This is a genomic window from Ancylomarina euxina (assembly GCF_003863355.1).
GTDB classification, from domain to species: domain Bacteria; phylum Bacteroidota; class Bacteroidia; order Bacteroidales; family Marinifilaceae; genus Ancylomarina; species Ancylomarina euxinus.
The window spans coordinates 1-57,671 of record NZ_QQWG01000011.1 but is presented as its reverse complement, the minus strand read 5'-3'; the positions used below and the strand labels follow the sequence as shown (position 1 = coordinate 57,671).

Sequence of the window (57,671 nt, the reverse complement as noted above, 5' to 3'; positions counted from 1 at the left end):
AAGCTCGTGCATTCTGCCGTTGGAGAACTGAATTTCACAACTCAGCTTTAAGGAAAAATGGGAAATATCCTGTTCCGGAATACCGCCTACCAACAGAGACCGAGTGGGAGTACGCTGCCCGAGGAGGTATTTCTTTAAACCTATACCCATGGGGTGGAGATTATACTCGTAATGAAAAAGGATGCTTTTTGGCCAACTTTAAACCATTAAGAGGTAATTATGTTGACGATGGTGGATTTGTAACTTTACGTGTTGGAACTTATGAGCCCAATGGATATGGTCTTTACGATATGGCTGGTAATGTTGCTGAGTGGACTTCCGCAGTATATGCAGAGTCGGCATATAGCTTTACTCACGATATGAATCCCAACTATCAATATAATGCACTACCCAATGATCCTCCAGCTCTAAAGAGAAAAGTTGTAAGAGGTGGATCATGGAAAGATGTTGGATATTTCCTTCAGTGTGGTGTTTCTAGTTATGAATATCAAGATACTGCTAAATCATTTATTGGTTTTAGATGTGTTCGTACACGTCACGTAAAATAATTGTAAATAATAATATCCTAAATAAGTTATTATGAATATTACCGAAATAGTTGAATCGCCTAGGTGGAAAAGATTTATGGGCTATGTGTACGGTTGGGGTGCGTCTGTAGTTTTACTAGGGGCTCTTTTCAAAATTCAACACTGGAATCATGCTGGAACATTGCTTACTGTAGGTATGCTTACGGAGGTAATCATCTTTTTCTTTTCGGCTTTTGAGCCACCACATGAAGAGCCAGATTGGAGTTTAGTTTATCCTGAGCTGATTGGTTTAGATCCTAGAGAAAGAGCAGGAGGCCTTCAGGTTGAAGGTTTAGACGAATTGCAATCATTCTTAGAGAATGTGAGCATTGATTCAAATAAGCTATCCAATTTGAGTCAAGGTTTAGGTAAGCTTTCTGATGCCGCAGAGCGTATTTCGGATATGTCGGAAGCAGCTGTAGCCACCGAGGGATATATAGAAACTCTTAGAAATGCCAGTGAATCAGTAAGCGTTCTTTCTGACTCTTATAATTCTTCTTCTCAAAATATATCAGAATCGGCGACACAATTGAGTCAGTCATATAGCCAATTGGCTTCGACAATCTCAAGTAATGGTCAAGAATTCTCTGATAGGGTTCAAGAATCAGGAGATCAGTTATTGAATACTTACGAAGATTTTAAATCTAGTTTAAACGGAAATTTTTCACATATCACCGAAAGTGGTAAGAGTTATGCAGAATCGATGTCCAGTCTTAATGAAAAATTGGCATCTCTAAATTCTGTGTTTGAATTGCAATTAAAACATTCGAATGAACAGATTGAAGAAGGAAGAAGAGTTCAGGATAATTTTAATGAAATAGTTGAAAACCTTAATGTGACTCTTGATAATACAAAGATATATCGTCAGGAAACTGAAGCTTTGAATGACCGTTTATCTGCATTGAATTCAGTGTATGGCAATATGCTGAGTGCTTTAGATATTAGTAAGAATAAAAATTAATATTGACTAAGTTTTCTATTTAAGCTAATATGGGAGCATCGAATTGTAAAGAGACACCACGGCAGAAAATGATTGGAATGATGTATTTATTCCTGACAGCAATGTTGGCTATAAATGTATCTAATGAGGTATTGGATGCTTTTACTATAATTGATAATGGTTTAGCCAAAACGGTTCGAACTTTCGAACAGAAAAACCAAATGATTTATGGTGAATTCAAAAGAGCCTTAGATGCCAATACAATAAAGGTAAAACCTTCCTATGACAAGGCAATGGTGATACAAGATTTATCAAACGATTTGTGTAAGGAATTACAAGATTACAAGGTTAAGTTAGTTAAGATTGCTGATGGCCCAGAAGGTCGTATAGATAGTATTCAAAAGAAAGATAATATTGATGTTGCGGCTCAACTTATGATCGTTGGTGGCAAAGGGAAAGTTTTAAAAAAGCAAGTTAGAGATTTTCGAGAGCATATTTTGGAATTGATTCCAGAGAAAGATAGTTTGTTTAAACACTCTATTGCTGCGACCTTAAATACGGATGATCCTCCAAAGAAAAAAGCTGGTGATCCAGCTTATTCGTGGGAATCTCTGCAATTTGCACATATTCCGTTGGCAGGTGCTATTACACTTTTGTCTAAACTTCAAACAGATATTCGATCGGTAGAATCTGATGCTGTTAAATATTTATTTAATCAGATTGAAGCTGAGTCATTCCCTTTTAATAAGTTGAAAGCTCAAGTGATTGCCAAATCAAACTTTGTATTGAAAGGTGATGCGTATGAAGCTGAGGTCTTCTTGGCAGCTAGTGATACTACTCAAAACCCTAAAATTACTCTTACAGGTGGTGGTGAAATTAAGAATTTTGATCCTGCATCTAGAAGAGGAATTTATACTCGTAAGGAAAATGAATTAGGGCAGAAATCTTGGGGTGGAGTTGTTCATTATACCACACCATCAGGAGAAACAAGAGACTATCCATTTGAAGCGGAATATATCGTTAGTGAGCCTCAGGTAGTTGTTTCCCCAACTAAAATGAACGTATTTTATTCTGGTGTTGATAATCCTGTTAGTGTATCTGCACCTGGTTTTACGATGGATAATTTAAGAGCTACTATTGATAACGGTGTGTTGATTAAAGAAGGTAAAGGTTACATTGCAAAACCTAAAGTTGTTGGGAAAGCTGCTAATGTTTTGGTAGAGGGAAGACTAGAAGGTAAATGGCGTCCTCTTAAATCTGTGGAGTTTAGAGTAAAACCTATTCCTGATCCAGTTGCCATGGTTGCTGGTAAAAACGGAGGATCAATCAATGGGAACCTTTTGGCTATGCAAACTGGTGTAGATGCAGTTATGGATGGTTTTGATTTTGATCTGAAATTTAAAATAAAAAGTTTTACGGTTTCAACTCAGGTAAAAGGATTTACAAGGGATGAAAAATCAGATTCAGACTATTTTACGCCAACTCAAATTAAGTTGCTAAAGGGCTTAAGAAAGAAACAAAAAGTTTATATTGAGGACATTAAGGCTGTTGGACCAGATGGTTCAATCCGAAATCTTCCTACAATATCGTTTAGAGTTCAATAATTCTCAACGGGATATTAAAATATTATCGGTTTATTTAATCGAGTTAATCTAGAATTAGATCGCTTGCTCTATTTAAAAGGAGTAGCAATCTGCCTTGGACATATAAATTATTTACGGATGAAAAGGATTGTATTTTTATTAGTCGGTTTAATCATAATGGGAAGCTTTTCTCAATCGAAAGCACAGACAACTCCTACTAGTATTTATTCTAAGGATCATACTAAGAATGAGAGACCAATTCCATATGCTCACATACGTGAGGCAGATGTTATTTTTTCGAAATTGGTTTGGCGTGTCATCAATTTACGCGAAAAGATGAATCAACCTATGTATTATCCGACACGACCCATGGATGATAGATACAGTTTGATCGATCTTCTGATGTTTGGAATTGAGAACGAGGGTTTGACAGCTTATGATACAGAGGATGATGAGTTTACGACACCATTGAGCATCGAGGATATTCAAGCAAAATTTGGAGCTGGTGTTGATACGATTAGACAACCCAATAGAGAAACAGGTCTGATGGAGACTAAAATTGTTCCAAGATCGGTGAATACTAATGAGGTGACCAAATACTTAGTAAAGGAACAGTGGTTGTTTGATAAGCAGAGTTCTACTTTACAGGTTAGAATTATTGGTTTAATGCCTATTCGTGAGTATGTGAAAGAAGGTGATTCAGAACTTGATGGTTTACGTAAAAAGAAAATGTTTTGGATTTTCTTCCCTGAGGCTAGACAATTGTTAGCGACTCATGAAGTGTTTAATCCATTTAATGATGCTCGAAGATTCTCGTATGATGATTTGTTCATGAAGAGACGTTTTTCAAGTTATATCAACCAGGTTTCAAATGTACATGATAATAGACCAATTGAATCATATACTGTAGGTCTTCAAACCATGTTAGAATCAGAAAAGATTAAAAATGATCTTTTAAATATGGAACACGATTTTTGGGAATATTAAGATATTATAAAACAAAAAAAGGAGCCTTAAGGCTCCTTTTTTATTAAATAAACTTATTCCTTTGGGAGACTTTAAGGTCACCAATAAATGTTTTAATGTCTTGTTCGTTTTCTTTTTTGCAGATGAGTAGGGTGTCTTCACTATCAACAATGATATAATCATTTATTCCCTGAACAACGACAAGCTTTTCCTTCGGAACATTAATTAAGCAGTTTTCAGAATCATAAAGCATGACATTATCGCCTTGAACCACATTTCCTGCTTCATCTTTGTTTGATCTAATATAAAGTGATCCCCAGGTTCCAAGATCAGACCAACCAAAATCAGCACAGAATACATAAACTTTATCAGACTTTTCAAGTATGCCATAGTCGATTGAGATGTTTGGACATTCTGGGTATATCTTGTCGATGAATTCCTTTTCAGAAGCTTCATCTGAAATATTTTCCCCCGATGAAAATAGACTTTCTATATCAGGTAAGTAGTCTTTAAAAGCTGCATCGATTGCTGAAAGTGACCAAATAAAAATTCCGGAGTTCCAGAAAAAATCTCCTGAGCCTACAAAGAGTTTAGCAAGTTCTAAATTTGGTTTTTCTGTAAAGGTCTTAACTTTTGAAATACCCAAATCTAGGATCTTATTCTCTACCTGTATATAGCCATATCCAGTCTCTGGGCGATTAGGTTTTAAACCAAGAGTTAGGAGTTTATCGGTATTGTTTACATAGTTTAAACCCTCGTTAATCACATTTAAAAATTCCGTTTCGTTTGTGATTAGATGATCTGCAGGTGAGATTATTATACGAGCATTTTTATCTCGTTGTTTTATTTTGTAATTGGCAAAGGCTATGCAAGGAGCAGTGTTTCGCATGATAGGTTCAAGTAGCACTTGTTCAGGATTAAGCATAGGAAGCTGTTCCAAAACCAAGTCTTTGTAATCCTCGTTGGTTACGATATAGTAGTTTTCTTGTGGGCAAACAGAACTGAATCGCTCAAAAGCCATTTGAATAAGTGTCCTTCCAGTACCTAATATGTCAAGAAATTGTTTCGGACTTTCTCTCTTACTCAGTGGCCAAAATCGGGAGCCGATACCACCCGCCATAATGACGCAGTAAATATTTGAATTCATCGTTGTGTGTTTTAGATATCTATGTAATGATATTTAATCTTAATTGCTTTTTCTAAATTTACACATTCAATTATTGATTTCAAACAGTGATTTGAATGTAGTTTGCTTTTTATTATTCTAATGATAATTAAGGGATAATTGTTACTTTTATCATAAAATGTAATCCTTATGAATATTATTGAAAATATAGGACAATATATCCTTTTTCTGAATAGGGTTTTTTCTAAACCAGAAAGAGGGCGTGTGTTCTTTGCACAGATTATCAAAGAGATATATAAACTGGGTGTTAACTCTGTTGGTATTGTCGTTATTATCTCTGTATTTATGGGTGCTGTAATTAGTCTTCAAACAGCCTATAATTTGGTGAATCCTTTATTACCAGACTACCTAGTCGGGTATACCACTCGTGAATCGATGATACTGGAATTTTCGTCTACAATAGTCGGTTTAATATTAGCAGGAAAGGTGGGTTCTAATATTGCTTCCGAAATTGGATCTATGCGCGTTACTGAGCAGATTGATGCACTTGAAATTATGGGGGTTAATTCAGCAAGTTATTTAATCTTCCCTAAGATAATAGCTGCCGTTTTTATCAACCCATTCTTATACATTCTCAGTGTTTTTGTTGGTATTGGAGGTGGTTTATTGGCTAGTTCATTTGCAAATGTCGTTAGTGTTTCTGATTTCTTGTATGGTGTACAAAATGATTTTATTCCTTACTACATAACTTATTCTTTAATTAAAACGCTTGTCTTTGCTTTTATAATAACCTCTATACCATCTTATTATGGGTATTTTGTTTCTGGGGGTGCTTTAGAAGTTGGTAAAGCCAGTACTAAAGCTGTTGTGAATAGTAGTATTCTTATTCTACTTGCTAATCTGATTCTTACTCAAATTTTATTGAAATGATTGAATTGAAAGAAGTCAATAAATCCTTTAGCGATTTGAAAGTCTTAGATGATATATCTATTCAATTTGAGGCGGGTAAAACAAATCTGATTATTGGACAGAGTGGGTCGGGTAAAACGGTTTTGCTTAAATCAATCATTGGTTTGCACGAGGTGGATAATGGCCATGTTTATTATGATGATCGAGATTTTACTCAGATGAATTTTAATGAAAGAAAGCTTATTCGTAAGGAAATGGGAATGGTCTTTCAAGGAGGAGCACTTTTTGATTCTTTATCTGTTGAGGAGAATGTTCGTTTTCCACTTGATATGTTTTCTGAGATGAATGAAGATGAGAAGATTGGTCGAGTGAAATTTTGTTTGGATAGAGTGGATATTAAAAAAGCTCATAAATTGTATCCTGCTGAGATAAGTGGAGGGATGCAAAAGCGAGTAGCCATTGCAAGAGCCATTGCTCTTAATCCAAGTTATTTGTTTTGTGATGAGCCTAATTCAGGTCTCGATCCGGTTACAGCTATTTTGATTGATAAGCTTATTCAAGAAATCACCAAGGAATTTAACATGACCACGATTATCAATACGCATGACATGAATTCCGTCATGGAGATAGGCGAGAAGATTCTTTTTATAAATAAAGGTGTGAAAGCTTGGGAAGGTTCAAGCGAAGAGATCTTTGATACCGAGAACCAATCATTAAATAATTTTGTGTTTGCATCTAATCTTTTTAAAAAGATAAAGAAGGAGCTTTAACTTCACTTTATACCTGACAGAGTTGCTTATATTTAAATATTTTAAACAAGTTTCTATGAACTGATTTTTTATCTTTGTCCAAGATAAATTCTGTACCGACTTATTATGAATAAACAACTAATATTTCTGTTTTTTGCAACATTACTTTTATTCTCTTGTTCTAAGAAAGAGGAAAAAACGTATTTGTCAAAGGATGATTTTACCCGAATCCTATTTGATATTCATTTAACTGATGGTGTGTTAACATCAAAGAATATTGTTAATAGAGGGAGTGAGTATCGCCCTAGTTTTTATTATAATTCGATTTACAAGAAATATAATATTACTCCAGAGCAGTTTGATTCTTGTGTGAGTTTTTATACACAGAATTCGGCCTTGTATGAAAAGATTTACGAGAAGGTAATTGATTCTTTAAATCGTATGGAAACACAGTTTCGTATCGCTTTGAAAGATTCTTTAGTTGTTCGAGATACGGTGAATCTATGGAAAGGTAGAAGAAGTGTATTTCTAGCCAGAGGTCGTCATGAGAATTTAAGTTTTTCAATTCCTATCACAGAGAAGGGGATTTATACAGTGCGTGCTGATGTAAAGCGTTTTAAGGATGATCAAAGTAGGAACCCATTCTTAAAGGCTTATTTTTGGAAAGAGGATTCTTTGAAAAAAAGTGAACGAATTAATTTTGATTCTATTCCTATAGAGCACTCAGATGATTTTGTTCGATACGAAACACAGCTGGAGTTTTCTGATTCTACTTTTAAAGAGTTAAGAGGAGATCTTATTGTCTGGAGTAATGTGGATAGTAATTTCACCCAGCATATTCAACTGAAAGATATCATGATCTTTAACCCTCAAATTAAGCGTGATTCTTTAGGTCTGGATTCTATTGTAAGAATGAAAAGATTTGGCAGAGAAGAATTTGATGAGTACGAGGAAATCAATAGACCCCAAAAATTTAGGGAGCTTGATAAGCCTAGTAAGATTCGAAAAATTGATGAGCTGAAGAAGTAATGAGAAAAATTTCTGCTAGTTATATCATCAGTAACGTGGGAGTTCCATTGAAGAATGGAATCTTAGTCCTAAATGATGATAATTCTGTTGCTGAATTGATTGATAGGAAAGGTTCTGTTAAAGAAATACAAGACTTAGAATACTATAGTGGGGTTCTTGTCCCTGGGTTTGTTGATGTTTTCACCTTTTTGTCGTGGCCTGATATGAATACTGGTTCGATTAAGTCTAACGATTTATCTAAATTGCCATTGGGTGAATTGGGTGATATACAGATGATCCAGAAGGCGATCAATCATTTGGAAGCTTTTGGAACCAAAGGTGCAGCAGATTTTTTTCCTAGCCAAAAGAGTCACGATCTTAAAATAAATTCAAAGCTGATTATTAGAGATATTCACGATATCTCAGGTATATACACAAGTAAACTATTTTCAGAATTTTCAAGTACGGTTTTAGGTCGATTGTTCCCTAACAATATTTCTTCAGATAAAGCGTTTTGTATAGGGACAGGAAGTTTGTCAAGCCATCTTAAACTATCGGTTTTTGAAGAGCTTAAGTATCTAAAAACAATCAAAACTGATTTAAGCTTAGAACAGCAAATAAAATGGGCCTGTTTGAATGGTGCAGATGCTCTAGGTTTCGATCAATTAGGGAGTTTTGAAGTAGGCAAGAAACCTGGTGTTAATTTGATTACACATCTCGATTACGATAATTTCTGTTTGAAATCTGATAGTAAACTTAAAGTGATAGTTTAGACGAGTTTATTTATTCAAAATCTTTAGGTAATAAGAATTTCTCGAGAGATAAAGCCTATTAAATGAATTCTGATAAATTAAAGTCAATATAAAAAATAGTTTCTAAGGCTGATAGCTAACTAATCTATTTGTATATTGTTTCTTGTTTTCAAATAGATTATTGAGGTCTTTGAGCCTTTAGTATTTCCAATAAAAATAGAATTGCTTTGAATAAAGGAAAGTTAAATATTGCAATTTTGAGTTTGGGTATTGTACTTTTTTCAATTGCTTGCTCCAACCAAAAAAACACCTTTGTGAGTCGTAAATATCATGCTCTCACGACTCACTATAATGTATTCTTTAACGGAAAAGAAAGCTTTAAGGCTGGAAAGAAGAAGATTGAAGATGGCATTGAATATAATTATACCACGATCTTACCCGTATTCGATTATCAAGACATTAGTGCACGTGCAATAGCTGCTGGCGATATTGATAATGCTATTGACAAAGCTACCAAGGCAATAAAATTGCATTCTATAACAAGAAAACCGAAACGTAAAAAAGTAGAACAATCTGATAAGTATAAGGAATTTCGTAAGAAAAGAGAATTTAATAGTTGGATTGAGGATTGTTATTTGCTTCTTGGTAGGGCTCTGTTTTATAAAGCTGATTATAGAACCGCTGAAAAGGCCTTGGAACAAGGCTTGAAAGATTTTCCAGAATCTAAAATAAAGTATGAATTTCAGATTGAATTAGCCAGATGTCAAATTGATCAGGAAAATTATTCAGGAGCCATTGGTTTACTTGAAGAAGTGAGTGCTTTACCTAATTTGTCTAAAAAGAATAGATTGGAAATTGCAGCACTTTTTGCTGATATTAATATTCGAGAGAAAGATTATCAAGCTGCGATCTCGAATCTGCAAACGGCAATTCGGTTACAGAATACGAAACATGTAAAAGCTAAGTACTATTATATTTTAGGGCAGCTATATCTTAAGTTAGATCAAGCTAGTAATGCTTCTGATGCGTTCTTAAGCCTAATCAAATTGCATTCTACTTATGAGATGGCTTTTAATGCTAAAATCTCACAGGCCCTTACCTATACAGGTTCGGGTAATGGTTCTGAAATTCGTAGGCAGCTAAATAAGATGCTTAAGGATCAGAAAAATTCGGATTACAGAGATCAGATTTATTTTGCTTTAGCTGAGATGGATATGATTGATGGAGATAAAAATTCAGCCATAGAGAATTATTGGAATTCGACTAAAGAAAGTGTCGCCAATGATAATCAAAAGGCCGTGTCATTCATTAAGTTAGCAGATAATTATTTTGCTGATCTTAATTATAAAAAAGCTCAGATTTGTTATGATAGTTCTATGGTTTATCTTGATCAGAATTATCCAAATTATCAAAACATATCACTTAGGGTCGGTAACCTGACCAATTTGGTAAATAATCTGAATATTATTGAACGAGAGGATAGTTTGCAGAGAGTTGCTGGAATGAGTGAGAAGGAAAGAGATTTCTTGATACGTGGCCTGATAGACATAGAGCTGGAGAAAGAAGAGGCTAAAAGACTAGCTGAATCTGAGAATAGAGCCGATAAAACGTTCTTTACTCAGAATAATATGGTTGGAAATTTTAATTCCAATAATTCATCTCAAACACAAGGGAATTGGTATTTTTATAATCCAACAACTGTGGGTCTAGGTAAATCAGAATTTCTGCGTAAGTGGGGAAGGAGAAAACTTTCTGATAACTGGAGACGTAAGAATAAATCAATTGCGACAGCTGATAATTTAGATGAGGCTCCTTTGAACGATAGTGGTGACACAAAAGTTATTGTTGATAAAGGTGATCGTAAGAATAAATCGTACTATCTCGTTGGTTTGCCTTTAACCGATGAATTAATTGATAAATCGAATCAAGACATAATGGAAGCCTTACACGAGGCATCATTTGTATATTCTGAACGATTGTTTGATAAAGCTAAAGCAATTGAGATAATGGAGGTTTTATTAAAACGCTTTCCTCAAAATCCCTATTTGTTATCAGCTTATTACCAATGCTACTCTTTATATAAACAGGAAAGTAATTCTTCTAAATCGGAATACTATAAGAATAAAATTCTCACAGAATTTGCAGATACCGATTATGCTAGGGCTTTAAATGATCCGGATTATTGGGCAAAAATTGAAATGCAAAATAGAGAGGCAGATTCATTGTATTTAACTGCTTATGATGCTTTTCAGAATTTTTATTACGAGCAAGTTATTCGTATTTGTGAACAGGGCCTAAAGAAATATCCAGAATCTAAATTAAAATCAAATTTCTTGTTTTTAAGAGCTTTGTCTATAGGGCGAACTCAAAGTGTGGAAGAATTTAAGACTGTGCTTCAAGAGCTTCTTGACTCGAAACCAAGCTCGGAAATTGAAGAAGTCTCTCGTGGTATTTTAAGTACTCTAAATGCAGGATCTGTACCAATTCGTTATTCTCAGGAAGATATGAATAAGGCAAGGCAGAATCGTTTGCTGATTAATTGGAGAATTGAAGATCAGTTAGCTCTTGAAATGGTAAATGGAGGTGGCAATGATTCGGATATTGAAAAAGACTATTTCAAGTTTGTGCCAAATGAAGAGCATTACTTTGTTCTCTTGTTTAAGAGAAGAGCTGTAGACCCTAACAAAACCATGTTTAATATTGATCGTTATAACAGATCTGAGAATAAAAGAAACCTAAGAACAGATCGTCTTTCGTTGAATAAAAATGAGGTTATTATTTTAGTTAAGGGCCTTAAAAATAAAGAAGAAGCTTTAAATTATTTTAATCAGGTTATTGCGTCGGATATAGCTTATAAAGGTCTGGAAAATATACCTTATAAAAACTTCTTGATATCAGTATCAAATTTTGAGACAATGAAAAAGGAAGAACTCGTGGATGAATATATGAGTTTTTACAAGAAGCATTATTATCAGAAAAAAGCGGCATTGATTGAGCAAGAGGGCGAATTGGTTGATGAAGAAATAAGTGATCAGGATTTTGAAATTGATTCAAAAGATAATCATCGTTTTATTCTCTTAGTACCTTCACGTAAAATAAATATGATAAATTTAAAGAATGATGTCTTCAATCATGATAAGGATTTTCGTGCTATAAAAGAACAATACGACGAAACTCGCCATATGGTGATTGTCAGTAATCTGGGATCTCAGGATTTAGCAATGGATTATTTTAATCAAATTACAAAAGATAAAACAGTGTTCGATCAGCTATCTCAAATTGATTATGAGAGCTTTGTGATTGGTGAGAAGAACTTCATGAAGTTTTTTGTTAATAGAAGCTTGAATAAATATCTATCTTTTTTTAGTGAAAATTACATCAAGAAAGCTGCAGAAAAACAAGTTAGTGATATTAAAGTGACTGAGTTTGATAATGGTCCTTATCAGTATAATGAAAATTCAGCTCACGATTTTGTTTTAATCTTTAAAAAAGAAGGTGTAAATTCTAAAGCCGTTGAAAATAGTATCAAAAAATATAATACGAAAACTTTAAAAACAGAACTTCTATCTCTTGACGAAGAACGTGATATGATTGTCGTTTCTAATATGAGAAATAAGAAACAAGCGATGATGTATTTCAGAGCAATCATTTCCAATCGAAATTTATTCGATCAGGTTGAAAAATCGGGCTATCGTAATTTTATTATCTCGAAGGATAATTTTGAGATGTTTAAAAATTTGACTGATACGGATCAGTATTTGGAATTTTTTAGCAAACGCTATTTAAATTAAGCTTTCTTAATGTTTTTGTTGAAATATATTCAGGTGTATGAACGTTACTTATGACGTAGGACAAGTTGGGTAATTACAAGTATTAGAATCTTGTTTCTGCGACGAATATTAAGGTAATAGCGCATTACTAATTGTAGAACATTAAAAAGATTTGTACGTGAAAGCAATTAAGATACTTTGGGTTGACGATGAGATAGATTTATTAAAACCGCATATTATTTTCCTGGAGGGAAAGGATTATATTGTTGAAACCTGCAATAATGCCCCAGAGGCAATTGATATGGTTCGCAATACGCATTACGATTTGGTTTTATTGGATGAGAACATGCCCGGTATGTCGGGCTTGGAAGCTTTGTCAGAAATAAAGGCCATCGATCTGACTCTTCCTATCGTCATGATCACAAAGAGTGAGGAAGAAGATATTATGGATGAAGCTATTGGAGGGCATATAAGCGACTACCTGATCAAGCCTGTAAATCCGAAGCAGATTCTTCTGAGTATCAAAAAAAACATAGATAAAAGACGATTAGTATCGGAAAAAACCACCTCTGCCTATCAATCTAGATTCTCACAGTTAGGAATGGAGATAAATGATTGTAGGAACTTCGAAGATTGGAAACAAGTCTACAAAAAGTTGGTCTTTTGGGAACTGGAACTTGCCGGAATTGAAGATTCAGGTATGGATGAGGTTCTCAAGATGCAGAAATCAGAAGCCAATAATTTATTTGCTCGCTATATAAAGAAGAACTATTTGGATTGGATGAATTCCGACACCAAAGAAAAGCCTCTATTTTCACACGATGTTTTTAAAAAGAAGGTTTTTCCATTATTAGATAAAGGGGAGAAGGTTGTTTTTGTTTTGATCGATAATTTACGTGTCGATCAATGGCAAATCTTGTATCCTATTATTAGCGAGTATTTTGTGATGAAGGATGATGATATGTATTGTTCTATCTTACCTACTGCAACGCAATATGCTAGGAATGCTATGTTTGCAGGTTTGATGCCTTTGGATATTCAGAAGCGATATCCTGAACTGTGGATTAATGATGACGAAGAAAGTAGTAAAAATATACATGAAGAGGAACTCATCGGATTGCATTTAAAACGTAAGTTTAAAGACGTCAAATACAACTACGAAAAGGTCAGTTCTAAGAAAACGGGAGCCAAAATTCTGGATAATTTATCAACCCTATTGGATTCTCAGTTGAACGTCTTTGTTTACAATTTTGTGGATATGCTTTCTCATGCACGAACTGAAAGTGAGATGATTCGAGAATTGGCTAATGATGAAGCAGCCTATCGCTCGTTGACATCTTCCTGGTTTGAACATTCCCAGTTACTAGAATTGATTAAGAAATTATCTGATCAAGATATAAAGCTTATTATTTCAACAGATCATGGTGCTATTAGAGTCCAGAATTCTATAAAGGTGGTTGGTGATAGACAGACTAATACCAATTTAAGATATAAGCAGGGTAGAAACCTGAACTACAATCCTAAGCAGGTTTTTGAAGTTACTAAGCCCTCAGAGGCTCATTTGCCACAGATGAATATGAGTTCTTCATACATTTTTGCCACAGGAGAGGATTTCTTAGCTTATCCTAACAACTATAATTATTACAGTTCTTATTATAAAAATACTTTTCAGCATGGAGGCATTTCAATAGAAGAAATGTTAATTCCTTTAATAACTTTGAGCCCGAGAAAAAAGTAAAGGCTTTTCTCTGAGATTGTAACATGATTAGTATAATTGAAAATGACTGAATTAAGTATTAAAAATTTAGAAGAGATCAATTCGGTAGCGAAGCAGTTTATCGAATTGGTGGGGGAACGCCGTGTATTTGCTATGTATGGGGCTATGGGAGTTGGAAAAACGACCTTTGTAAAAGCCGTTTGTGAAGTGCTAGGTGTAGAGGATACAATTAATAGTCCAACCTTTGCTATTGTAAACGAGTATCATACGCCGAAAGATAAGATTGTTTATCATTTCGATTTTTACAGAATAGATGATGTTCAAGAGGCTTATGATTTTGGATACGAAGACTATTTTTATAGCAAAGCCTTGTGTTTTATAGAATGGCCAGAGCGAATAGAATCTATTTTACCTGCTGATGTAATTAATTTGAATTTCACTGAAAAAGAAGACGGAACTCGAATAATTCAGGTTGAAATGAATTAGAAATTTCTTCATTTTAGATAAGTCTTCCAATTTGTAATTATCAAAATCTGTTAAGCTTTAAAAAAAACTGTAACTTGTATTTCTAAAGAAGACACTAACGGTATAAATGACGATTATGGCAAACCTAAGTGATACCCCTAAAAATTTCCCTGTTGGCTATGAGTTTTATCATCCCAAGGAAAGGCTATTAGAAATTGAGAAGAGTAAGAAAAGATTGGTAATAGGTCTTCCTCGTGAGGATTATAGAGGTGAAAATAGAATTTGTTTAACACCACTCACTGTTGAGATGTTGGTGAATAATGGCCATGAAATTTTTATTGAAGAAGGTGCCGGACTAGCCTCAAATTATTCGGATAAAGATTATAGCGAGAATGGTGCTATGATCGTTAAAACAAAAGAGGAGATCTATCAAAGTGATGTTATTCTACAAATTTCCCCTCTATCATCTGACGAGATAGATATGCTTAAGGGGAATCAGATTATTATGTCGGCCCTCCAGGTACATTGTCAAACTGCTGAAAATATTAGTAAGTTAATACAGAAAAAAGTCACTGCAATTGCTTTTGAGTATCTCAAAGATAGAGATAATCATTTTCCTGTTGTTCGTTCTATGAGTGAAATTGCTGGGGTATCAGCCATTATGATTGCTGGTGAATATTTGAGTAAAGGTAAAGGTGGCAAAGGGGTTCTTTTAGGAGGTGTAACGGGAGTTTCTCCAACCGAAGTTATTATACTTGGAGCAGGTACAGCAGCAGAATATGCAGGAAGAGCAGCTATGGGGCTTGGAGCAAGCATTAAGGTCTTTGATAACTCGATGTATCGCTTACGTCGTTTGGATGACCATTTAGGACATCGCGTACATACATCAACCTTCCACCCTTATGTTTTAGCTAAAGCTTTAAAGTCTGCCGATGTTGTTATTGGGGCTCTTCGTTACGAAGGCAATCACCCAGGAACACTTGTTACCGAGGATATGGTAAAGGAAATGAAAGAAGGCTCTGTCATTATTGATCTAAGCATAGATCAAGGGGGGTGTTTTGAGACATCGGAGATGACAACACATGAAAATCCCGTTTTTCGAAAGCATGGCGTTATTCATTATTGTGTGCCTAACTTAGCTTCTCATGTAAGCAGAACGGCATCTTTGGCCATGAGTAATATTTGCGCGCCCTTATTATTACACATTGCTAATAATGGAGGCTTACATCAATTCCTAAAAACGGATATGGGCTTACGACATGGGACTTATATCTATAGAGGTATATTAACCAATCAGCGTTTAGGTGATTGTGTTGGTATCTTGGCTAAGGATATTAACCTGTTTTTTGCATCTATGTAATTTTGAATGCAAAATTTGGATTTCGATTTTCATATGTAAAGTTATTTTTAACGACAAGCCGGTTTGTCTGAAACATATCATTTTAGTTTTTATTAATAATTGAGAGCTTGCTTTTTTTAGAGTAAGCTTTTTTTGTGTGTTGATACATAGATCTTTCTGTTAAGGTATATTTAAATCATTAGTGAATTCTTATTGAATGTTAAGTTTTGTTTCTCAGTAGTTTTTATCTTATTTTGCCATTATAAATAAGCCTATACTATGTCTAAAATTCTACTCGTCCTATTTTTCATATTGAATTCCTTTATATCGGGTATAAATGCTCAAAACCAGATAGAAAAATCAGACTTAAACATACAAGAGCAAATTATCTCTAATCTAATTGAATCTTCAGTTAGTTACAGAGGTACGGATAAGAAGTTAAGTGTAGAAATTTGTGAGAAGGCAATTAAGTTAGCAGAAAAAGAACAAATTGATTCTTTATTGGCTCTTGCACTAAAAACACAGGGGATTAACTACTATCTTTTGAGTGAGGATGATTCCAGCAAACTTTATTATGAAAAAGCTGTGTCTAAGTTTAATGAAATCGGGAACCTGGTTCAAGCGGGTAAAGTTTTGGGTAATATTGGCCTTATTTATAAGAGAAGAGGTGAGTATACCAAGGCTTTGGAGTATTATTTAAAAGAGATTGAAATTTTTTCAGAAATCAATCACACAGAAGGCCTTTCATCCATTTATATAAATATGGGTAATTTGGCTAATACAATGGGAAATCCATCCAGAGCAGAAGAATATTTTAATTCAGCTCTTAAGCTTGCAGAGAAAGAGAATAATATAGGCGATCAAATTAGCGCTCTTAATAATTTAGGAGCGATATATGAAAGTCAGGATAAATTTCGCGAAGCATTAGACGTATACGAGAAGTCTTTGAAGTTTGTTTTAAATAGTGGTAATAGCTCTATGGAGAGCCGACTGTATTTAAATGTTGGTCTTATATATCGTAGAACCGGTGCCTATGATCAAGCGGAATCATATTTAAAGAGGAGTTTTGATATTCGTAAACTAAGAGGAAACTATGAGGAACTTCTAGGCGTTTATAATGAGATGTTTGAACTTGCGATGTCTAAAAAGGAATTTGGAAAAGCTAAGCAGTTTGTTGGAACCATGCAGGATTTAGCAGAGATGAATGAAGATTCTGAATGGATGAGTGATATTTATCGTGCATATTCCAATTTATATAAAGAGACTGGTGATTATAAATTAGCGTTGGAATCTTTTGAGAATCATAGACAATTAAGTGATTCCATTCAAGCTGCTTTTAATACTGAAAAGTATAATGAATTGATGGTTAGGTATGATATGGATAAGACCAAGCAAGAAATGGTTGTAATGGCTCAAGATACTCGAATTCAAAGCTTGGAGCTTGATAAGAAGAATGCCTGGTTGGTTGCAATGCTTGTCATTATGCTATTGGGTGTTATTGCCATAGTGGTCTCATTCAGAATTAATAAACTAAAAGCTGAGCAAAAGTTGATGAATTTAGATCAGAAAGTATTGCTCTCGCAAATGAATCCTCATTTCTTATTTAATGCTCTAACAGCTGTACAGAGTTTGGTCCTCGATAATGAGTGTGATAAGGCTAACCTATATTTATCTGATTTGGGAACTCTTGTTCGCAATATACTCGAAGACTCTCGAAAAGAAAAAATAAGCCTTAGTCAGGAATTGATTACACTTGAAAAGTATATTGATCTACAGAAATTACGTTTTGATTTTCCAATAGAATTTCGATTTGATATTGAAGAAAATATTGATCTGGATGAGTTGAGTATTCCTCCTATGTTAACTCAACCTTTTATCGAAAATGCTTTTGTTCATGCAAATCTGCAGCAAGTTGATAAACCTGTGATTCTTATAAAAATTGAACTTTTAGATCCCAATTTTGTGACCTTTAGTATTCAAGATAATGGTGTTGGAATTGAGGAAGGAAAGAAGCAGTCTTTAATGAAAGAGAAGAAGTCGTTGGCTATGCAAATTGCCAGAGATCGTATTCAAATCTATAATTACAAGTCGAAATTTCAGATGAAGCTGGAAGTTATCGATTTGAAATATGTAGACCAAAACAAACAAGGAACTCTTGCTCGTTTTACTATTCCAACTCAGGCTTTATAACTTATACCTATGCGTAAATTAATTTTACTTCATCTCTGTATCCTGTTTATTAGTTTAAACCTGAAAGGCAATTTTTATTTGGGTGATAGTCTCATTGAAAGCTCTAAAGACTATGATCTGCTTTTGGATTCGATTAAGAAGATGAAAAGCTTGAGAGACTCTTCTTATACGATAAGCACGAAGTATGGAAAGAAAATTATTGAACTGGCTAAAGAATCTTTAGATCCAAATGTGATAGGGCTGGCAGAAAAGGAACAAGGGAATAGTTATATGTATCAAGGTTTATTTGATTCTGCTCTCTATCATTACAATAAAGCGATACCTGAGTTTAAAAAGGCAAAGCAAAATCTTGATGTCGGAAAGGTATTCAATAATATGGCCATTGTTTATAGGAGAACTAATAAGGCAGAACTTGCTCTTGAAACCTATCTCGAAGCTAAAGAAATATATGAATCAATTAATTTTGAAAAAGGAATAGCAAGTATTCAATTCAATATAGGCTGCATCTATCATGATTTCGCGGATTATAAAAAAGCTGAAGAGTATTATCTTGTTGCTTTGTCGTTATTGGAGAAGTTGGATTATGGATCAAGATTAGCTAGAGTAAACATGAACCTTGGTGTACTTTATCTTGAACAAGAGCAATTTGAAAAAGCTTTGGTATTTTTACATAAAGCAGATACCTTAAATGAGGAATATGGAACTCCTAAGCAAAAAGCGACAATACTCTTAAACCTTGGGCAGGTCGCATTTCATAAAAATAATTATACAAAAGCCCTGACCTATTATAAGGAATGTGAGGATGTAAGATTGAAGATGGATGATGTGTGGGGATTGCCTAAATCGTATAAGTGGTTGGCACAGTGCTTGATTGAAATGGAAAGATTTGATGAGGCGATCGTAAATCTCCAAAAAGGAGAAAAAATCTGTCTAGAATACAATCTTGATGATGACTTATTGGATCTTTATAGGATAAAGACAGAATTGTATGAGAAAATTAATGACCCAATCAAAGCTTTATTTTACTATAAGAAAACAACATTTTTGCATGATTCCCTGAACTCAGGGAGTCGAACCAAAAGATTAGCAGAGCTTGAGTTTACTCATAATTTAAAACTTAAAGAAAAGGAACTGGCTATTAAAAATATAGATTTAAGCAGAAAGAATATTTTGCTCTTGTCTTTAATTTGTTTTATAATTCTTGCTACAGCTTTTATACTTTTTTATTTGAGATCAAGATCCTATCGCAATAAGCTTCAGACTCTTTCTTTGGAGCAAAAAATACGATTAAGTCAAATGAATCCTCATTTTCTTTTCAATTCACTAACAGTGATTCAAGATTCTATTTTGAGTAATGAAAACGATAAGGCATTTAATTATTTGTCGAAACTTTCAGGATTGGTTCGTGGTGTTTTAGAGAATTCAACCCATGAGTATATTACCGTACGAAAGGAATTGGATATTCTAGCTGCTTATGTAGAATTGCAGAATTTAAGATTTGGAAATGGTATTAGCTATCGATTTGATATTGATTCTGAGATTGATTTGGATGAAATCAGAATTCCTCCTATGTTGGCGCAACCTATTGTAGAGAATGCCTTGATTCATGGTGAATTGAGAAGCAATCCTGATGCTGAAATTAAAATTTGCTTACTCAAGAATAAAGAGAGTAATAGCATTGACTTTACTGTTGAAGATAATGGAATCGGTATATTGAAGGCTCAGAATCAAAATAATGTTCATAAATCAATGGCAACAGAAATATTGAAGGACAGAGTCAGGATTTATAACTATTATTCAAAAAATGACTTAAGTATCGTTGTGACTGACCTTAAAACATTGAACAAAGATTTACATGGCACAAGAGTTTGTTTCAGTATTCCTCTTTCCAGTAATTAGACTTAATATTTGCATGAATTAAAGATAAAGAAAAAGCCGTTCGGAGAGAACGGCTTTTGTATGGTGATAAGCTTTGAGGATTACCCTAAAACTTCTTTCATCTTGTTTCCGATATCAGCAGGAGATTTCACAACGTGAATACCTGCAGCAGCAAGAGCTTCCATCTTTTCAGCAGCCGTTCCTTTTCCTCCGGCGATAATCGCACCAGCATGTCCCATACGTTTGCCTTCAGGAGCTGTTTGACCAGCGATAAAAGCCACGACAGGTTTTTTTACATACTTGGCAATATAAGCTGCAGCAGTTTCTTCATCCGATCCACCAATTTCACCGATCAGAACGATAGCCTCAGTTTCAGGATCCTCATTTAATAGTTTTACTGCATCGATATGCTTGGTTCCAATAATAGGATCACCACCAATACCGATAGCCGTTGATTGACCAAAACCCGCATTTCCCAGCTGATGAACAGCCTCATATGTTAGAGTCCCTGAACGTGAAATAATACCTATTTTACCCGGTTTATGAATAAAACCCGGCATAATTCCAATCTTCGCTACTCCTGGGGTTATTACACCAGGGCAGTTAGGTCCAATTAAAGTCGTCTTAGGACGCTTTTTAAGGAACTCATGTACATTGATCATATCAAGAGTAGGAATCCCTTCGGTGATACACACTACAAGCTCTATACCCGCATCGGCAGCTTCCATAATCGCATCAGCGGCAAAAGCTGGAGGAACAAAAATAACCGAAGCATTAGCGCTTGCAATTTTTACTGCATCTTTCACGGTATCGAAAACGGGTACGCTATCCATAAACATCTGACCACCTTTACCTGGCGTAACACCAGCAACTACATTGGTGCCATATTCTATCATTTGTTGGGTATGAAATCCCCCTTCTGTGCCAGTGATTCCCTGAACCACTAGTCTTGTATCTTTATTGACTAATACACTCATTGTGTCGATTGTTTTAATGGTGATGGTTCATTTAGCATGAACCCATACTAATTACCTACTTACTAATTGTTTGCCCTAATGTAGTAACCACTTTTTCAGCAGCATCTTTAAGTTCTGTGGCAGCAATAATATTCATGCCTGATTCCTCAAGAAGCTTTTTACCTTCTTCGGCGTTGGTTCCTTGTAAACGAACAACAATAGGTACTTGGGTATTGATATTTTTGATGGCTTGAATAACGCCATTGGCAACACGATCGCAACGAACGATACCGCCAAAAATATTAATTAAAACAGCCTTTACATTTTTATCTGAAAGGATGATGCGGAAACCTTGCTCAACTGTTTCAGCTGAAGCTGATCCTCCAACATCAAGGAAGTTTGCTGGTTCACCACCCGTCAACTTAATAATATCCATAGTTCCCATAGCCAAACCAGCACCATTCACCATACAGCCAATGTTACCATCCAGTTTGATATAGTTAAGGCCTGATTTATCAGCCTCGATTTCCAATGGCTCTTCTTCGTCAAAATCGCGAAGAGGCGTCAAAGTTTTCTGACGGTACATCGCATTATTATCGAAATCTGCCTTAGCATCCAATGCGATAACATCACCTTCCTGGGTTACAACCAATGGGTTGATTTCGAAAAGAGAAGCATCGGTTCCTATATAGGCTTTGTAAAGAGCAAGGAAAAATTTCACACCGTTTTTAAAAGCTGAGCCTGTTAATCCCAAAGAAAAAGCCATTTCTCTGGCTTGGAAAGCTTGAAGCCCAACTGAAGCATCAACACCAACTTTAAGAATTTTATCAGGAGTTTCTTCAGCAACTTTCTCAATCTCCATTCCCCCTTCGGTAGAAACCATAAAGGTTACCTTTGATGAGGCACGATCAAGAACGATACCCGCATAATACTCATGCGCGATATTCGAAGCTTCTTCAATCCAGACCTTTTTTACCAATCGTCCTTCAGGACCCGTTTGATGTGTGATTAGGGTCATCCCTAATATATCACTAGCATATTGGCGAACATCTTGAGCAGTGGGTGCAAATTTGACACCTCCACCTTTTCCGCGGCCTCCAGCGTGAATTTGTGCTTTAACAACGACAGGTAATCCTATTTCTTTTGCTGCTTCTTCAGCCTCTTGTACTGTAAAGGCAATTTTTCCCTGGGGAACAGCTACACCATAGGATCTTAAAATCTCCTTGGCTTGGTATTCGTGAATTTTCATGGGCTAATAATTATTGTGGCTTAGTTAGATTAACTCGTTAAAAGTCGATTTATGATGACTCAAAACAAGCCTTGTTTTTTTAACGAACTTAAATATATAAATAACTGAATGAATATAAAAAGATGAGAAGCCTTTTTTCGGACTTCTTTGTCTTAAATTCTTATAGATAATATCAATGAGGTCATTTAAAGCAACTTGAGGATCTCCTTTGTTTGAGAGTTGTTCCATTTTAACATCTTGTGAAAAAGATAGGCTGATTTTAATCTGTTATAGTAAGCCTGAGTTTGGAATTCCCATACGTTAGAATATTTAAAAGCTCCCTTTCTGCTTATGCGGAAAAGGGAGCTTTTTATAAAGGAAGCAACTCCAGATTTCTTATTTTAAAATATATTGCCCTATCGCCTGCCGGCACTTTCCCTGATAGGGAAAGGAATTCGTATTTTGATCTATGAGTTTGATAATGGTTATAATTTGATTCAAAATTAATAAATCATTTTCTCCCTTTTTAGGGGAATCCGATGGATCACGAACACACTAATATTTTTTTCTGTGAGTAAATGTCCGAAGGACAGAAGGGTGCCATTTGTTCAGCTCCATAATTCTAGCTTTTTACTTCAAAACCCTAGCAAAAAGCCAAGCTCATCTACATTTTTTACCCACGCTTCTGGCAAAAAGCCAGAACATCCTCCAAAATAGCCAACCCGTTCTATCTTAAGCGAAGGTGATTGCAGTAGAAAGCTAGGAAATCCTAGCAAAAAGCCAGACGAATCTCTCAAAAAGCTAGGCGCATGACCAATTGATAAGGAAGCTTGAAGCTTTTTTGAAGAAGGATGCTGTGCAATGAAGGCTTATGTGCTTGCATTTGTAAATCCTGATACTAAAAATCCCGAACGACGGGGTTCGGGATTATTACCGTTTAATTATTATTCGTTTTTATTCAACGACCTCTTGAGCTGTTGTTGACTTTTTCTTTGCACGTGGGAAACGGTTCTTTAATTCGCTAGTTGCTTCTTTAGCTCCAGGTTGCCCCATACTAGCTGCATTTTTAAGCACTTTGTAAATAGATAAAGCTGAAGAATACGCTTGGCTGCCTGCCAAAGTCATGGTGTCGTCTATTTCGTTTGCTATACGCATTAGTGGTGTGTTTATGTTACGAAGAACACGCACGGTTTCAAAATTGACTCTTGCCTCAGGTACATCAATAAAATTGGGCATAAAACCAGGATATTGCTCGCCATATTCTAAGGCTTTTTCTACAAAGGCTACGGTCTTATCACCCATTTTAGGTAGGTCTCTTTTTTCTTCAGGAATTAGGGTGTGAAGCTTAGGCGAAAGTATAGCATTAATGCCTGCTATGTGATCGTTTAACTGTGTTTTTTCGTCGTCACTAAGTTGAAATGAAATTACATTTTCCATAAGGGTTTGTTTGTTTTTAATTGTACATTGGGTTAAAACTTATGTAAGTTAAATCAAATACTTAGGCGAAATTATAATTGAGATGTTAAATATTCATAAAAATATTTGTTGATAATATTTGATGGATGGTTATCTGCTCTTATGAAATTTATATTGTACACCGATAGGATAATTATCCTACGTGTAGTTAGATAGATACTTTTTATAATATGCAAGGTAAAAATATTATGATGTTTATTATTTGTTAATAAATTTATAGTGTGATGTAAGTATAATGTTGATATAAATAATAGTTTTGTTGTCTTGAATTACTGATGAAATAATTAATTATGGAAGAGTTTGACATCAATAAAGTAACAGCAGAGTTGTTATCTGATCAAATGAAAGGAATAGTAAATGTTGGAAGAGATTTTTTAAAAGGATCTGCTGATAATATTCAATTCTCGTTAAGAACTATCTATACTGACTATATAAAGAGAGTTTATGATAGGTATGGGAAATCAAAATCTTTTTTTATCCGTGATAATCCAGTTGAGTTATATAATTTTTATGTTCCAATGGGAATAAAATGTGAAGAAATAATTATTAACTCATCGAATCTTAAGGGGATATTGAATGTTAATACACATAGTATTATTTCTGGTACTGGTGGAGCTGGAAAATCAATAATGTTAAAGCACCTTTTTATTGATTCACTTAAACAAAAGAAGCAGATTCCTGTTTTTATTGAGTTGCGTGATCTAAATAATACGAGATTTTCACTTATAGATTTATTAGTTGATACAACTAATAGTTTTGGATTAAAAATTGATAAGAAATTCTTTTTTAAAGGTTTGGATAAAGGACACTTTATTTTATTTCTTGATGGTTTAGATGAAGTTAATAAAAATAGAAAATTAGCTCTTTTAAAAGAGATTAAATATTTTACAAATAAATACCCCACAATAGATATCTTATTGACGACACGGCCAGATATTATGCTATCCGAATTAGATATCTTTTCAACATTTAATATTATTCCATTAACACTTGAACAGAGTCTAAAGCTTATAAAAAAGTTGCCTGCTGATGAAGAGTTAAAATCTAAATTTTCAAAAGATCTTGAAGGGAGGTTATTTACTAAACATGAATCTTTTTTATCTAATCCATTATTATTATCCATAATGATGCTTACTTATGGATATAGTGCTGACATACCTAGTAAATCAAGTGTTTTTTATAATCAGGCATTTGAAGCATTATTTCAAAGACATGATTCTTTCAAAGGTGCATATAAGAGAAAAAGAGAAACAAAATTAGATAGTTTAGAATTTTCTAGAGTGTTTTCTACTTTTTGTATTTTAACGTATGAGGATCGAAAATTTAAGTTCACAAAAAATGAAGTTTTAGAGTATTTGGTTCAAGCAAAGGATATTACATGTATTGATTTTGAAATAGAGAACATGTATACAGACTTACTTCAAGCAGTTAGTCTTTTGATAGAAGATGGTTTGTCATTATACTTTACTCATCGATCTTTTCAGGAATACTTTGCTGCAAAATTCATAGTAGAGTCAAATAAAGAGGTGAAAATAGAGCTATTTAATAAGTATATGAAGTATGCTAATAATGACGATGTTTTTGAATTGTCTCGTGAGATGGATAAGGAGTTTGTAGACTTTGAGGTTATTCAACCATTTATTGAAAAATTTCTTAATGAGATTCATTTAAAAAAGAATATTGGAATTACCGTATACCTTAAATATTTAAAAATTATATGGAAAAAATTCGAATTTAAAAATGGGAATTTGTTTGGAACACCTCTAAGTGCAGAATATAGGGAGATGATCTTTTTTATTCTGCAGAATGTATGTCCTGATCTGAGAGAAAAAGAATTAAGCTTGATTGATCAAAGTGAATGGGTAAGAGAACAAAAGTCATTAAGCTTAAAGGAAAACTTGACAACATCATATGAAACAAAGTCGTTAAAAACAACTGATGTAATTGTTAAAGAGTTGTATATGAATGGTATTTTGTTTTCTAAGCAACCGTTAAAGGTTCTTATTAAGATAAATAAAGTAATAAAAGAACGTAAGAAATGTTTTGAAAAAAGACTCAAAGATTTATTGTTGAAAAGGTAGAGGTCTTTAGAAGCTAGCAAATTTTAATAAAAAGAGAGTACCCACCAGGATGCTCTCTTTTGTTTTATCTAGTTCGAAAAAGGGATTAAAGCTTAAAAGCTTCCTTCACTTTCTCAACATAGTCTAGTTTTTCCCAAGTGAAAAGCTCTACTTCAAGTTCCAAATCTTCGAAATAAGGAGAAGCGAATGTTTTCACAACAGTGCGAGGTGTACGTCCCATATGACCATAGGCAGCAGTTTCCTCATAAATAGGGTTACGTAGTTTTAAACGTTGCTCGATAGCAGCAGGACGTAGGTCGAAAATCTCAGTAATCTTATCAGCAATTTCACCTTTGCTCATATCAACATTACACTTGCCATAAGTGCCTACATAGATACCAACAGGCTCAGCTACACCAATTGCATACGAAAGTTGTACTAACATTTCGTCAGCAACACCAGCTGCAACAAGATTCTTCGCAATATGACGAGCTGCATAAGCTGCAGAACGGTCTACCTTCGAAGGATCTTTACCTGAGAATGCACCACCACCGTGAGCACCTTTTCCACCGTAAGTATCAACAATAATCTTACGACCTGTAAGACCTGTATCACCATGAGGACCACCAATTACGAATTTACCCGTTGGGTTCACATGAAGAATAAAATCAGCATCGAAGAAAGCCTGAACACGTGCTGGCAACATTTTAATCACACGAGGGATTAAGATGGTACGAACATCGTTTTTAATCTTAGCCAACATGGTCTCATCATCAGGACCAAAATCGTCGTGCTGAGTTGAAACCACAATGGTGTGTACTCTTTCGATGGTATCATCGTCAGCATACTGAATAGTCACCTGTGATTTTGAATCGGGACGTAAGTAGGTCATATCTTTCCCCTCACGACGAATCTCAGCCAATTCCATCAACAAACGGTGCGATAATTCAAGAGATAAAGGCATATAGTCGTCAGTCTCTTTACAAGCGTAACCAAACATCATACCTTGGTCACCCGCTCCCTGGCTCATTGGATCTTCACGATCTACACCACGGTTGATATCGTCTGATTGCTCGTGAATAGCCGTTAGCACACCACAAGATGTACCATCGAACTTGTACTCGCTTTTGGTGTAACCAATTCGGTTTATCACATTACGAGCAACTTCCTGAGCATCGATATAAGTTTTTGTTTTTACTTCCCCTGCTAAGATAACTTGTCCTGTTGTTACCATAGTTTCGCAAGCGACTTTCGAGTTTGGATCGAAAGCTAAAAATTTGTCCAATAAAGCATCTGAAATTTGATCAGCAACTTTATCTGGATGTCCTTCTGAAACAGATTCAGATGTAAATAAATATCCCATAACATTTTAATGTTTAGAGTACATGGAGTGTCTTAAGTTTTAAATACTTAAAGTGTTTGAAAAGTAAGCCGCTTAAATTGTTTTTAAACGTTAAATACTTTTTACTTTAGGCACTTAAGGCATTTCTTAAAGTACTTTTCATAAATAAAATATACGGGAAAGCATTGGTTGTACTATGTACAGAAAATGTAATAGGGTAAGTATTACCATTTAGCATTTTTTTCTGTGGTCGCAATCAGCCAAATCTTTCCACTTAATTCGATGCAAAGGAAAGCAAAGTTTCGGAAACAAACAAGGTTGATTATGCATTTAGGACTTTAAGCTCTTTATTGCCTGGTAAGTTCTTGGAAAAGAGTCTCTAAGCTTCTTTCTTGAGATTTCATTTCAATGAGGACTAAATTGTTGCTGACAGCCATTTGGAAAATCTGCTCGCGTACATCAGTTTTTGCAGACACTTGGTAGCGATGATTAGCTAAGGCTTCGACATGTGTTATGCCTGTAATAGATTGAAAGAAGGCTTGAGGTACTGCGCTGGTAAACTGCAAGTCCAGCATGTGGGATTCTTTAATGCTGTGAATATTATTCGAAGCCTGATCGGCAACCAGTCGACCCTTATTTATTATCAGAACACGCTCACATATGGCTTCAACTTCCTGCATGATATGAGTTGAAAGCATCACGGTTTTTTCTTTCCCAATATCCTGAATAAGCTGACGTACCTCAATCAGCTGGTTGGGATCGAGTCCTGTAGTGGGTTCGTCTAGAATCAAGACTTTGGGATCGTGAATGAGAGCCTGAGCCAATCCGACTCTTTGTCGGTAACCTTTTGATAGGGCGCCGATTTTTTTCTTTTGCTCCAAGCCTAAGCCTGTGAGCTCAATCATTTCGTTAACTCTTTGTTTTTTCTTTTTGCCTAGCTTGTAGATGCCTGCCACATATTCCAGATATTCTTTCACATATAGATCCAAGTAAAGTGGGTTGTGCTCAGGCAGATAACCAATTTGCTTTCGAATTTCCAGAGAATGCTCCATCACATTCAAGCCATTTACAAAGACATCGCCTGAGCTTTGAGGCAGAAAACCCGTGATAATCTTCATCATGGTTGATTTTCCAGCTCCATTGGGTCCAAGGAAGCCAACAACCTCAGCATCTGAAATTTCAAAACTCAAGCTGTCTAATGCTTTTTGTTTGCCATAAAATTTGCTGACTTCTTTAACTTGTATTGACATGGGTTTATTTTTTCTCGCAGATTCCTATGTTGATTGTAATTTTATGAACACAAATGAATTGTTCTTCCATTATATGGATCAGTTTGGGATGTATAATTAAATCCCTACTTATTCGAAATTCAAATTTAAGAATTTATAGCTTACATTTGTACATCAAATAGAATCAAACTAAGATTTATCAATATCAAATTGCCTACAGCTTTATATCCATTAAGATAGACTTTATCGCATGAGATATAGGAAAGAGTTGTTTATAATATCAAGTTCATGACAATTTCGAAACTCAATACATTCTGCAAGGATTTATTTAATTATTCCCGACGTTTATCTTCCGAAACCAAAATTGGAAAGACACCGCTAGGAGCTCTGCATCCTATCCGTGTGCAGTCGATGACTAATACCGACACGAATAATGTTCAGGCAAGTGTTGAGCAAGCTATCAGAATGATAGAGTCGGGTGCGGAATATGTACGATTGACCACACAGGGAACCAGAGAGGCTGAAAACTTAAAACATATCAAAGCGGGTTTGTTGGAGAAAGGCTATCAAACACCTTTGGTTGCCGATATTCATTTTAACCCTGAAGCAGCGACTATTGCAGCTCAATATGTGGATAAAATTCGTGTAAACCCAGGTAACTTTGTTGACAAAAAAGCCGATTTGAAGGGGACAGAATACTCTGAAGAAATGTATCAAGAGGGCTTAAATAAGATTCATGCCAAGTTTATTCCTTTGATTAATATTTGTAAAGAGAATAAGACGGCTATTCGCATTGGAACCAATCATGGTTCACTCTCAGATCGAATAATGAGTCGTTATGGTGATACGCCACGCGGGATGGTTGAGGCGACACTTGAATTTCTTCGTATTTGTAAAGATGAGAGGTTTAGTAATGTTGCGATTTCCATTAAATCAAGCAACACCGTGATGATGGTGAAAACCGTTCGCTTGCTTGTGAGTGAAATGAATAAGGAAGAACTTTACTTTCCTTTACATTTGGGGGTAACTGAGGCTGGCGAAGGAGAAGATGGTCGAATTAAATCGGCTGTTGGAACGGGTGCTTTGCTCAACGATGGTTTAGGTGATACCATTCGAATTTCATTGACTGAAGACCCAGAGATTGAATCGCCAGTTGGCCAAAAAATGGTGGATTATATTCTCGAGAAGGAGAATCATGGCCTAATTCAATCGCCTGCATATAGCGGTATCAACCTTTGTGATTTTTATAAACGATCAACACTAGAAGTCAATAATATTGGAGGGCGAAAACAAACCATTGTTATTTCAGACTTTAGTTTAGAGAGGCATTTTAGCAGTGATTTCCCTGAGCAAGCAGGTTATAAGATGAATGTCGATACTTTTGAGTGGGAGAAGGGTGATTTAGCGGCAAATTATATGTACTTGAATGGCTTTGATCCTGCGATTCGTGATTTTCCAAAAGAATTGGGTTTAATTGTTGATCAGGAATGTTGGGAAGATGCTTTTCAGTATTCTGAGCTAGCTCAGCCCTTATTCTCATCTGAGGTTTTCATGCACGATGATTTGAGCTCTTTTTCATCTGATATTCATTTTGTTAATTGCGAGTTTTCTGACCTTACTGATGATTTTATTAATAAACTAAAAGCTAATCCTAAAGCCGTAATCATTTGCCAATCGAAGCATCAAAATGCTTTTGCAGAGCAACGTGCTTTCGTTTTTAAGTTAATTCAGTTCAATTGTAAGACACCAGTGGTTTTCCATCGACTATTCAATGAAAATGAGTTGGAAGATCTGCAGTTGAAATCGGCTTGCGATTTGGGTTCTTTGTTCATAGATGGATTAGGGAATGGTATTTGTCTAAACAATACGGGAAATATCTCTCGTGAGGATTTGAATGCAAGTGCTTTCGGTATTTTGCAGGCAGCTCGGGTTCGTACATCTAAAACAGAGTTTATTTCATGCCCAGGATGTGGCCGCACCCTGTTTAAGCTGCAAGATGTGGTTGCTGAGGTAAAGAAAAAATTTGCACACTTATCTCACCTTAAAATAGGTGTAATGGGTTGTATTGTGAATGGACCGGGAGAAATGGGAGATGTAGATTACGGCTACGTCGGTGCAGGGGCTGGAAGAGTGTCATTATACAAATCGAGGGAGCTGATAAAGAAGAATATTTTGAGTGAGGATGCGATTGATGAATTGATTCAAATCATTAAAGAGAATGGCGATTGGAAAGATGCTAAGTAAAAATATGTTAATTAGTATCTCAAAAGGCTATTCATTTATCTAAATTTCTTATCTTGAATTGATTTTTAAGAGCCATTTTAAACGCGCATATTGACAATTGGACCCATTCTGAAAAAAAAGGACTAAAGAATATGAATTTTAGATTACTATTTGTTTTTTGTCTATTTATATCTAGCATAGCTTCATCTCAAGAACTCAATATAAAAGGGGTTTTTACAGGGGCGAATGTCTATGTTATGAATCCTTTTGCAAAAATTGAGGGTCGTTTTACCATCGAATCTATTTCTATCAACGATAAGGAATATACTGAGAATATGGAGTCGAGTGCCTTTGAAATTGACTTGGCACATATGGGTTTTAAACTTGGTGAAGATTTACACTTCTGTATACGATATAAAGATTCAATAACGCCGTCTATTATTAATATGGAGGCCATACAGGCTGTGAGTTCTTTCGAAATGAAAAAGGCATCTATCGATAAAGATCAATTCCTGAATTGGAAGTGTTCAAATGAGACGGGATCTCTTCCTTTTAGTATTCAGCAATACCGATGGAACAAATGGGTTACTGTAGGGCAATTGAGAGGAGTTGGTACTGATGGAGTCAATCATTATAGGATAAAAGTACCCATTCATTCTGGTGATAATATGTTTCGAATTCACCAGGTTGATTATACCGAGAAGGACAACTATTCGGATACAATTCAATACAAGTCGAGAATTAAACCAGTCACATTGGTGAATAAAAAAGTGACATCGAAGCTGATATTTTCAGCTCCGACTCAGTTTGAGATCTTTGATTTGTTTGGTAATCTTATTTACAATGGTTTTGGAAATGAAGTCCGATTCGATGACTTAATTCCAGGTAAATACTACGTAAATTACGATAATACCATTGGAGAATTTATCAAAGAATAAGTTCAATCTAATTCTTGGCAAATAGATCCAGAACACTTTCCCCATTTTCCAGATCGAGATGGTGAGCAATCATACCTACAGAGCGAGCAGCCTCCACATTAGAGTACATATCATCTATAAGTAAGGTTTCCTCAGCTTTCAGCTTTTCGGCTCTTAAAAGTTCATTATAGATACTTGTGTCAGGCTTGCGTAAGCCCATATTGTGAGAATAATAGTCCTTCTCAAAACAATCGGATAATTCAACTCCGTGGCTTTCTTTTATCAATTTGGTATAGCATTCCCAATGGATGCTATTGGTGTTGCTTAGTAAAAAAATCTTATGTGTTTTTTTTAGCTCCTGCAACAAAAGAAGTCTCTCGTATGGGAAATCAAGCAACATGGCATTCCAAGCTTGATCAATTTGTTGGTCGCTAACCTCTGCATTGATATATTGACGAATCTCGCTTCGGAAATCTTCAGGACTCACCTCGCCTTTTTCAAGACGATCGAATAAACCATTTTCTCGATATTCATGTTGGATGCGATCAGTGTCATTCAAACCTATCGCTTTAAACTGATTAACAGAATTTTCGGGCTTAATATTTAGTAGGACACCACCTAGATCGAAGACTATATTTGGAATTGATGAAAAATTAGGCATATTTTTTTCTTAAAATTTTTGAATTATTCAATGCAAATATGTAACATTGCAGTCGCAAAACAAAGGTAATAAAATACTTTTACCGTCTTGTTTTCGACGGGCCTATAGCTCAGCTGGTTAGAGCACCTGACTCATAATCAGGGGGTCCATGGTTCAAGCCCATGTGGGCCCACCCCCAATAAAAGCAGTTACACTTGGTGTAGCTGCTTTTTGCTTTTTATCTCTAGCCATATTTAATATTGAGATTTTTAATCGTAATCTTGTTTTAAAGATGAAAAATTGGAGCCCAAAATAAAGAGAATGACCTTTAAGGGCACTCTCTTTATTTTATCTCAAATTGGATTTTATCTAAAACTAAAAGCAATACCTCCAGTTATTGTATTGTATTCCTGCATAGTATAATCGGCAAATATTTTAAAGAAGCCCAGATTTAAACGAGTTCCAACTGTTGCTCTTACACCACTGGCATCAAATTCAACAGATACAGGATCAATTAATGTTTCAGAAACAACTGTCAATCCAGAATTGACCTCTGTATATTCTAATTCGTAAGTTCCTTTTATATTCACATCCATTTTAGCCGTATTGTATCCAAGGGCGCCATAAAATTCGATTAGTTTTAAATTTACAGAGGCAATGGCCTGAATAGTATAGGCGTTGGTTGAGAATTCCAATTTTTGTCCAGAGCCGTTAAATTCTGAATCTCCTTGAATATCATATTCAGCATTTAGGTTTGTAAATGCAAGCAGGGCAGAAACATCAAAAGGCGTTTTATCTATCTTCAATAACTTACTAAAGCTTTTTTGAATTCCTATTCCAAACATGCCAGTTTCCAGATCTGAAGTTCCAAGTTTGGGTAGATATCTTATTTTTAGATCTGCGTCGATTACTGGGATTCCGATGCCTACCTGAAGGGTTGCAGAAGGGACTGCTTTTATTGGTAAATCGTCACCTATACCATCAGGCATATTAAAATTCGCAAGATCAAAAGAACCACCATCAGTTTCAATTTTAGCTTGAAGTACAGTGGTGTTTTCACCTCCAAACAGGGTTTGGATTTTACTCGGTCCACTTTGCAGGCTTAGGTTCTTGTAATCAGAAGCAACAAAGTTAAAGATCTCATCTTTCCCTGGAACTTGTGCTAGGTTAGCAACCAAGGTGATGTCGAAACCAAATTTCTTATGAGTTCTTGCGGTAGTATACCAACCATTATTAAGTCCATACATAAAGCCTTTGGCAACTGGGTTTACGTAGTTTTCGGTAAGTTTTGAAGCATCTTCGGTTCCAGATAGAAGAAATTGCTCAATGTCTTGAGATTTTCCTAAAAAAGGGATCAGTAAAAAAAGAAGTAGAATAAATTTTTTCATGGGATATTATTTAGAATGAATATTTAGACAACTACTTGTTGGCAGCGATTCGCTTTACTCAAGTTAAAGTAAATATTGAATGTAAACAAATAGCTTTTCTAAGTAGCGGGGATCAGACTCGAACTTGTCCGCCTTAGGCGGATATGATCCAAAGGGTATTTTAGTTGAAACTTATTTGTAGAATTTAGGGCATAAAAAAAGCTCCTAACTTTCGTTAAGAGCTTCTCTCGAGTAGCGGGGATCGGATTCGAACTTGTCCGCCTTAGGCGGATATGATCCGAAGGATATTTTAGTTGAAACTTATTTGTAGAATTTAGGGCATAAAAAAAAGCTCCTAACTTTCGTTAAGAGCTTCTCTAAGTAGCGGGGATCAGACTCGAACTTGTCCGCCTTAGGCGGATATGATCCGAAGGATATTTTAGTTGAAACTTATTTGTAGAATTTAGGGCATAAAAAAAAGCTCCTAACTTTCGTTAAGAGCTTCTCTAAGTAGCGGGGATCGGATTCGAACTTGTCCGCCTTAGGCGGATATGATCCCTAATTAGTGTTTTGCAATAATTTCATTTCGGATCCACTTCCTTCCTTTTCCACCTTTGAGTTGTTTCTCCCGATCTAAAGCTTCTCTTTTTGAATCGAATTCTTGGGTATGAACAATCTCCCAAGGACGGAATTTAATTGTCCAGCCTTTTATGCCAAATTCATTATGAGATTTAAATCGAGCATCAAGATTTGAAGTACACCCGATGTAAATCTTATCAAATTTGTTTGAGTATAGAATGTAAACAGTGTACATAGCAGAAATCAAGATACAAAAAAGCTGCGAATTATGTTTTAATAAACTTCAGGAGTGATGAAGGCTAGGCTTGAATTATTGTCTGCCTTAGGCGGATATGATCCAAAGGGTATTTTAGTTGAAACTTATTTGTAGAATTTAGGGCATAAAAAAAGCTCCTAACTTTCGTTAAGAGCTTCTCTAGAGTAGCGGGGATCGGATTCGAACTTGTCCGCCTTAGGCGGATATGATCCAAAGGGTATTTTAGTTGAAACTTATTTGTAGAATTTAGGGCATAAAAAAAAGCTCCTAACTTTCGTTAAGAGCTTCTCTAAGTAGCGGGGATCAGATTCGAACTTGTCCGCCTTAGGCGGATATGATCCAAAGGGTATTTTAGTTGAAACTTATTTGTAGAATTTAGGGCATAAAAAAAGCTCCTAACTTTCGTTAAGAGCTTCTCTAAGTAGCGGGGATCGGATTCGAACTTGTCCGCCTTAGGCGGATATGATCCAAAGGGTATTTTAGTTGAAACTTATTTGTAGAATTTAGGGCATAAAAAAAGCTCCTAACTTTCGTTAAGAGCTTCTCTAAGTAGCGGGGATCGGATTCGAACTTGTCCGCCTTAGGCGGATATGATCCGAAGGATATTTTAGTTGAAACTTATTTGTAGAATTTAGGGCATAAAAAAAAGCTCCTAACTTTCGTTAAGAGCTTCTCTAAGTAGCGGGGATCAGACTCGAACTGATGACCTTTGGGTTATGAGCCCAACGAGCTACCAACTGCTCCACCCCGCAATATATTTTTAATAAGTTGAAATCGACGAAAACGAATCCTCGAAAGGATTCTCTGTGTAGCGGGGATCAGACTCGAACTGATGACCTTTGGGTTATGAGCCCAACGAGCTACCAACTGCTCCACCCCGCAATATATTTTCAGTATGTTTTCGTCGATAAAAGAAATTCCGTTGAATTTCTAAGTAGCGGGGATCAGACTCGAACTGATGACCTTTGGGTTATGAGCCCAACGAGCTACCAACTGCTCCACCCCGCAATATATCTTTAGATTGGTATCTTTCTTATTTGCGATTGCAAAGATACGCCCTTTTTAAACTAATGCAAGGTAATTCAAGTATTTTTTATAGAATGGCGATAATCTCTGTCTGCTCTTTGTGGCTTGAAAGGTAGAGGACGTGAGGGTGATTTATTCAAACGAATTCTCATCGTGCAATAAATCATTGTGTTGAAGTTTTGTTAGCAAGAAGTAATAAGTTAAAGAATGAATATTAGCCTCTTTGATTTTTTTTTAGAAATAGGCTCTTAATTCCACACTTCCCACATGAATTGCTGTATTTCCCTCGGCTTGCCTTCCTCTGTAGTTGATATTCATTTGAAATGTCTTCGATAGTTGCTGCTGATAATTTAGGTGCCATGTCATATTATTACCAGGTAAAAAGCCTTCGAGCATTTCGTAGGCAATCGAACTATTACTATCGCTATTATAAGTTAGGATAAGGTAATGTACCGAGGCATTCAAATTTTTCTTTTTCCCTAGTGAAAGCTGAGCTTCCAATCCTAAGTCATGAGATTCTAACTTTTCAATATTCAACCTGTTTTCTTTATTCTTGAAGAGGTATTCGAATCCTAGCTGAAAATCCCGTCCGACTTGATATTTGAGTTTTAATAGATTTTTAAGATAGTTCAACTTATAATCTTTGCTGGAATAAACTTCGCTGCCCCGTTTTTTATTTCCTTGATCAAATCGATTACTAATTTGCCAATCCTGTTTTTTCCAAATCAGTCGTAAGCCATTTTGACTTAGTTGACTTTTTTCAAAACCATTATTTAAGAGAAGTTTACTTTCATTATCCAAATAGATATAGTCATAAGTCACCTTCGACTTTTTCGGATGAAACGAAAAGGTATTTTGTAGAGAGGAAGTTCGATAGATGATATTGGCATTGCTTTGTGTCGAAGAGAAAGGATTGCCATAAAGGTTGAAATCATTATCTGTACTCTTCTTAGCGATTCTATAAGAAAAGCGGTTGCTTATTGCTGAGGCGAACTTTGAAAGCCTGGAGTTCCCCTTAAGAGACTTCAGTTGGATGTTTAGGCTTTGACGGTACTCGCTGGTATAAACTTTTCGATAGTTGGTTGTGATGTTTGAGATTCGAATATAATTGGCTTCGTCCTTAAAGCTGGCGATTTCAAATTCATTGATCTCCTTGATTTCATTATTATTGTAATCGGTCCATTTGTAAACGCCTTGTCCTGCATTGACTTCAAAGTACGAGTAGATCCGATCAGCCTCCAGCCCAGAACCCAATTCATAATAGGTGGATGTTCTAAGTATCCCTTTTAGAATTCTTGATCGGTGCTCTAGTTTTCCAAGAAAGTTTTCTTCAGGTTTTTCATTGCTGATTTCCTGATTCAGAATCCGAAGCTTTCGATAGTTACTGCTCAGTTTTAATTGGTTTTTCTTGTTCTTTTTTAACCAAAGAATAAAACCAATATCTTCGGACTCACTTTGGGAGCTCATTTTGCCTTCCCAAGGCAATAAATCCTTACGATACTGATAAAAGGTTTCAAATTGATTTTGATTGGTTTCACGGCTTTTTATGTAGACCTTGTAGGTTTTATTAGCAAAGCTATTAATTAGTAAATTTTGATTGGTTTTTTCTTTCCATTGATTGTTTTCACTATACTGTACTAAACCTATATTGATCGCTTTTAGCTTATAAAGGGCAGCCATATTATTTCTGAAAAACTTGGTTTCTGTATCATTTTGATTACTTGTTAATAAGCTTGCACTCCAATTTAACTCAAATCTATTTTTGTGATATTGTGCGATGGCATTCTGTCGTAAGCCCTTAAATCGCGATGACTGATTTAGGGCAGCAATTTCGTAAGTAAAGTTGCTGACTTTATTTTGATATGTATTTTTAAGCTCTACAAAATGTTCCTGACTCTTGCTTGTTTGCTCCTGAATATTCCAATCTCTATTGAACTCGGGAGATCTGAATTTCTCAACGTTTTCGAAGTTATTACTCAGATAATTATAAACGATAGAAGTATTAAATAGCTGGTTTGTATCTTTTAAAAAGGTTTTTCTATGGCTTTCGAACATAAAGGCTATTGCCTTATTGTTTTTATCATCCTTGGAAGAGAAAGTGTTGAGATCCTTATTGCTTAAAGCGAGTTCAAATTGACTATTGGCGTGCTCCGAATGTTCAAATTGACCACCGAAGCTCATCATCTGATGTTTTTCAGGAGCGACCAGTTGTGAGTTAATGGAGAAGTCACCTTGAGGAATCGAATTGATCGGAGCCACCCATTCATAAACCCGGCCATTTGCCGAGGATTCAATTTGCCTATAATTTCCTTTTTTGTCACCCACATACGAAAAGCGAATTTGGTAAATCGCTTCTTCCGCTTGGGTCGAGTAGGCATAGGTTTCATAATCTAGCCCATCAATTTGATGGATAACCTTTTTATATAACACCAGTTCATTTGTGAATTCGACAGTTTGAATTTGAGGTGTAATGGCAGCTTGCAGATTATCACCTAACTGACTTAGTAAGAGTTTTTGATCATCGTTTAAGTTCTGGCTGATGGTGTTGTTTTTATTATCCTGTTCGTTATAGAAATTGAAATGGAAGCTGGCATTTTCGCTGTTTATTTCGGTGCTATTATAAATTAAATATCTTGAGTAATTTTCCTCGGAGTATTCAAACTCAGCAATAATTCTGGAGTTTCGATTGATAGGTTGATTGGTATTGAAGCTCAGCTCTGCGGTATTGTAATTGATACTATAATCTTGACTTTCACCACGGCTTAGTAGTTTTCCATCTTTGTAAATCTTCTCTGATCCAGCAAGGATAATAATATAAGTTTCGTTGTTTGTTCCAAATAATCTGTATGGACCCTGATTGCCTTCAAGGCCTTGAATCTCCATCCTGTTGAATTTTCCTTTGGCAATGGAAGTACTTATTTGCGTATGAATTTTAGTTTTCTTCCCATCCGAAACGAGACCTTGATATTGCCCTCCCTGAACCTTCTTTCTGAACCTTAAAAAGTGAGATTTAGTAGCGTTCTCTATTTGATAATCACCCAAGGTCAGTTCATGCTTTTCGTTGAATAGCTTAATAAAAATGCGATCAAAATCCTGTATTTGCTGTGTATTGCCATCGGGCTGAATAGGAATGTTGTCATCAGTAATGGCGGCAAGTATATTGACATGATCGCTAAGCTTGCCAGATAATTGCAGATTCAAGTTCGAATTACTCACTACATCCTGATTGTTTCCCAAGGATAAACCTCGGGTATAACTGCCTTGTTTGTTGAGTTGGGATTTGAACTCATTTTTTTGATTTCTATGATTTTGAGCTAGAGAATAGTGTTTGTTTCGGATCACATCAGGCTGATTGATTTCATTGGGATGATGTTTGTAAAGTACCTGAGCTGTTTTGTAATTGAAAACCCGATATGTGATTTTGGCTTGAGATCCTTTAGCTTTTAATTTCTCTTTGGGAATAAAGATGCCTTTAGCTAGGTTTAGTTGATAATAGGTACTATCCAATAATTCATTAGTGACCCATAGTTTTATTGTTGTGGGTAATATCAGTAGAGAATCGAGCTGAATGCTATCTTTTGAGATGTCAATCTGTCGGATTCTGATATTGCTTGTCTTCTGAGCATAGCTGGCTGTGCACAGAATAAGAAAAAAGCAAAAGAACAGAATTCGTTTCAAAAGATCGGTATTAAGGGAGTTAATGGTTCAGCTTCTATTGTTGGAGTTATCAAGTTTTGAACGGTTAATTCAACGTACTAATTTGGGGATAATTTTTTTAGAGTAGATAGATGGACATTAAAAATGTTTAGTTTTGCAATGTGAAATATACGATTAGTTGATATTGATTAACTTTTACCCTTATTTGTTTGATAAATAAGATGTCGTTTACATCTAATACGATTTTTTAGATCCTAAATTGTTTGACTCATGATTCTATTTTATAATCTATCTATCTTCTTCTATTCGTTATTGGTTCGAGTAGCATCCCTATTTAACCCTAAGGCGAAACAATGGGTTAGGGGGCGTAAAGATATTCTTAAAAAGATAGAGGAGGCTGTAAAGGGTGAAACGAATATGGTTTGGTTTCATTCTGCATCCTTAGGCGAATTTGAGCAGGGAAGGCCGGTAATAGAAGCATTCAAGGAGAAATATCCCAATTATAAAATCGTATTGACTTTCTTTTCGCCATCAGGTTATGAGATTCGCAAGAATTATGAGGGTGTGGATTACGTTTTCTATTTACCAGCAGATACAAAGCGAAATGCAAAGGAATTCATTCGATTGATAGACCCTAAAATGGTTTTCTTTATTAAATATGAATTCTGGTATCATTATTTGAATGAACTTAGAAAGTTAGAGGTTCCTACCTATATTTTTTCAACTATATTTCGTCAGGATCAGATGTTTTTTAAGCCTTACGGAGGACTTTATAGGAAAATACTAAAAGCTTTTTCACACTTTTTTGTTCAGAATGAGGAGTCGATAGAGTTACTTAAGGGCATTGGATTTGAAAATGTGAGCCTGGCAGGAGATACACGTTTCGATCGTGTTTATTCCATTGCTAAGCAGGCTAAGGTTTTGCCTCAACTTGAAGATTTTGCTCAAAACCGACCTGTAATGATTGCAGGAAGTACCTGGCCAAAAGATGAGGAGAATATTATTGCATATATCAACACATCAGAAAATGATTATAAATACATTATAGCCGCTCATGAGGTTGATGAGAGTCATATCAAAAATATTGTGAGTGGTATTGAGAAACCTTACGTGCGATTTACTACAGCTACAAAATCTGAGATTGATGCTGCAGAAGTTCTGGTTGTAGATTGTATTGGAGTTTTGTCTTCTTTGTATCGTTATGGCGATATTTCTTATATAGGAGGCGGTTTTGGGCGAGGGATTCATAATACGCTTGAAGCGGCTTGTTATGGCATGCCTGTTATTTTTGGCCCGAATTACCACAAATTTAAAGAAGCAATTGATCTTCTTGCTCTGGGAGGAGCTCATACCTATGAAAACTATGAGCGGTTAAATAGCCTTCTCGATTCTTATCACAAAGATGTCAGTCTGAGAAAAAAATCTGGCGATTCTTCAAAAAAATACGTTGATGAGATGAGAGGTGCGACAGACAAGATTCTTAACACAATAAAGTTTTAGTTTAAGCTAAACCTATCTTTCTTCACGATTTCAGCTTGTTAGTGTTGTTTTAAAAACCTTAATCTTATTTTAAATAGATTTTCAAGTGATTTTTTTCTGAAAGTCTCTATTTTCAGTACGTTCGGAACGTATTGCATTATCTAGATGTTTTCTTTTTGGAAAACTTTTCGAGTTTTTGGAAATTATTAATTACTGATTGTCAAATTATTAACAATTAATTGTGGATAACTTTCTTCTATTTTATTGTGTTGGTATTGTTGGTTTGGAAAACGATAACTAAATTGCATATTATAAAATTAAAGCAGGAAAAAAACAGAGTCTTATCTCTTTTATGTAAACTGCTTATCGCATTTACATCTACAATTAATAGGATTATGACAGTCAAAGACAAGAAACGAGAGCCGATGGTTACAAAGCAAACTTTTGCTTCAGAAGAAGCATTTAAAGCCTCTCTTGATTATTTTAGAGGAGATGAACTAGCAGCTCGTGTCTGGTTGAATAAATATGCCTTAAAAGATTCTTATGGCAATATTTATGAGAAGACACCAGACGATATGCATCGTCGTATTGCAAGTGAAATTGCCCGTGTTGAAAAAAAGTACTTGAATCCGCTGTCTGAAGATGAAATTTTTGATGTATTAAAAGATTTTAAATACATCGTACCTCAGGGAAGTCCAATGTCTGGTATTGGAAATAAATTCCAGATTGCCTCTTTATCTAATTGTTTTGTAATTGGTAATAATGGCGACTCTGACTCGTATGGTGGCATCATGAAAATTGACCAGGAGCAAGTGCAGTTGATGAAACGCCGTGGAGGTGTTGGTCATGACTTGTCACATATCCGTCCAAAGGGATCACCTGTTAAGAATTCAGCATTAACATCAACAGGTATTGTCCCATTTATGGAACGTTACTCGAACTCGACAAGAGAAGTTGCTCAGGATGGTCGTCGTGGTGCTTTGATGTTGAGTGTTTCTGTAAAGCATCCAGATTCGGAAGAGTTTATTGATGCCAAAATGGAGCAGGGAAAAGTTACTGGAGCAAATGTTTCTGTTAAAATTCTCGATGGGTTTATGGAGGCTGTTCTTGCAGGAAAAGAATACACTCAACAATATCCAATTAATGCTGAGAATCCTAAATACACTAAAGATATTGATGCGGGTAAATTGTGGAAGAAAATTGTTCACAATGCCTGGAAATCAGCAGAACCAGGAATTTTATTCTGGGATACTATTGAAAGAGAATCGGTTCCTGACTGTTATGCCGATCTTGGTTACCGTACAGTTTCAACAAACCCTTGTGGTGAGATTCCATTGTGTCCGTATGATAGTTGTCGTTTGTTAGCTATCAATCTATACAGTTATGTAGAGAATCCTTTTACGCCTCAAGCTAGCTTCAACTACGATTTGTTTAAGAAGCACGTTGGAATGGCTCAGCGTATTATGGATGATATTATTGATCTTGAACTAGAAAAGATCGATGCAATTATTGAAAAAATTGAATTGGATCCCGAAGAGCCAGAAGTAAAGCGTGTAGAACGCAATCTTTGGAACAATATCAAAACAAAAGCCAACGAGGGAAGACGTACTGGTGTAGGTATCACTGCCGAAGGGGATATGGTTGCAGCTATGGGCTTGCAATATGGAACCGAAGCTGCGACTGATTTCTCTGAAGAGGTTCATAAAGTTATAGCGATTGAAGCTTACCGAGCATCAGTTTATTTAGCTAAAGATCGTGGTGCATTTAAGATTTTCGATGCTGAACGAGAAAGCAAAAACCCATTTATTTTACGCTTGAAGGAGGCTGCTCCTGAGATGTACGACGATATGCTTAAGTATGGTCGACGTAATATTGCGTGTTTGACCATTGCACCTACAGGAACGACCAGTTTGATGACGCAAACAACATCAGGTATTGAGCCTGTATTCTTACCGGTTTACAAGCGTCGTAGAAAAGTGAATCCAAACGATAAGGATGTTCGTGTTGATTTTACCGATGAGGTAGGTGATTGTTGGGAAGAATTTGTGGTATTCCACCATAAATTTGTGACTTGGATGGAAGCTAATGGTATTGAAACAGCAAGACATTATAGCAATGAGGAAGTTGATGAGTTGGTAAAACAATCTCCATACTATAAAGCCACATCGAATGATGTAGACTGGTTGCAAAAAGTGCGTATGCAAGGCCGTATCCAGAAATGGGTAGATCACTCAATTAGTGTAACTGTAAATTTACCTAGCGATGTTTCTGAAGAGCTTGTAGGTGATCTATATGTAGAAGCATGGAAGAGTGGATGTAAAGGCTGCACCGTTTATCGTGATGGTTCTCGTTCTGGGGTATTAATTGCTAATGACAAGAAAGAAGAAGCGAGTGGAAAAATCATGCCTGAAAAGCGACCTGAACAATTAGAGGCTGAAGTGGTACGTTTCCAAAATAATAAGGAGAAATGGATTGCAATTATTGGTCTTTATAAAGGACAGCCATATGAGATTTTTACAGGTATTCAGGACGATGAGGAAGGGATTCTATTGCCAAAGTCGGTAAATAAAGGGTTTATTCTTAAGCGTAAGGATGAGGAAGGGAATACACGATATGACTTCCAATACAGCAACAAGCGTGGCTTTAAAACGACTTTCGAAGGTCTTTCGTATAAGTTCGATAAGGAATTCTGGAACTACGCTAAATTGATCTCAGGTGTATTACGTCATGGTATGCCAATTGAGCAAGTTGTGAATTTGATTTCAGGCTTACAATTGGATAGCGAAAACATCAATACATGGAAAAATGGTGTGGAACGTTCTCTTAAAAAATACATTCCAAACGGAACTCAAGCTAAAGGTATGACTTGTACCGATTGTGGTTCGGAGCATGTGATTTATCAGGAAGGTTGCCTGATTTGTCAATCATGTGGAACGTCTAAATGTGGATAAATATTTAGAACAATAAAATTGAAAAGGACGTTCGTTATGAACGTCCTTTTTTGTTCTTAAAGAGAATTTGTTTTTTCACTCAAGCCGCTGGGTTCTTATACCAATTTAATATTAAAACTGGCTTTAAGCAAAATGAAATATTTTTAGCTAGATCAAGGCAAAAAATTGGTTCTATGTTGAATATAGTGGGTGAAGTTTAAACAATTAAATGGTAGTATTTTTTATAGCTGTAATTATTGAGCATTGATTTAAGAGATCTTATAAACCCAATGGATGATTCGTAAAACCGGGAAGTTCCGAGCTTGCCGAGGAAATCACCCGGCTGCACTTATCATACAGGCAGTTTTAAGATTGAGAAAATAGCGGCTCTTGAATTTTTGGTTCTTTTGTTTCAAGACAAAAGAACAAGTAAAAAAATGCTTTAAAAATAATTCACCCACCCAAAACAATATAGCAGCAAAAAAGTAAAAGATAGCCGAGTTGCCTTGCATCTTTTTTAACGAAGATATAGCTGAAAAGTACGGCTTTAGCCCTCCTGAGCTTGCGAATCAATATTTCATAAGACGCGTTTTGATCTTAATTTGGTATTACTTTCTGCTTAGATCAAAAAGTCAGCTCCCCCGGAGGGAATATGAGCACCCTAAATTATATTCGCGAATCAAAAATCAAGTCAGTCTGCTCCTTATCGACTCTCCTTTGAAGCAACTGTAGCACGCCTCACGGCAGACTGGACTTGCAACAAAATGTTAAGAAGGTAGGGCATACGGCTATTCATTAAAAATTAGTGGTTTAAGTTTGTTTTTATGAATGGTTTGAACAAAAAAAATCCGATCGTTAGACCGGATTTTAAATAGTGAACGAGATGTTGAATCTCTATTATTTCTTTGCTTTCGCCCAGGAGTCTTTAAGAGAAACCGTACGGTTAAAGATCAGTCGATCAGTTGTTGTGTCCTTATCTGTTGAGAAATAACCCAAACGAGTAAACTGGAAATGATCTTCAGCTTTTGAATTCTTCAAGCTTGGTTCCACATAGCAGTTATCAAGGATCTGAAGTGAATCTTCGTTTATGAATTCCAAGAAATCTTTCTCCTTATGACTATCTGGAGCTTCGTCGTTGAATAAGCGATCGTAAATTCTGACCTCCGCTTTAGCTGCATGTCTAGCAGAAACCCAGTGAAGTGTTCCTTTTACTTTACGCTTGCTTTCTTCAGTTCCACTGCCCGATTTTGTTAATGGATCGTAGGTACAGTGAATTTCAGTGATGTTACCATCAGCATCTTTCACTGCTTTTTCACACATCACAATATAGCCCGCTTTAAGACGTACCTCGCGACCTGGAGTCATTCTAAAGAATTTCTTAGGTGCATCTTCCATAAAGTCCTCACGCTCGATATATAACTCTCTTGAGAAAGGAATTTCACGAGTACCCGATTCCGGATCTTCAGGGTTATTTTCTATGCTTAGGAATTCTTCTTGTCCTTCAGGGTAATTGGTTAAAACCAATTTAACCGGATCTAGAACAGCCATCACACGAGGTGCTGTTTTATTCAGGTCTTCGCGAATACAATGCTCTAAAAGGGAAACATCAATCACATTATTACGTTTAGCGACACCAATGGTATCAGCAAAATTACGAATTGACTCAGGCGTATAACCTCTACGACGGAAACCAGAGATGGTTGGCATTCGTGGGTCATCCCATCCAGACACATGCTTCTCTGTTACCAATTGAAGAAGCTTACGCTTACTCATGACAGTATAACTCAGATTCAAACGAGCAAATTCGCGTTGTTTAGGCTGATATTCTGTATCTGTGATATTAGAAACAAACCATTCGTATAGTGGACGGTGAACTTCAAATTCAAGTGTGCAAATTGAGTGGGTAATACCTTCCAAATAATCCGACTCGCCATGAGCATAATCGTACATTGGGTAAATACACCAAGCGTCACCGGTACGGTGATGATGAGCATGCAAAATACGGTACATCAAAGGATCACGCATGTGCATGTTTGGCGATGCCATATCAATTTTAGCTCGCAAAACTTTTTCTCCATTTTGAAACTCACCAGCTCTCATTCGAGCAAATAGATCAAGATTTTCCTCAACTGAGCGGTTACGGAATGGGCTTTCAGTTCCTGGAGTTGTTGGTGTACCCTTCTGCTCTGCAATAACAGCTGCTGATTGGTCGTCAACATAAGCCTTACCATCTTTTATCAATTTCACAGCCCAATCGTATAGCTGCTCAAAATAGTCAGAGGTGTAATACGGATCACCATCCCATTTAAAACCTAGCCATTTAATATCTTCCATTATAGAATCTACGTACTCGGTATCCTCCTTTACAGGATTTGTATCGTCGAAACGTAGGTTACATTTCCCCTGGTATTGTTGGGCAAGGCTGAAGTTTAGGCAGATTGCTTTTGCATGTCCAATGTGTAGGTAACCATTTGGCTCCGGTGGGAAGCGGGTGTGTACTCTACCATCATTGACATTGTTTTTCAGATCTTCTTCAATGATCTGCTGGATAAAATTCAGAGATTTTACTTCTTTAGTGTTCTCCTCATTCATAGTCTTGTTATCCATACTTCATTCAATTTTAGATGATTCAATGTATTGCCTGAGATTCTTCAGAATCTCGCCTTGTTTTGCCCTAATCCTTACCTATATGCACTTTGTAACTGTCATAGCAGGTATAAAGGGTTCGAACTGACAAAAGTAGAGATTTTCACTTAATAAAACAGCCACACCTCCATGAATTTGTACGAGAGGATGAATTTGAATCAGGCTTATAGAAAATTGTCCTATATTCGCCATCATAAATTTAGAACGTGAGCTATAAAAATAGGAGGTTGTTTTTTAATCTCAGCGTCTTTTATCTCACATCTTAGATCTAAAAAAATGAAGGGAATTATAGAATTAGAAGGATTGGAGTTTTACGGCTATCATGGCTGTTTTGTTGAAGAGCAAGTGGTGGGTAATAAGTTTATCGTATCGGTACGTATGGAGTATAATGCTGAAAAACCAGCCGCTTCTGATGCCATTGCCGATGCACTCAATTATCAAAGAGCATACGAAATGATTCAGGAAGAGTTTAAAATTAAGTCTCACCTACTGGAACATGTTGCTCAACGTTTATTGGATATGCTTTACGCTAAATTTCCAGAATTGGAGCATGCTACGGTTAAGGTTTCGAAAATGAACCCCCCTATGGGCGGGCAAATTGAGAAAGTGAGCTTAACTTTAAGTCGATAAGTTTTTGATTCTCTTTAAGCTGCAAGAATTGAAGAAAAAAAATATTAGAAAAGCTTTAAAAAGTTTGTAAAGTATTTTCTTTATTACTTATCTTTGCATCGCTCTTAAGGAGAAAAGGGTCTCTTGGCCGAGTGGCTAGGCACCGGTCTGCAAAACCGTCTACGGCGGTTCGAATCCGCCAGAGACCTCCAAGTAAATTTCCAAAGCCGTAATTCATAACGAATTACGGCTTTGTTGTTTCTGAGTGTTGCCGTTTTTGTTGCCATTTTGCTAATCAATTAAGCTCACAGAATAACTTATGATGAAAGAACCGAAAGTTATGGATGAAGACAACTTTGATAAGTGGATTAATTTTTTAGATCCCCAAAATTTCAAAAAAAATCTAACTTCTATTTCAATTTACATTGCCTTTTTTGAAACTTTTAAGGATTATGTTGTAGACGAAGTAAAATCCTTTTATAATACGGGATTTGCCCAAAATGAAGATAAATTCTGTTTAGGTTATAAAAAAAATGTTCTGGTAAAAGATAAGAATGTTTTAAATGCATCATTAATTTGGCTTCAGGAAATGAACGCAATATGTGAACAAGATATTGCTAAGTTTCACCAATTAAGGAAATTTCGAAATAAGTTAACTCATGAAATGATGGGCTTGTTATTTGAGGGTGTTGATGAACTTCCTCAACAATTTAAAGATCTCATAACTCTTAAGATAAAGATCGAAAAATGGTGGATAATGAATGTAGAGATTCCTTCAAACCCTAAATTTGATGGTAGAGATGATATAAAAGAAGATGATATTGGAACTTCATCGGAGATGTTAAATAGATTGATCACGGATATCCTTTCTGATGATGAAAAAACAGCAAACTATTATAAAGATGAGTTCATAAAATTTGAACAACAAAAGAAGGAATCTAAAAATAGTTAAGAATCGAAGTTAAGTGTTGAAAACTTAATGGTTATGGACGTTGAAATATTTAAATATACCCTTATTTATCCCCTTATAAATATTGGTTTACGTTTTGTGTGTTATTAGTAGTGGATCTAGAAGCGCTTATCTTTCGGCTTAAGAACTAGATTTATCAAATGCTTAAAAATTGAAGTTTAGTAGCAAATTGACATTAGTTATAAACATTATTAGGGTTTGTGTTTTTTCATTTTTGAAATTTTCTTTACGTATTTAATCCGTTGAAGATGACCATTTCGCGAAGCCTCACTTATCGTTAAATCAACCGAACGTTCAAAAGTGTGATCTAATGGACTAATAGCATTATTCTTCACTTGAATCCCTGTAACTTTGGGATTGTGTGTGCAATAATAAGTCTTTTTGAAATTTATTTTCAATCCGCGATTCCGCAATTCCTCTAAAATTTTGGATGTCCTATTCTTAAAATCAACAGGACTTGAGAATGTAATATCATCTACATATACCGAAACTTTTAATCCTTCGGTTTTGTATTTTTCAAAAAGGTCTCCACAGCTATGGTAAACTACTAAAGCTGCTATAAATGAAGAAGTAGGACAGCCTTGGGGTATAGCTCCTTCTTTAGTGCAGATTCGAGTTATTAATTTTGCAACATCAGGATAAAAACCTTCCTTTCTAAGAGCTTTTTCGATACTAGTATAGTGAACTGACCCGTAAAAATCTTTTAAATCGGTAAGAAAAAAATATTTATTTCCTTGGTGCCAACGTGCATTTAAAACTGCATCTTTTTTCTTTAAGCCACCAAAAAAGTATTCAGGTAATTTAAGTTCATATAAAACATTATTCAATAACAAGAACTGAACATATTTCAAATCGTTTATGGGCGCATTTATTGGCCTTGTTAATGCAACTCCATTCTCAAATCTTGGTTGTTTCTTTTCATCCGTCTTAGGCTCATCCCAATTTCTGTAAAATTTGCTTTCATCTGAATCAAGAGAAGAAGATAATTGGAGTAGCAAGTCTTTATTAATTTTTAAAGCATAAGCTAAGTCTTTTATCCTTTTTTTCATTTCTGATTAATTAGGAAATAAAAACATCACTTATTAAACCTTTAATTGAAGGTTCTAACATGTTGAAGGCATCTTGCTTAGATTCAGCAATATCTTCTTTGTCAAGTGAAAAGAAAACTAATACTGGCATTGGAATAGAAAGAGCATTGGCAATTTGCTTTAAAATACTTAAAGTAGGCTCTTTCCTGCCTTTCTCAATTGAAGAAAGGTATGATTGTGATAAACCACATTTAACAGCAAAATCAGTTTGCTTAAAACCTTTTTGCTGTCTTAAATCTTTTATGGCATTACCTATATTCATATCAATATTTGGTTAAAAATAAATGAGAAGTGCGGAATTAGAATAACTCTATGATATCGTCAATTCCGAAGAATTTCAAAAATCTTAGAAGTAGGGAGAGTATTTTCAAAAGTTCGTTTGGACTATTGTCCGTTTCGTTGTTTGACATCTCTTCCAACTCTAATAGAATTGCTTCTAATAAAGTTTTATCCTCTTCCGAGAACGCGTACCCGCTCTTTGCGAGTATTGACTTTACTCCGTTTTGGAGTTGGTCAATTCTGTGTTTGTGTTTCATACTATATCGTATTTATTAACAAGGGAAGCACTATGCTACCTGCTTAATTAGCTGTGTGAACCCATATAGGATACAGTCCTAGACACTTCTCGATTTCCTGCTTAAAAAAAACTCTAATACCAATTAGGTCAGTCTTAAAGCAACTCTGCTAGGGGTTCAATCATTCTAATTCTGTCTTCTGCGCGTCTTTCAGTCGTACATCTGATCAGTTGTTAGGTTTCTTGTTGCCGTCACAAATACCCATTACGGGTGGAGGGAAAAACCCTCTTCAATAGTTTTAAAAAAAAACTCTCGGGCTCACTACACAAACATTCAAAGAACTACAATACAAATATACGCAAAATATTTCTGTGAGCAATAAAATAATCGATAAAATTGACATTTATTTTCTATGAGCAATATAATCAGATAATCACAAGCTGATTTTATTAGAATATTACTTAAAATACACCTTACTAATTAAAACAATCATATAGATATTATTTATTACATCTATTTTGAAAAGGTATTGATATCCAACCATAGTTGGAGAGATAACAGCAATTGATTATTATTTGTTTCAAATATGATGCACTAATAAGTAAACCCAGCTTTAAATATCTTAGATATTCCCTGTAGTCAAAACATAGAAAGGATGGCTTACAATAAAGCAAAAAGCCCATTAAATGGGCTTTACAGGATATTAAAGATACTTTTCAAAAGGGGGTAGTAAACTAGGTTTTTACATCCGCGATTAATGAGATTTAAGAACCTTTGAAACACCCAGTCTTTTAAGCCCGAAACCCAGCTTTAAATATCTTAGATATTCCCTATAGTCAAAACATAGAAAGGATGGCTTACATCAAAACAGAAAGCCCGATTTAATGGGCTTTGCAGGATATTTATGATACTTTTCAAAAGGGGTACTAAACTAGGTTTTAATATCTGTGATTAATGAGCTTATAAAAACACTTGAAAAACCCGTTTAAATTGCTCGAATTGCAAAATTCTTATACTCTATATAATTCTTAGGCAATGCTTTTATTATTTTCAGATTCCTGATGTTCTTTTAGCCTTTTACTAACTTTTGATATAGTGTGACGTGAACAGCTCAGCATATCCTGAATATGATTGTAGCTCTTACGATCATTGAGCAAGCTTTCAATTTTTCTTTGAAGTTCAATATTTTCTGGGCGACCCTTATACTTGCCTTGTGATTTTGCTTTTTTCACTCCCTCTGATTGCCTACGTCTCCTATCTATATAATCCTTTCGAGCTGTAGCCGCCAAAATATCTAACATCATAGAGTTAATAGCTTCAAGTATTCGTGTTTGAAACTCATCGGTTGATTTGGCGAAGTTGTAACTAGTGGGTAAATCCATTGATACTATTTTTAGTTTATTACCAATGATGATACTTTTCAACTTTTGCCAGTCACTTTCTGACAATCTTGTAATCCTATCAATTTGCTCTATCAGTATAGCATCTCCTTCCTCGGCCAATTCCAATAATCGAAATAACTCTGGGCGATTCAATTTTGCGCCTGATTCATTTTCGACAAACCACGCCGATATTTTGATCTTCAAATTTTCAGCAAAGAAGCAAAGGCGGATCCCATAATAAAACGATTATTGTAGAATGGTTCGATCGAAGTCATAATGGAGAATACCAAAAGAATTAAGCTGATTATATCCGTTTAAGCAATACTTATAGTGCATCTGAAAAAGATTATGAAGAAATAAAACAGCTTGCACATTCATATGGAACGACAATGGGAATTGCATTCTCACTTAAATATTTAAATAAATACTGAAAATAGGTTTCAGGTTGCTTAAATCGGCTTTTAGTATCTGCACTTATTCTCTGCAAAGCCTATGTTTTCTGGTAAAATGGAAATATGATCAACAAGCTGTTATTTTCAGTTTTTAATCTATTTGTAAAGTGTTGAAATTAATTGTTTTTATGCAAAATCGTTCATTTTTTCACTATGTTTAGCGCTCAATAAAAAACAACATTAATAAACACTAAAAAGAGAGATTAATATGAGTGGCGTTATCATAAAAAATTCAAGAAACACGGAAAATGCACCCCAAAGTTCTGTATCTACACAAACTGTAGCTTTTTCTCATTACAACAATATTTCAGCTCAACTACCTATCGATCCAAAATCTGGTCAAATTGTAGGTAATGATGTGAAAGAGCAGGCAAAACAGTGCTTGGCTAATATTAAAGCAATTGTAGAAAGTATCGATCACGTAATGGACGATGTCGTTAAAATCAATGTATTCGTTAAGAATATCTCCGATATTGACGCAATAGATGAAGTTTATGCAACATTCTTCCAAGACTCTCGTCCTACACGCACGATAGTTGCAGTTGCCGCTTTACCTTTGAATGATGCTTTGGTACAAATGGATGCACTTATTTCAAACGGTGAAGGTACAGCTCCACAAGCACCTTGTGCTCTGATAAAAGTTTCAAGAAACACGAAAAATGCACCCAAAAGTTCGGTATCTAAACAGACTGTTGCTTTTTCTCATTATAACAATCTTTCAGCTCAATTACCGATCGATCCTAAAACGGGTAAAATAGTAGCTGGTGGTGTAAAAGAACAGACTGAACAGTGTTTAAATAACATTAAAGCAATTTTAGAAAGTATTGACCACCTTATGGATGATGTCGTTAAAACAACGATATTCCTTAGAGACATCTCGGATATTGAAGCCGTAAACGAAGTTTGTGCTAAATTTTTCCCAAACTATGTTCCTGCACGCTCAACCGTCAACGCTTCAGCTTTACCTATGGATGCTTTGGTACAAATTGATACCGTTATTTCACACGGTGATGGTACACCCCCACAACTTCCTGAAGACACTAGTCTACTCGTTATAGAAGCAAGCAATACGGAAAATGCACCCAAAGTTCCTTATTCACATACTGTCGCTTTTTCTCATTACAATCATATTTCAGCTCAGTTACCTTTGGACCCCAAAACGAATGAAATAGTTGCCGGTGGAGTAAAAGAGCAGGCTGAACAATGCCTGAAAAATATCAAGGCAATTATCGAAAGTGTTGATCACCTTATGGACGATGCAGTTAAAATAAATATCCAACTGAAAAATATCGCAGATATTGATGCCGTAAACGAAGTTTACACAACATTCTTCAATGGCGATCTTCCTGCAAGAACAGTCATTGGTGTTTCAGCTATCCCTATGGATGCTTTGGTACAAATTGATGCCGTTGTCTCTAACGCTGAAGGTACACCTCCAGCGAAATAAGAAGATCTATTTTTTATTTCAGATCTTGAAAGAAAAGTCAAAATGAAAGCCCATCTGTGAAAATTCACGGATGGGTTTTTTCGTGGTTTATTTTCTCCTGCAGATTGGATATTTTTTGCTTACCCATAAAACTAATACCAATTTAATATCAAAACTGGCTTTAAGCAAAATGAAATATTTTTAGCTAGATCAAGGCAAAAAATTGGTTCTATATTGAATATAGTGGGTGAAGTTTAAACAATTAAATGGTAGTATTTTTTATAGCTGTAATTATTGAGCATTGATTTAAGAGATCTTATAAACCCAATGGATGATTAGTAAAACCGGGAAGTTCCGAGCTTGCCGAGGAAATCACCCGGCTGCACTTATCATACAGGCAGTTTTAAGATTGAGAAAATCGCGGCTCTTGAATTTTTGGTTCTTTTGTTTCAAGACAAAAGAACAAGTAAAAAAATGCTTTAAAAATAATTCACCCACCCAAAACAATATAGCAGCAAAAAAGTAAAAGATAGCCGAGTTACCTTGCATCTTTTTTAACGAAGATATAGCTGAAAAGTACGGCTTTAGCCCTCCTGAGCTTGCGAATCAATATTTCATAAGACGCGTTTTGATCTTAATTTGGTATAATTTATTAATATTTGTCCTATTCTGACATTGAAAATCGCTTTCTGCTGCTCTTAAATTATTTGTTTAGTAGATCCGATTCGTTTAGGTAAAAGACCAGTCCGTCAAGTATTTTTTATTCCTGTTTCTTTTTTCGGTAAATTGAATGGACTCGAATTTTCAGGCTCATTAAGTCTTGTTAATTCAAGCTTAATTCAATTAAAAAAAATCGAATTATGAAGAAAGTAAATGCATATGCAGCAAGTGAGGTAGGAGGACAACTAAAACCTTTTGAATACGAGTTGGCAGAACTTGGTCGCGATGAGGTGGACATCAAGGTGCACTATTGTGGTATTTGTCATTCCGATTTAAGCATGTTGAATAATGAATGGGGCATGACCCAATACCCTTTTGTTCCCGGGCACGAAATAGTGGGTGAGGTTGCTGCTGTGGGGGACGATGTGAAAACACTTAAACCAGGTGATTTAGTAGGCTTGGGCTGGAATTCGGCATCCTGTATGCACTGTAAACAGTGTATGGATGGGAGTCATCATCTGTGTAACACAGTAGAAGGAACCATCGTAGGGCGACATGGTGGCTTTGCTGATTACGTCAGAGGACATTGGTCCTGGGCGATTCCACTTCCTAAGGGCATCGACATGAAAAAAGCTGGCCCTTTACTTTGTGGTGGTATTACCGTATTTAATCCTATTCTATTAGCAGGCGTAAAAGCCACTGATCGTGTTGGTGTTATTGGCATAGGAGGACTGGGGCATATGGCCTTAAAATTCTTGAATAAGTGGGGCTGCGAGGTGATTGCTTTTAGCTCAAACCCAGATAAAAAGGAGCAAATACTTGCCATGGGGGCCACCAAAATTATCAATTCCAGAGAGCCTGAAGAATTGGAAAGCATTGCGGGAAGTTTGGATTTTATCCTGAACACCACCAATGTAACTTTAGACTGGAACGCCTATCTATCTGCCCTTGCTCCCAAAGGTCGGTTTCATAATGTGGGAGCGGTTTTAGAACCCATGGCCATACCCGCCTTTTCCTTGATAATGGGTGAAAAATCGGTTGCTGGTAGCCCGTTGGGAAGTCCTGCACTAACTCTTAAGATGCTGGAATTTTGTGTTCGTCACGATATTTATCCTATCGTAGAAGAGTTTCCTATGTCTAAAGTGAATGAGGCTATGACGCATTTGGAAAAAGGAAAGGCTAGATATCGAATTGTGCTTAAGGTTTAATTCATAAAAAACGAGATCCTAATGGAACTCGTTTTTTTATCATACCTGAAAATGAATTATGATTCTTCGACTAAATAGGTTATTGTTGAGACCCCAGCTAATCGTAACTGTTTTATTAAGTCGTTCAAGATTCCCTGTTTAATGTCTTTTCTTGAACTAAATTGGACCGTAGCATTAGGGTTTTTCTCCAAATACGGTTTTAGTTTAAGTGCAAGCTGATCCATAGTACAAAGCTTATTATTAAAGGAAATGCCATCCTTAGTCACATTTAATTTAATGGTTTGAGCTGCAGATGTTGAGTAATTTAATTTCTTAACACTAGCTTTTCTTAATTCTACTTTCACATCGGTGATGATTCCCATTTTTGTGTTCTTATCTGCTTTTAAGCTTACAACTGAGTTTGGGTTCTTATCCAAAATGGGTTTCAGTTTTTCGCCCAGCTGGTTGATAGGGCATGCTTTTCCGTTTAGAAAAATACTTTCATTAGTTATTTGGATATAGATTATCGAGTTTGAAGCTTTTTGACTTGAAACTTGTGGAACTCTCTCGGGTATATTTGACGAATTTCCAGTGTTTTTACTAGGAGGTACTGAAACTCTAATGGGAACAATATTGTCGATATGAGAACGTTCAGTCTTATCTAATTGGAAGTAGTCCCTATTAAATAAAGCTTGCGCTTTCTCTTTTCTAACTTTAAGGTAAGCTTTCCCAAGAGCCTTAAGCGTAAAATCGAAGTCAGATTTTTTTGTGCCTCTATCGTACATAAAAGAAATAACACCTTTACTTATAAGAGCTTGTTGTTCATCATTCAAATTCACCTTTTGCATTTCAGGCCCCACTCTTCCCCAATAGTCATTCCCTTTCAGAAAACTGATTATAATAGCTTCAACTTCCTTCTTTTCAACAACTTGTCCATTGATGAGATGGTCTCCATTTCTGTTCTGAAGCATTACTAAAACGTTTCTTTGCTTGATTCGGAAAGCTTCCGATACAATACCTTGTTCGCCCATATTGGCATACTTCGTTACAATACGACTATTTTGAGGTAGATTATCGACTGTCCAATAACTTAGCCAAATTTCACTACTATCTGCTTGAATAATAAGAGGCGGTAGTGTATTGACTTTCTTAATGATTTCTGGTTGTGTAAAGGCTTGTAAAAGTAAAAGCCCCATGGGTAAAAAGAATAGTGCTTTTGCAACGCCCCATCGTTTAATTTGTTTCTTTTTCATCATTTTTAATCGTTTTGAAATTGAACCTTGTTTGAAATGATTCGCTGAAGCAAAACGTCTTTTGCCTACAGCTTTTTCTAAAATCAACAATTGATATTGTGTTGCATCGATGCCAGTGTTGAGTACGGCCTGATCGGCCTGAAATTCATGAACCAGTTTGAGTTCCTTTTTGAGTAACCATGCAAAGGGGTTGAACCATTGCAAATAACAAACCAGTTCGATTAAGACCACATCAAATGAATGATGCAATCGGATATGTGCTTCTTCGTGCAGAAGAATGGGTGTTTTATTCTGTTCGTAATCCTGTTTCGAAAGTACAATGTAATTCAAGAAGGAGAAAGCCTGAATGGCATCGCTAACTATTGCCACTAGGATATCTTTATAGGTTTTTATGGTCGCTTTTTTCAGCCATTTTAAAATACTTTGGTATGAGACAATCATACGAATACAAAGCATGCTTAGAATGCTGCAGTAGACTATTGCCGCCCAGTTTATTGAGTTAGAATCAGATGTTTCTACTAGGGTTTGTTTTTGATGTGAACTGATAACAGCTGTTTCGAGCAAAGGCATTTCAATCATTTCCCGAACTTTTTGGATGGGAGTTGAGCTGATTTCGTTTGCTGGAATTAAATGCGCCACTAAAGGCATGGCAAAGGCTGCACAAACTGATAGTAAAAGCGTTCGTCTTTTGTATCTGTGGTTGGCATCCCTGTTTAGTAATAGCTTGTATAACACACAAAAGAATGCCAAACTAATACCAACCTTTATCATATAAGTTATGAAGATGAGCATAATTAGCTTTCTTTATTGTTTTCGATATCCTGAATCAGCTTTTTAAGCTCGTCAAGCGATAAATTCTCTTCTTCAACAAACATGGAAACCACGCGTTGGTACGAATTGTCGAAGTATTTTTGAACCACATTACCTAAAGTTTTTTTGCGGTAATCGGCTTCGCTAATCGCAGCAAAATAGCGATGTGTTTTACCGAAAGATTCATGATTAATGAAACCTTTCTCTTCTAAAGCCCTCACCATGGTAGATAAGGTATTGTAATGCAACTTCTGATCGGGATACTTCTTTTGAAGATCTTTAACAAACATGGGGCCTTCTGCCCAAAACAATTGCATGATCTCTTCTTCCTTTTGTGTTAGCTTCTTCATAATGCGAATATTTTAAATCAAATATAACTATAAAATCTAGTTATACAACTAAAATTTGCAGTTCTCATTACTTAAATCTTTGTTTTACTGCTTTATGTGTAATGCTGTGATTAACTAAATCCTTTGTTTTAGGAGCTTGCAGAATGAATTTCATTTATGATTTTATTTTTTTATTCTATTAGGCTTAAGCAACCTATTTCTCAGTTGCGTTAACAAAATTTAAGTTAGAAATTCTCTCAACTTTTCTCTATAAAACCCTTAAGGCTCATGAAATTTTCTATATTTGTTAGAACAAGCTGGAATGAGGTTGTAAGGAACTACTGAGGCTTGAAAAGTGTTTCATTTAAAATTATAGACTATGAGTTTTTTTTTCAATAACGATAATGCCCCAAAAACGAGTTATACACCTCTTGAGCTTGTAAGCGAAATGGAAAAGCGAGATGATATTCTGCTTATTGATATTCGTGAATCGCACGAATTGGCACAAGGAGGGATAAAGAATGCTATTCACATTCCTATGGGGCAGATACCTGAGATGATGGGGACTTTGCCTAAGGATAAGGATTTGGTTATATTTTGCCATTTAGGCTTCAGAAGCAAGCAAGTGAGGCGCTACCTTCAAAAGGGAGGATTCCACAGAACTGCTCATATAAAAGGTGGGATTAACCGATGGCACAAAGAGATTAGTACGAAATAAGCTTAATCACAAAAATATTTAAAGAGCTCAACAATTGAATTTGTTGAGCTTTTTTTAGTATGTCGGGCATGGTGATATACTAGCAGGATGTAAGTTCCTGTGTACGCCGAGTTGATAGGAAGTACTAGCGATTGGCAAGGGTGTTATAGGTGACTACAAATCTGAAGGAAGCCATTAGCAAAGTCGATGTTCTAACGAACAGAAATCTGATATAAGGCTCAAATGGGAAGGGTAACCGAGCCATAGATTGGGAACGCCCAAAATTCAACCGTAATCCCATAGGGTAAATCAGATAGGACACGA

The 57,671-nt window shown here is 35.7% G+C and carries 41 protein-coding genes and 5 tRNA genes (1 of these 46 running past the window's edge); 26 read left to right on the top strand and 20 right to left on the bottom strand.

Translation table 11 applies throughout. The features are described from left to right. The 4 genes from porK to porN all read left to right on the top strand — a co-directional run. Positions 1–548 carry the final stretch of a T9SS ring complex lipoprotein PorK/GldK gene (gene porK, locus DWB61_RS11625; protein ID WP_125031079.1) on the top strand. The gene continues 787 nt to the left of window position 1, outside the view, so the window shows 548 of its 1,335 coding nt (coding positions 788–1,335); the start codon falls outside the window, past its left edge; it ends in the stop codon at positions 546–548. A 31-nt stretch (positions 549–579) separates the two neighbouring features. Next, a complete protein-coding gene (porL, locus tag DWB61_RS11620; RefSeq protein ID WP_125031078.1) occupies positions 580–1,527 on the top strand; it encodes a type IX secretion system motor protein PorL/GldL in 948 nt (315 codons plus the stop codon). Positions 1,528–1,556: 29 nt separating this feature from the next. Beyond that, a complete protein-coding gene (gene porM, locus DWB61_RS11615) occupies positions 1,557–3,110 on the top strand; it encodes a type IX secretion system motor protein PorM/GldM (RefSeq protein ID WP_125031077.1) in 1,554 nt (517 codons plus the stop codon). A gap of 117 nt (positions 3,111–3,227) precedes the next feature. Continuing rightward, positions 3,228–4,076 (top strand): type IX secretion system ring subunit PorN/GldN, encoded by an 849-nt coding sequence (porN, locus tag DWB61_RS11610; RefSeq protein ID WP_125031076.1) that lies wholly within the window; start codon positions 3,228–3,230, stop codon positions 4,074–4,076. A 43-nt stretch (positions 4,077–4,119) separates the two neighbouring features. On the opposite strand, the gene DWB61_RS11605 is transcribed toward porN, so the two are convergent. Next, the gene (locus DWB61_RS11605; protein WP_125031075.1) at positions 4,120–5,202 is read right to left on the bottom strand and encodes a mannose-1-phosphate guanylyltransferase; all 1,083 of its coding nucleotides are present in this window, start codon (positions 5,200–5,202) and stop codon (positions 4,120–4,122) included. A 168-nt stretch (positions 5,203–5,370) separates the two neighbouring features. On the opposite strand from DWB61_RS11605, the gene DWB61_RS11600 reads away from it, so the two are divergent. The 10 genes from DWB61_RS11600 (at position 5,371) to DWB61_RS11555 (ending at position 19,979) form a co-directional block, all read left to right on the top strand. Further along, complete coding sequence (locus DWB61_RS11600) at positions 5,371–6,111, top strand: MlaE family ABC transporter permease (protein WP_125031074.1); 741 nt, start codon at positions 5,371–5,373, stop codon at positions 6,109–6,111. After that, positions 6,108–6,860, top strand: coding sequence for an ABC transporter ATP-binding protein (locus DWB61_RS11595; protein WP_125031073.1), 753 nt, complete (start codon positions 6,108–6,110; stop codon positions 6,858–6,860). Before DWB61_RS11600 ends, DWB61_RS11595 begins: the two co-directional genes overlap by 4 nt. 105 nt (positions 6,861–6,965) lie before the next feature. After that, entirely contained in the window at positions 6,966–7,868 is a 903-nt protein-coding gene (locus DWB61_RS11590) for a DUF4296 domain-containing protein (RefSeq protein ID WP_125031072.1), read from the top strand. After that, entirely contained in the window at positions 7,868–8,620 is a 753-nt protein-coding gene (locus tag DWB61_RS11585) for an amidohydrolase family protein (RefSeq protein ID WP_125031071.1), read from the top strand. Before DWB61_RS11590 ends, DWB61_RS11585 begins: the two co-directional genes overlap by 1 nt. A gap of 206 nt (positions 8,621–8,826) precedes the next feature. Next, positions 8,827–12,390 (top strand): type IX secretion system periplasmic lipoprotein PorW/SprE, encoded by a 3,564-nt coding sequence (porW, locus tag DWB61_RS11580; RefSeq protein ID WP_125031070.1) that lies wholly within the window; start codon positions 8,827–8,829, stop codon positions 12,388–12,390. A gap of 157 nt (positions 12,391–12,547) precedes the next feature. Beyond that, positions 12,548–14,107, top strand: a complete 1,560-nt coding sequence (gene porX, locus DWB61_RS11575; protein WP_191984779.1) for a T9SS response regulator signal transducer PorX — start codon at positions 12,548–12,550, stop codon at positions 14,105–14,107. A gap of 42 nt (positions 14,108–14,149) precedes the next feature. Then, positions 14,150–14,572: a tRNA (adenosine(37)-N6)-threonylcarbamoyltransferase complex ATPase subunit type 1 TsaE gene (tsaE, locus tag DWB61_RS11570; RefSeq protein ID WP_125031068.1), complete on the top strand. Its 423-nt coding sequence runs from the start codon at positions 14,150–14,152 to the stop codon at positions 14,570–14,572. A 115-nt stretch (positions 14,573–14,687) separates the two neighbouring features. Then, positions 14,688–15,911, top strand: coding sequence for an alanine dehydrogenase (locus tag DWB61_RS11565; RefSeq protein ID WP_125031067.1), 1,224 nt, complete (start codon positions 14,688–14,690; stop codon positions 15,909–15,911). A gap of 258 nt (positions 15,912–16,169) precedes the next feature. Further along, positions 16,170–18,080: a tetratricopeptide repeat-containing sensor histidine kinase gene (locus DWB61_RS11560; RefSeq protein ID WP_125031066.1), complete on the top strand. Its 1,911-nt coding sequence runs from the start codon at positions 16,170–16,172 to the stop codon at positions 18,078–18,080. Positions 18,081–18,089: 9 nt separating this feature from the next. Continuing rightward, positions 18,090–19,979, top strand: coding sequence for a tetratricopeptide repeat-containing sensor histidine kinase (locus DWB61_RS11555; protein WP_125031065.1), 1,890 nt, complete (start codon positions 18,090–18,092; stop codon positions 19,977–19,979). Between the two features lie 80 nt (positions 19,980–20,059). Here the strand turns inward: DWB61_RS11555 and sucD are convergent, their stop codons facing one another. The 3 genes from sucD to DWB61_RS11540 all read right to left on the bottom strand — a co-directional run bounded on the left by sucD (position 20,060) and on the right by DWB61_RS11540 (position 23,579). Continuing rightward, positions 20,060–20,935, bottom strand: coding sequence for a succinate--CoA ligase subunit alpha (sucD, locus tag DWB61_RS11550; protein ID WP_125031064.1), 876 nt, complete (start codon positions 20,933–20,935; stop codon positions 20,060–20,062). A gap of 55 nt (positions 20,936–20,990) precedes the next feature. Further along, entirely contained in the window at positions 20,991–22,163 is a 1,173-nt protein-coding gene (gene sucC, locus DWB61_RS11545; protein ID WP_125031063.1) for an ADP-forming succinate--CoA ligase subunit beta, read from the bottom strand. A 933-nt stretch (positions 22,164–23,096) separates the two neighbouring features. After that, positions 23,097–23,579: a hypothetical protein gene (locus DWB61_RS11540; RefSeq protein WP_125031062.1), complete on the bottom strand. Its 483-nt coding sequence runs from the start codon at positions 23,577–23,579 to the stop codon at positions 23,097–23,099. Positions 23,580–23,908: 329 nt separating this feature from the next. Here DWB61_RS11540 and DWB61_RS11535 point away from each other — a divergent pair, with 329 nt between their 5' ends. Next, on the top strand, positions 23,909–25,699 hold the full coding sequence (locus DWB61_RS11535; protein WP_125031061.1) for an NACHT domain-containing protein: 1,791 nt from the start codon (positions 23,909–23,911) through the stop codon (positions 25,697–25,699). 85 nt (positions 25,700–25,784) lie between these two features. Here the strand turns inward: DWB61_RS11535 and metK are convergent, their stop codons facing one another. Further along, positions 25,785–27,041 carry a methionine adenosyltransferase gene (gene metK, locus DWB61_RS11530; RefSeq protein WP_125031060.1) on the bottom strand — a complete coding sequence of 419 codons (1,257 nt, stop codon included), beginning with the start codon at positions 27,039–27,041 and terminating at the stop codon, positions 25,785–25,787. Positions 27,042–27,367: 326 nt separating this feature from the next. Continuing rightward, a complete protein-coding gene (gldA, locus tag DWB61_RS11525; protein ID WP_125031059.1) occupies positions 27,368–28,270 on the bottom strand; it encodes a gliding motility-associated ABC transporter ATP-binding subunit GldA in 903 nt (300 codons plus the stop codon). Positions 28,271–28,537: 267 nt separating this feature from the next. Here gldA and DWB61_RS11520 point away from each other — a divergent pair, with 267 nt between their 5' ends. Further along, on the top strand, positions 28,538–30,493 hold the full coding sequence (locus DWB61_RS11520; protein ID WP_125031058.1) for a flavodoxin-dependent (E)-4-hydroxy-3-methylbut-2-enyl-diphosphate synthase: 1,956 nt from the start codon (positions 28,538–28,540) through the stop codon (positions 30,491–30,493). A gap of 236 nt (positions 30,494–30,729) precedes the next feature. Then, positions 30,730–31,410 (top strand): hypothetical protein, encoded by a 681-nt coding sequence (locus DWB61_RS11515; RefSeq protein ID WP_125031057.1) that lies wholly within the window; start codon positions 30,730–30,732, stop codon positions 31,408–31,410. 7 nt (positions 31,411–31,417) lie between these two features. On the opposite strand, the gene DWB61_RS11510 is transcribed toward DWB61_RS11515, so the two are convergent. Further along, on the bottom strand, positions 31,418–32,050 hold the full coding sequence (locus DWB61_RS11510; RefSeq protein ID WP_125031056.1) for an HAD family hydrolase: 633 nt from the start codon (positions 32,048–32,050) through the stop codon (positions 31,418–31,420). 98 nt (positions 32,051–32,148) lie between these two features. On the opposite strand from DWB61_RS11510, the gene DWB61_RS11505 reads away from it, so the two are divergent. After that, a tRNA-Ile gene (locus tag DWB61_RS11505) sits at positions 32,149–32,222 on the top strand. 172 nt (positions 32,223–32,394) lie between these two features. On the opposite strand, the gene DWB61_RS11500 is transcribed toward DWB61_RS11505, so the two are convergent. The 6 genes from DWB61_RS11500 to DWB61_RS11475 all read right to left on the bottom strand — a co-directional run bounded on the left by DWB61_RS11500 (position 32,395) and on the right by DWB61_RS11475 (position 38,935). Then, positions 32,395–33,417: a DUF6588 family protein gene (locus DWB61_RS11500; protein WP_125031055.1), complete on the bottom strand. Its 1,023-nt coding sequence runs from the start codon at positions 33,415–33,417 to the stop codon at positions 32,395–32,397. 541 nt (positions 33,418–33,958) lie between these two features. Beyond that, a complete protein-coding gene (locus tag DWB61_RS11495) occupies positions 33,959–34,210 on the bottom strand; it encodes a GIY-YIG nuclease family protein (protein ID WP_125031054.1) in 252 nt (83 codons plus the stop codon). Positions 34,211–34,910: 700 nt separating this feature from the next. Then, positions 34,911–34,983: transfer RNA gene (locus tag DWB61_RS11490), tRNA-Met, on the bottom strand. 57 nt (positions 34,984–35,040) lie between these two features. Beyond that, a tRNA-Met gene (locus DWB61_RS11485) sits at positions 35,041–35,113 on the bottom strand. Positions 35,114–35,166: 53 nt separating this feature from the next. Further along, positions 35,167–35,239, bottom strand: a tRNA-Met gene (locus DWB61_RS11480). Positions 35,240–35,491: 252 nt separating this feature from the next. Beyond that, positions 35,492–38,935 (bottom strand): hypothetical protein, encoded by a 3,444-nt coding sequence (locus tag DWB61_RS11475; protein WP_125031053.1) that lies wholly within the window; start codon positions 38,933–38,935, stop codon positions 35,492–35,494. 249 nt (positions 38,936–39,184) lie between these two features. Between DWB61_RS11475 and DWB61_RS11470 the strand changes: the two genes are divergently transcribed. Beyond that, positions 39,185–40,414, top strand: coding sequence for a 3-deoxy-D-manno-octulosonic acid transferase (locus DWB61_RS11470; RefSeq protein WP_125031052.1), 1,230 nt, complete (start codon positions 39,185–39,187; stop codon positions 40,412–40,414). 374 nt (positions 40,415–40,788) lie between these two features. Next, entirely contained in the window at positions 40,789–43,344 is a 2,556-nt protein-coding gene (locus DWB61_RS11465; protein WP_125031051.1) for an adenosylcobalamin-dependent ribonucleoside-diphosphate reductase, read from the top strand. Between the two features lie 876 nt (positions 43,345–44,220). Here the strand turns inward: DWB61_RS11465 and DWB61_RS11460 are convergent. Next, the gene (locus DWB61_RS11460) at positions 44,221–45,930 is read right to left on the bottom strand and encodes a glutamine--tRNA ligase/YqeY domain fusion protein (protein WP_225423384.1); all 1,710 of its coding nucleotides are present in this window, start codon (positions 45,928–45,930) and stop codon (positions 44,221–44,223) included. A gap of 315 nt (positions 45,931–46,245) precedes the next feature. On the opposite strand from DWB61_RS11460, the gene folB reads away from it, so the two are divergent. The 3 genes from folB to DWB61_RS11445 all read left to right on the top strand — a co-directional run bounded on the left by folB (position 46,246) and on the right by DWB61_RS11445 (position 47,530). Beyond that, positions 46,246–46,599: a dihydroneopterin aldolase gene (gene folB, locus DWB61_RS11455; RefSeq protein WP_125031050.1), complete on the top strand. Its 354-nt coding sequence runs from the start codon at positions 46,246–46,248 to the stop codon at positions 46,597–46,599. Between the two features lie 117 nt (positions 46,600–46,716). Further along, positions 46,717–46,790: transfer RNA gene (locus DWB61_RS11450), tRNA-Cys, on the top strand. A gap of 110 nt (positions 46,791–46,900) precedes the next feature. Beyond that, complete coding sequence (locus DWB61_RS11445; RefSeq protein ID WP_125031049.1) at positions 46,901–47,530, top strand: hypothetical protein; 630 nt, start codon at positions 46,901–46,903, stop codon at positions 47,528–47,530. 209 nt (positions 47,531–47,739) lie between these two features. Here DWB61_RS11445 and DWB61_RS11440 read toward each other — a convergent pair whose 3' ends face one another. From DWB61_RS11440 to DWB61_RS11425, 4 genes are all read right to left on the bottom strand, one after another. Continuing rightward, entirely contained in the window at positions 47,740–48,597 is an 858-nt protein-coding gene (locus DWB61_RS11440) for a reverse transcriptase family protein (RefSeq protein WP_125031048.1), read from the bottom strand. 10 nt (positions 48,598–48,607) lie between these two features. Further along, a complete protein-coding gene (locus tag DWB61_RS11435) occupies positions 48,608–48,898 on the bottom strand; it encodes a helix-turn-helix domain-containing protein (RefSeq protein WP_125031047.1) in 291 nt (96 codons plus the stop codon). Between the two features lie 37 nt (positions 48,899–48,935). Next, positions 48,936–49,172 (bottom strand): hypothetical protein, encoded by a 237-nt coding sequence (locus DWB61_RS11430; protein ID WP_125031046.1) that lies wholly within the window; start codon positions 49,170–49,172, stop codon positions 48,936–48,938. A gap of 1,007 nt (positions 49,173–50,179) precedes the next feature. Beyond that, a complete protein-coding gene (locus DWB61_RS11425) occupies positions 50,180–50,737 on the bottom strand; it encodes a recombinase family protein (protein WP_156190240.1) in 558 nt (185 codons plus the stop codon). Positions 50,738–51,193: 456 nt separating this feature from the next. On the opposite strand from DWB61_RS11425, the gene DWB61_RS11420 reads away from it, so the two are divergent. Beyond that, positions 51,194–52,432, top strand: a complete 1,239-nt coding sequence (locus tag DWB61_RS11420) for a RidA family protein (RefSeq protein ID WP_125031044.1) — start codon at positions 51,194–51,196, stop codon at positions 52,430–52,432. 839 nt (positions 52,433–53,271) lie between these two features. Next, entirely contained in the window at positions 53,272–54,279 is a 1,008-nt protein-coding gene (gene ahr, locus DWB61_RS11415; protein WP_125031043.1) for an NADPH-dependent aldehyde reductase Ahr, read from the top strand. Positions 54,280–54,335: 56 nt separating this feature from the next. Here ahr and DWB61_RS11410 read toward each other — a convergent pair whose 3' ends face one another. Both DWB61_RS11410 and DWB61_RS11405 read right to left on the bottom strand, forming a co-directional pair. After that, positions 54,336–56,303, bottom strand: coding sequence for a biopolymer transporter ExbD (locus DWB61_RS11410; protein WP_125031042.1), 1,968 nt, complete (start codon positions 56,301–56,303; stop codon positions 54,336–54,338). A gap of 2 nt (positions 56,304–56,305) precedes the next feature. Then, positions 56,306–56,671, bottom strand: a complete 366-nt coding sequence (locus tag DWB61_RS11405) for a BlaI/MecI/CopY family transcriptional regulator (RefSeq protein WP_125031041.1) — start codon at positions 56,669–56,671, stop codon at positions 56,306–56,308. Positions 56,672–57,029: 358 nt separating this feature from the next. Here DWB61_RS11405 and DWB61_RS11400 point away from each other — a divergent pair, with 358 nt between their 5' ends. Continuing rightward, entirely contained in the window at positions 57,030–57,368 is a 339-nt protein-coding gene (locus tag DWB61_RS11400; RefSeq protein WP_125031040.1) for a rhodanese-like domain-containing protein, read from the top strand. Positions 57,369–57,671: the final 303 nt, after the last annotated feature.

Excerpts from the sequence above, each read along its gene's own strand:
- DWB61_RS11585 (WP_125031071.1), top strand. The coding sequence starts at position 7,868 with ATGAGAAAAATTTCTGCTAGTTATATCATCAGTAACGTGGGAGTTCCA.
- DWB61_RS11500 (WP_125031055.1), bottom strand. The coding sequence starts at position 33,417 with ATGAAAAAATTTATTCTACTTCTTTTTTTACTGATCCCTTTTTTAGGA.
- porM (WP_125031077.1), top strand. The coding sequence starts at position 1,557 with ATGGGAGCATCGAATTGTAAAGAGACACCACGGCAGAAAATGATTGGA.
- tsaE (WP_125031068.1), top strand. The coding sequence starts at position 14,150 with ATGACTGAATTAAGTATTAAAAATTTAGAAGAGATCAATTCGGTAGCG.
- DWB61_RS11510 (WP_125031056.1), bottom strand. The coding sequence starts at position 32,050 with ATGCCTAATTTTTCATCAATTCCAAATATAGTCTTCGATCTAGGTGGT.
- DWB61_RS11440 (WP_125031048.1), bottom strand. The coding sequence starts at position 48,597 with ATGAAAAAAAGGATAAAAGACTTAGCTTATGCTTTAAAAATTAATAAA.
- DWB61_RS11515 (WP_125031057.1), top strand. The coding sequence starts at position 30,730 with ATGAATCCTTTTGCAAAAATTGAGGGTCGTTTTACCATCGAATCTATT.
- metK (WP_125031060.1), bottom strand. The coding sequence starts at position 27,041 with ATGGGATATTTATTTACATCTGAATCTGTTTCAGAAGGACATCCAGAT.
- DWB61_RS11605 (WP_125031075.1), bottom strand. The coding sequence starts at position 5,202 with ATGAATTCAAATATTTACTGCGTCATTATGGCGGGTGGTATCGGCTCC.
- gldA (WP_125031059.1), bottom strand. The coding sequence starts at position 28,270 with ATGTCAATACAAGTTAAAGAAGTCAGCAAATTTTATGGCAAACAAAAA.
- DWB61_RS11590 (WP_125031072.1), top strand. The coding sequence starts at position 6,966 with ATGAATAAACAACTAATATTTCTGTTTTTTGCAACATTACTTTTATTC.
- DWB61_RS11540 (WP_125031062.1), bottom strand. The coding sequence starts at position 23,579 with ATGGAAAATGTAATTTCATTTCAACTTAGTGACGACGAAAAAACACAG.
- DWB61_RS11435 (WP_125031047.1), bottom strand. The coding sequence starts at position 48,898 with ATGAATATAGGTAATGCCATAAAAGATTTAAGACAGCAAAAAGGTTTT.
- DWB61_RS11420 (WP_125031044.1), top strand. The coding sequence starts at position 51,194 with ATGAGTGGCGTTATCATAAAAAATTCAAGAAACACGGAAAATGCACCC.
- porL (WP_125031078.1), top strand. The coding sequence starts at position 580 with ATGAATATTACCGAAATAGTTGAATCGCCTAGGTGGAAAAGATTTATG.
- DWB61_RS11600 (WP_125031074.1), top strand. The coding sequence starts at position 5,371 with ATGAATATTATTGAAAATATAGGACAATATATCCTTTTTCTGAATAGG.
- DWB61_RS11470 (WP_125031052.1), top strand. The coding sequence starts at position 39,185 with ATGATTCTATTTTATAATCTATCTATCTTCTTCTATTCGTTATTGGTT.
- DWB61_RS11430 (WP_125031046.1), bottom strand. The coding sequence starts at position 49,172 with ATGAAACACAAACACAGAATTGACCAACTCCAAAACGGAGTAAAGTCA.
- sucC (WP_125031063.1), bottom strand. The coding sequence starts at position 22,163 with ATGAAAATTCACGAATACCAAGCCAAGGAGATTTTAAGATCCTATGGT.
- DWB61_RS11495 (WP_125031054.1), bottom strand. The coding sequence starts at position 34,210 with ATGTACACTGTTTACATTCTATACTCAAACAAATTTGATAAGATTTAC.
- ahr (WP_125031043.1), top strand. The coding sequence starts at position 53,272 with ATGAAGAAAGTAAATGCATATGCAGCAAGTGAGGTAGGAGGACAACTA.
- DWB61_RS11445 (WP_125031049.1), top strand. The coding sequence starts at position 46,901 with ATGAAAGAACCGAAAGTTATGGATGAAGACAACTTTGATAAGTGGATT.
- DWB61_RS11595 (WP_125031073.1), top strand. The coding sequence starts at position 6,108 with ATGATTGAATTGAAAGAAGTCAATAAATCCTTTAGCGATTTGAAAGTC.
- DWB61_RS11520 (WP_125031058.1), top strand. The coding sequence starts at position 28,538 with ATGACAATTTCGAAACTCAATACATTCTGCAAGGATTTATTTAATTAT.
- DWB61_RS11460 (WP_225423384.1), bottom strand. The coding sequence starts at position 45,930 with ATGGATAACAAGACTATGAATGAGGAGAACACTAAAGAAGTAAAATCT.
- sucD (WP_125031064.1), bottom strand. The coding sequence starts at position 20,935 with ATGAGTGTATTAGTCAATAAAGATACAAGACTAGTGGTTCAGGGAATC.
- porN (WP_125031076.1), top strand. The coding sequence starts at position 3,228 with ATGAAAAGGATTGTATTTTTATTAGTCGGTTTAATCATAATGGGAAGC.
- DWB61_RS11405 (WP_125031041.1), bottom strand. The coding sequence starts at position 56,671 with ATGAAGAAGCTAACACAAAAGGAAGAAGAGATCATGCAATTGTTTTGG.
- DWB61_RS11465 (WP_125031051.1), top strand. The coding sequence starts at position 40,789 with ATGACAGTCAAAGACAAGAAACGAGAGCCGATGGTTACAAAGCAAACT.
- DWB61_RS11555 (WP_125031065.1), top strand. The coding sequence starts at position 18,090 with ATGCGTAAATTAATTTTACTTCATCTCTGTATCCTGTTTATTAGTTTA.
- DWB61_RS11400 (WP_125031040.1), top strand. The coding sequence starts at position 57,030 with ATGAGTTTTTTTTTCAATAACGATAATGCCCCAAAAACGAGTTATACA.
- folB (WP_125031050.1), top strand. The coding sequence starts at position 46,246 with ATGAAGGGAATTATAGAATTAGAAGGATTGGAGTTTTACGGCTATCAT.
- DWB61_RS11565 (WP_125031067.1), top strand. The coding sequence starts at position 14,688 with ATGGCAAACCTAAGTGATACCCCTAAAAATTTCCCTGTTGGCTATGAG.
- DWB61_RS11560 (WP_125031066.1), top strand. The coding sequence starts at position 16,170 with ATGTCTAAAATTCTACTCGTCCTATTTTTCATATTGAATTCCTTTATA.
- DWB61_RS11535 (WP_125031061.1), top strand. The coding sequence starts at position 23,909 with ATGGAAGAGTTTGACATCAATAAAGTAACAGCAGAGTTGTTATCTGAT.
- DWB61_RS11410 (WP_125031042.1), bottom strand. The coding sequence starts at position 56,303 with ATGCTCATCTTCATAACTTATATGATAAAGGTTGGTATTAGTTTGGCA.